This window comes from Streptomyces sp. LZ34, assembly GCF_053890475.1.
Map to the genome: position 1 here is coordinate 8,383,121 of NZ_CM132680.1, position 57,671 is coordinate 8,440,791.

The 57,671-nt window shown below is 71.3% G+C and carries 41 protein-coding genes and 2 tRNA genes (2 of these 43 running past the window's edge); 31 read left to right on the plus strand and 12 right to left on the minus strand.

Annotated elements, in window-relative coordinates:
- On the minus strand, window positions 1–914 hold the 5' portion of the coding sequence (locus ACWY4P_RS35320; RefSeq protein WP_456204609.1) for a beta-N-acetylglucosaminidase domain-containing protein. It extends 2,074 nt beyond the left edge of the window; only the first 914 of its 2,988 coding nucleotides appear in the window; it begins with the start codon at window positions 912–914; the stop codon falls past the left edge of the window.
- Window positions 915–1,341: 427 nt separating this feature from the next.
- Here ACWY4P_RS35320 and ACWY4P_RS35325 point away from each other — a divergent pair, with 427 nt between their 5' ends.
- The 4 genes from ACWY4P_RS35325 (at window position 1,342) to ACWY4P_RS35340 (ending at window position 5,377) form a co-directional block, all read left to right on the plus strand.
- A complete protein-coding gene (locus ACWY4P_RS35325; RefSeq protein WP_456204610.1) occupies window positions 1,342–1,653 on the plus strand; it encodes a hypothetical protein in 312 nt (103 codons plus the stop codon).
- 11 nt (window positions 1,654–1,664) lie between these two features.
- Complete coding sequence (gene malQ, locus ACWY4P_RS35330; protein WP_456204611.1) at window positions 1,665–3,917, plus strand: 4-alpha-glucanotransferase; 2,253 nt, start codon at window positions 1,665–1,667, stop codon at window positions 3,915–3,917.
- Window positions 3,914–4,150 (plus strand): hypothetical protein, encoded by a 237-nt coding sequence (locus tag ACWY4P_RS35335; protein WP_456204612.1) that lies wholly within the window; start codon window positions 3,914–3,916, stop codon window positions 4,148–4,150. The genes malQ and ACWY4P_RS35335 overlap by 4 nt, the downstream gene beginning before the upstream one ends.
- 252 nt (window positions 4,151–4,402) lie before the next feature.
- Complete coding sequence (locus tag ACWY4P_RS35340; protein WP_456204613.1) at window positions 4,403–5,377, plus strand: acyl-ACP desaturase; 975 nt, start codon at window positions 4,403–4,405, stop codon at window positions 5,375–5,377.
- A gap of 64 nt (window positions 5,378–5,441) precedes the next feature.
- Here the strand turns inward: ACWY4P_RS35340 and pepN (ACWY4P_RS35345) are convergent, their stop codons facing one another.
- A complete protein-coding gene (gene pepN, locus ACWY4P_RS35345; RefSeq protein ID WP_456204614.1) occupies window positions 5,442–8,015 on the minus strand; it encodes an aminopeptidase N in 2,574 nt (857 codons plus the stop codon).
- Between the two features lie 142 nt (window positions 8,016–8,157).
- Entirely contained in the window at window positions 8,158–9,183 is a 1,026-nt protein-coding gene (locus ACWY4P_RS35350) for an aspartate-semialdehyde dehydrogenase (protein WP_456204615.1), read from the minus strand.
- Window positions 9,184–9,555: 372 nt separating this feature from the next.
- On the opposite strand from ACWY4P_RS35350, the gene ACWY4P_RS35355 reads away from it, so the two are divergent.
- Window positions 9,556–11,289 (plus strand): TIGR03767 family metallophosphoesterase, encoded by a 1,734-nt coding sequence (locus ACWY4P_RS35355; protein WP_456204616.1) that lies wholly within the window; start codon window positions 9,556–9,558, stop codon window positions 11,287–11,289.
- A gap of 75 nt (window positions 11,290–11,364) precedes the next feature.
- On the opposite strand, the gene ACWY4P_RS35360 is transcribed toward ACWY4P_RS35355, so the two are convergent.
- Together ACWY4P_RS35360 and pepN (ACWY4P_RS35365) are read right to left on the minus strand one after the other, a co-directional pair.
- A complete protein-coding gene (locus ACWY4P_RS35360; protein WP_456204617.1) occupies window positions 11,365–12,405 on the minus strand; it encodes a hypothetical protein in 1,041 nt (346 codons plus the stop codon).
- Between the two features lie 150 nt (window positions 12,406–12,555).
- Window positions 12,556–15,174: an aminopeptidase N gene (gene pepN, locus ACWY4P_RS35365; protein ID WP_456204618.1), complete on the minus strand. Its 2,619-nt coding sequence runs from the start codon at window positions 15,172–15,174 to the stop codon at window positions 12,556–12,558.
- A gap of 160 nt (window positions 15,175–15,334) precedes the next feature.
- Here pepN (ACWY4P_RS35365) and ACWY4P_RS35370 point away from each other — a divergent pair, with 160 nt between their 5' ends.
- A complete protein-coding gene (locus ACWY4P_RS35370) occupies window positions 15,335–15,973 on the plus strand; it encodes a mycothiol-dependent nitroreductase Rv2466c family protein (protein WP_456204619.1) in 639 nt (212 codons plus the stop codon).
- 97 nt (window positions 15,974–16,070) lie between these two features.
- Here ACWY4P_RS35370 and ACWY4P_RS35375 read toward each other — a convergent pair whose 3' ends face one another.
- Window positions 16,071–17,501 (minus strand): amino acid permease, encoded by a 1,431-nt coding sequence (locus ACWY4P_RS35375; RefSeq protein ID WP_456204620.1) that lies wholly within the window; start codon window positions 17,499–17,501, stop codon window positions 16,071–16,073.
- A 272-nt stretch (window positions 17,502–17,773) separates the two neighbouring features.
- Here ACWY4P_RS35375 and ACWY4P_RS35380 point away from each other — a divergent pair, with 272 nt between their 5' ends.
- Window positions 17,774–18,430 carry a biotin transporter BioY gene (locus ACWY4P_RS35380; RefSeq protein ID WP_456204621.1) on the plus strand — a complete coding sequence of 219 codons (657 nt, stop codon included), beginning with the start codon at window positions 17,774–17,776 and terminating at the stop codon, window positions 18,428–18,430.
- A 97-nt stretch (window positions 18,431–18,527) separates the two neighbouring features.
- Here the strand turns inward: ACWY4P_RS35380 and ACWY4P_RS35385 are convergent, their stop codons facing one another.
- Entirely contained in the window at window positions 18,528–20,012 is a 1,485-nt protein-coding gene (locus ACWY4P_RS35385) for an amino acid permease (RefSeq protein WP_456204622.1), read from the minus strand.
- Between the two features lie 179 nt (window positions 20,013–20,191).
- Between ACWY4P_RS35385 and ACWY4P_RS35390 the strand changes: the two genes are divergently transcribed.
- From ACWY4P_RS35390 to ACWY4P_RS35410, 5 genes are all read left to right on the plus strand, one after another.
- Window positions 20,192–20,680 carry a ribose-5-phosphate isomerase gene (locus ACWY4P_RS35390; protein ID WP_456204623.1) on the plus strand — a complete coding sequence of 163 codons (489 nt, stop codon included), beginning with the start codon at window positions 20,192–20,194 and terminating at the stop codon, window positions 20,678–20,680.
- Between the two features lie 7 nt (window positions 20,681–20,687).
- Window positions 20,688–21,497, plus strand: a complete 810-nt coding sequence (locus tag ACWY4P_RS35395) for an Fpg/Nei family DNA glycosylase (protein ID WP_456204624.1) — start codon at window positions 20,688–20,690, stop codon at window positions 21,495–21,497.
- A 349-nt stretch (window positions 21,498–21,846) separates the two neighbouring features.
- Window positions 21,847–22,956 (plus strand): PP2C family protein-serine/threonine phosphatase, encoded by a 1,110-nt coding sequence (locus ACWY4P_RS35400; protein WP_456204625.1) that lies wholly within the window; start codon window positions 21,847–21,849, stop codon window positions 22,954–22,956.
- A gap of 219 nt (window positions 22,957–23,175) precedes the next feature.
- Complete coding sequence (locus ACWY4P_RS35405) at window positions 23,176–24,072, plus strand: ABC transporter ATP-binding protein (protein ID WP_456204626.1); 897 nt, start codon at window positions 23,176–23,178, stop codon at window positions 24,070–24,072.
- Entirely contained in the window at window positions 24,069–26,585 is a 2,517-nt protein-coding gene (locus tag ACWY4P_RS35410; protein ID WP_456204627.1) for an FtsX-like permease family protein, read from the plus strand. Before ACWY4P_RS35405 ends, ACWY4P_RS35410 begins: the two co-directional genes overlap by 4 nt.
- A gap of 101 nt (window positions 26,586–26,686) precedes the next feature.
- Here the strand turns inward: ACWY4P_RS35410 and ACWY4P_RS35415 are convergent, their stop codons facing one another.
- Window positions 26,687–27,868 (minus strand): acyltransferase family protein, encoded by a 1,182-nt coding sequence (locus ACWY4P_RS35415; RefSeq protein ID WP_456204628.1) that lies wholly within the window; start codon window positions 27,866–27,868, stop codon window positions 26,687–26,689.
- A gap of 631 nt (window positions 27,869–28,499) precedes the next feature.
- Here ACWY4P_RS35415 and ACWY4P_RS35420 point away from each other — a divergent pair.
- Window positions 28,500–28,694 carry a hypothetical protein gene (locus tag ACWY4P_RS35420; protein WP_055414018.1) on the plus strand — a complete coding sequence of 65 codons (195 nt, stop codon included), beginning with the start codon at window positions 28,500–28,502 and terminating at the stop codon, window positions 28,692–28,694.
- 65 nt (window positions 28,695–28,759) lie between these two features.
- On the opposite strand, the gene ACWY4P_RS35425 is transcribed toward ACWY4P_RS35420, so the two are convergent.
- Window positions 28,760–28,833: transfer RNA gene (locus ACWY4P_RS35425), tRNA-Gly, on the minus strand.
- Window positions 28,834–29,006: 173 nt separating this feature from the next.
- Here ACWY4P_RS35425 and ACWY4P_RS35430 point away from each other — a divergent pair.
- The 5 genes from ACWY4P_RS35430 to clpX all read left to right on the plus strand — a co-directional run bounded on the left by ACWY4P_RS35430 (window position 29,007) and on the right by clpX (window position 33,836).
- Window positions 29,007–29,083: transfer RNA gene (locus tag ACWY4P_RS35430), tRNA-Pro, on the plus strand.
- Window positions 29,084–29,248: 165 nt separating this feature from the next.
- On the plus strand, window positions 29,249–30,706 hold the full coding sequence (gene tig / locus ACWY4P_RS35435; protein ID WP_456204629.1) for a trigger factor: 1,458 nt from the start codon (window positions 29,249–29,251) through the stop codon (window positions 30,704–30,706).
- Window positions 30,707–31,032: 326 nt separating this feature from the next.
- The gene (locus ACWY4P_RS35440; RefSeq protein WP_456204630.1) at window positions 31,033–31,647 is read left to right on the plus strand and encodes an ATP-dependent Clp protease proteolytic subunit; all 615 of its coding nucleotides are present in this window, start codon (window positions 31,033–31,035) and stop codon (window positions 31,645–31,647) included.
- Between the two features lie 52 nt (window positions 31,648–31,699).
- A complete protein-coding gene (locus tag ACWY4P_RS35445; protein ID WP_456204631.1) occupies window positions 31,700–32,371 on the plus strand; it encodes an ATP-dependent Clp protease proteolytic subunit in 672 nt (223 codons plus the stop codon).
- 178 nt (window positions 32,372–32,549) lie between these two features.
- Complete coding sequence (clpX, locus tag ACWY4P_RS35450; protein WP_319685578.1) at window positions 32,550–33,836, plus strand: ATP-dependent Clp protease ATP-binding subunit ClpX; 1,287 nt, start codon at window positions 32,550–32,552, stop codon at window positions 33,834–33,836.
- A gap of 96 nt (window positions 33,837–33,932) precedes the next feature.
- Here the strand turns inward: clpX and ACWY4P_RS35455 are convergent, their stop codons facing one another.
- The 3 genes from ACWY4P_RS35455 to ACWY4P_RS35465 are packed head-to-tail and all read right to left on the minus strand — an operon-like array spanning window position 33,933 to window position 36,830.
- On the minus strand, window positions 33,933–34,805 hold the full coding sequence (locus ACWY4P_RS35455) for a hypothetical protein (protein WP_456204632.1): 873 nt from the start codon (window positions 34,803–34,805) through the stop codon (window positions 33,933–33,935).
- Window positions 34,806–34,858: 53 nt separating this feature from the next.
- Window positions 34,859–35,854, minus strand: coding sequence for a hypothetical protein (locus ACWY4P_RS35460; protein ID WP_456204633.1), 996 nt, complete (start codon window positions 35,852–35,854; stop codon window positions 34,859–34,861).
- Between the two features lie 31 nt (window positions 35,855–35,885).
- Window positions 35,886–36,830 carry a hypothetical protein gene (locus ACWY4P_RS35465; RefSeq protein ID WP_456204634.1) on the minus strand — a complete coding sequence of 315 codons (945 nt, stop codon included), beginning with the start codon at window positions 36,828–36,830 and terminating at the stop codon, window positions 35,886–35,888.
- 121 nt (window positions 36,831–36,951) lie between these two features.
- Here ACWY4P_RS35465 and ACWY4P_RS35470 point away from each other — a divergent pair, with 121 nt between their 5' ends.
- The 13 genes from ACWY4P_RS35470 to ACWY4P_RS35530 form a co-directional block, all read left to right on the plus strand.
- Window positions 36,952–39,588, plus strand: coding sequence for a valine--tRNA ligase (locus tag ACWY4P_RS35470; RefSeq protein WP_456204635.1), 2,637 nt, complete (start codon window positions 36,952–36,954; stop codon window positions 39,586–39,588).
- Between the two features lie 148 nt (window positions 39,589–39,736).
- Window positions 39,737–41,239 carry a bifunctional tetrahydrofolate synthase/dihydrofolate synthase gene (gene folC, locus ACWY4P_RS35475; protein WP_456204636.1) on the plus strand — a complete coding sequence of 501 codons (1,503 nt, stop codon included), beginning with the start codon at window positions 39,737–39,739 and terminating at the stop codon, window positions 41,237–41,239.
- A gap of 1 nt (window position 41,240) precedes the next feature.
- Window positions 41,241–41,585 (plus strand): DUF4233 domain-containing protein, encoded by a 345-nt coding sequence (locus ACWY4P_RS35480; protein ID WP_456204637.1) that lies wholly within the window; start codon window positions 41,241–41,243, stop codon window positions 41,583–41,585.
- Between the two features lie 75 nt (window positions 41,586–41,660).
- Entirely contained in the window at window positions 41,661–42,074 is a 414-nt protein-coding gene (ndk, locus tag ACWY4P_RS35485) for a nucleoside-diphosphate kinase (RefSeq protein ID WP_456204638.1), read from the plus strand.
- A gap of 296 nt (window positions 42,075–42,370) precedes the next feature.
- Complete coding sequence (locus ACWY4P_RS35490; RefSeq protein ID WP_319686182.1) at window positions 42,371–43,390, plus strand: rod shape-determining protein; 1,020 nt, start codon at window positions 42,371–42,373, stop codon at window positions 43,388–43,390.
- A 162-nt stretch (window positions 43,391–43,552) separates the two neighbouring features.
- Window positions 43,553–44,494, plus strand: coding sequence for a rod shape-determining protein MreC (gene mreC / locus ACWY4P_RS35495; protein ID WP_456204639.1), 942 nt, complete (start codon window positions 43,553–43,555; stop codon window positions 44,492–44,494).
- A 6-nt stretch (window positions 44,495–44,500) separates the two neighbouring features.
- Entirely contained in the window at window positions 44,501–45,115 is a 615-nt protein-coding gene (gene mreD / locus ACWY4P_RS35500; protein WP_385611467.1) for a rod shape-determining protein MreD, read from the plus strand.
- Window positions 45,116–45,328: 213 nt separating this feature from the next.
- Window positions 45,329–47,464, plus strand: coding sequence for a penicillin-binding protein 2 (gene mrdA / locus ACWY4P_RS35505; protein WP_456204640.1), 2,136 nt, complete (start codon window positions 45,329–45,331; stop codon window positions 47,462–47,464).
- Window positions 47,461–48,663 carry a rod shape-determining protein RodA gene (gene rodA, locus ACWY4P_RS35510; RefSeq protein ID WP_456204641.1) on the plus strand — a complete coding sequence of 401 codons (1,203 nt, stop codon included), beginning with the start codon at window positions 47,461–47,463 and terminating at the stop codon, window positions 48,661–48,663. Before mrdA ends, rodA begins: the two co-directional genes overlap by 4 nt.
- A gap of 62 nt (window positions 48,664–48,725) precedes the next feature.
- Complete coding sequence (locus ACWY4P_RS35515; RefSeq protein WP_456204642.1) at window positions 48,726–50,342, plus strand: CYTH and CHAD domain-containing protein; 1,617 nt, start codon at window positions 48,726–48,728, stop codon at window positions 50,340–50,342.
- A 116-nt stretch (window positions 50,343–50,458) separates the two neighbouring features.
- Window positions 50,459–52,384, plus strand: a complete 1,926-nt coding sequence (locus ACWY4P_RS35520; RefSeq protein WP_456204643.1) for a TIGR03960 family B12-binding radical SAM protein — start codon at window positions 50,459–50,461, stop codon at window positions 52,382–52,384.
- Window positions 52,385–52,545: 161 nt separating this feature from the next.
- Window positions 52,546–53,322, plus strand: coding sequence for a TIGR03936 family radical SAM-associated protein (locus tag ACWY4P_RS35525; protein ID WP_456204644.1), 777 nt, complete (start codon window positions 52,546–52,548; stop codon window positions 53,320–53,322).
- Between the two features lie 218 nt (window positions 53,323–53,540).
- Window positions 53,541–57,671, plus strand: partial view of an Rne/Rng family ribonuclease gene (locus tag ACWY4P_RS35530; RefSeq protein ID WP_456204645.1) — the 5' portion only. It continues 303 nt past the right edge of the window; only the first 4,131 of its 4,434 coding nucleotides appear in the window; its start codon is at window positions 53,541–53,543; its stop codon lies off the right edge, out of view.

Sequence of the window (57,671 nt, forward strand, 5' to 3'; positions counted from 1 at the left end):
AAGGCGCGCACCCCGAGCGCCCACATGGCGTCCACCTTGCGCAGCAGCGCCTTGCGGTCGCCGGCGGAGGAGAAACACAGCTCCTGGCCGGGGGAGACCGCCCAGCCGAGGGTGACGTGGTTGCGGCGGGCTTGGCCGGCCAGCTCCCGGAACTCCTCGCGCCGCTCGGCGGGGTACGGGTCGCGCCAGCGGGCCTGGCGGTAGGGGTCGTCGCCGGGCGCGTAGAGGTAGCGGTTCTGCTTCGTACGGCCCATGAAGTCGAGCTGGGCGAGCCGGTCCCGGTGGGACCAGGGCTCGCCGTAGAAGCCCTCCGTGGTGCCGCGCACCACGGCCGCGGGCCAGTCGCGGACGACGACCCCCGGGAAGCCGCCGGAGCCCGTCCCGGTGCCGCCCGCGGGCCGGATCAGGAGTTGGCGCAGCGTCTGGACGGCGTGGAAGAGGCCGTCCGGGCCGACGCCGGACAGCGCGACCGTCGGCGCCCCGGCCGCCTGGCCGGCCGCCAGGCGGTAGCCGCCGGAGGGCAGGTCACCGCGCTCGGGCGCGCCCAGGGCGCGCAGCGCGCTCTGCGCGCCCCGCCCGCCGACGCGCACCACCAGCCCGTCCGCCAGTGGCATCCCCTTGGGAGTGGGCTCGGTGGCCTCGTTGACGACGCGCGCCCCGGCGTCGTGCAGCAGGGCGCGCAGCGCGTCCAGCGCGTACGGGTCGGAGTCGGCGTCGGCTATGAGCGTGACCTCCTGGCCCACGCTCACGTCGGATCCCTGGGCGCGCAGCGACTGCGGGCGCGGCCATACGGGCGGCACGCCGCCGTCGCTCTCGCGGTCCGTCGTCGAGGTGCCGGGGGTGCCGCGCTCCCCTGGTGCGGCGGCCGCGCCCGGCGCGCCGCCCAGCAGTCCGCCGATGACGGCGGCGGCCATGGCCGTGGCTCCGGCCGCCCTCGATGTTCGTCCTCGACTTCCCCGCAACTGCACGGGCTTCTCCTCGATACGGACTGGTGGTTCGCCTAGGTGTAGCCCTGATAGGCGCCGAGCCCACCATCGCCCGCCTGAGAGTGTCAACGGCGGTGACCGAAGTGCCGGTAATGCCATGGTGTGTGGTGTGACGAGATGAGCACTGCGGTGGGGGCGTCCCGGGGGCGGCCGGGGCATGAGCCGTGACCGAAAGTCTGACGCCAGAATGTCGGGTCGGTCAGTAAGCTATGTGCCTCGGGCCCCTTACGGCCGTCAAATCATCTGTGTCAGGGGAATGTGACCTGAGGCACGTCAGGGGGCCGGTTACGTCTGCGACCGCCTCGAGTGGGTAGGCCTGCCCCTGTCCCACTGCCGACACCCCACGGAGGCCCGTGTGGCCGCGTCAGCTCAGCTTCTGCTCTCCGCTCTCTCCAAACCTGTGACCGAGCCTGTGACCGAAACCGCATCCGGACCGGGGGAGCCCGACCCGTTCGCCGGGGTCTCCCACCCCGACTGCGGCCTGTGCGGCCTGGAGGGATCCGGCTCCGGTCTGCACACGGAGGCGCCGCTCACCAGTGAGCCCGCGCCCGCCGACATCGCCCCCTTGACCAGCGAGCCCCCGCTCGCCGCCGAACCGCCGCTGACGAGTGAGCCGACCACCGCCGGGTTCGGCGCCGGGGCGGGCATGGGGCCGATGGAGTTCTGAATGGAGTCCTGATGGGCAGAGCGCTCCTCGCCGAGCTGCACGGCGTCGCCACCTCCTACGAGCCCGCCCCCGGCCGCACCGTGCGCGTGCCCGACGACACCGTCGTCGCCGTGCTCGCCGCGCTCGGCGTGGATGCCTCGACCCCCCACTCCGTACAGGCCGCCCTGGAGCGGCACGAGCGCGAGGAGAGCGCCCGGCTGCTGCCGCCCTGCGTGGTGGTGCGCCCCGGCCGGCCGCCACGGCTGCGGCTGCCCGAAGGCACCGCGCTGCGGGTGGAGACCGAGGACGGGGCGGCGCGCGACTGGCGGCCCGGAGCCGACGGCCCGGCGGCCTCCGCGCTCCCCCTGGGCCGTCACACCGTGCACGCCCATGCCCCCGACGGCGGCTCGGCCACCGCCACCCTGATCGTCACCCCCGACCGGATGCCGGTCCCCCCGGCGCGCAGCCACGGCTTCCTCGTGCAGCTGTATTCGCTGCTGTCCGCGCGCTCCTGGGGGATGGGCGACCTCGGCGACCTGGCCGACCTCGCCGCCTGGTCGGGCCGGGCGCTGGGCGCCGGGTTCGTCCAGCTCAACCCGCTGCACGCGGCCGTGCCCGGCACGCCCGCCGAGCCCACCGACCCCTCGCCGTACCGCCCCTCCTCGCGCCGCTTCCCCGACCCGGTCCATCTGCGGGTCGAGGCCGTGCCCGAGTACGTCCAGCTGCGCGGCCCCGCGCGCGAGCGCGTCGACCAGCTGCTGGAGCAGGCCGCCGCGCTGCGCACCGCGGTGCTCCACGAGGGCGCGCTGATCGACCGGGACGCGGTGTGGACGCTCAAGCGGGAGGCCCTGGAGCTGGTGCGGACCGTGCCGCTCAGCCCCGGCCGCCGGGCCGCCTACTGCGACTTCCTGGCCGAGCGCGGCCAGGCCCTCGAGGACCACGCGATCTGGAGCGCGCTCGCCGAGATCCACGGCCCCGCCTGGCGCGTCTGGCCAAACGGCCTGGCCGACGCCCGGTCCGCCGCGGTCGCCCGAGCCCGGGGCGAGCACCTGGACCGGGCCGACTTCCACTGCTGGCTCGCCTGGCTGACGGACGGGCAGCTGGCCGCCGCCCAGCGCGCCGCGCTCGACGCCGGGATGGCCATCGGCCTGGTGCACGACCTGGCGGTCGGGGTGCACCCGTCGGGCGCCGACGCCTGGGCGCTTCGGGACGTCTTCGCGTCCGGGATGTCGATCGGCGCGCCGCCGGACGCGTTCAACTCCCGGGGGCAGGACTGGGGGCTGCCGCCGTGGCGGCCGGACGCCCTGGCCGCCACGGGGTACGCCGTCTACCGCGACCTGCTGCGCGGGCTGCTGCGGCATGCGGGCGCGCTGCGCATCGACCATGTGATGGGTCTGTTCCGGCTGTGGTGGGTGCCGGAGGGACGGGAGCCGACCGAGGGCTGTTACGTCCGCTACGACGCGGAGGCCATGCTCGGCGTGCTCGCGCTGGAGGCGCACCGCGCGGGGGCGGCGGTCATCGGCGAGGACCTGGGCACGGTCGAGCCGGGGGTGCGGGAGGCGCTGGCCGGGCGGGGGGTGCTGGGCACGTCGGTGCTGTGGTTCGAGCGGAACTACAACAACGAAGGCGACGGGGACGGCCAGGGCAGCAGGAACGGCGAGGACAGCGGGGACAGTGAGGGCAGCGGGGGCGACGTGAGCGAGCGGCCCGGGGGCGCCTCGCCCGCCCGCGCCCGTCCGCTGGCGCCTGAGGAGTGGCGCGCCGACTGCCTGGCCACCGTCACCACCCACGACCTGCCGAGCACCGCCGCCCGGCTCACCGGCGGCCATGTCGAGCTGCGGCACCGGCTCGGCCTGCTCACCCGCCCGCTCGCGCATGAGCGGGCCGAGGACGCGGTGGAGGTCCGGGAGTGGCTGGTGCTGCTGGGGCGGCTGGGGCTGTTGCCGGAGGGGCCGGGCGACGAGGAGGGTGCGGTCAAGGCGGTCCACCGCTTTCTGCTGAGTACCCCGGCGAAGCTGGTCGGCGTGTGGCTGCCGGACACGGTGGGGGACCGGCGCCCGCAGAACCTCCCCGGGACGTGGGACCAGTACCCGAACTGGCGGCTGCCCATCGCGGACGCGACCGGCCGCCCCGTGTCGCTGGAGGATTTGGTGGCCTCCCCCCGGCTGCACGCCCTGATGGGCGAGGTGGCGCGGGGGGCGCGGCGCGGGGGCGTGGTCGGGGGCCGGGGCAAGCCCACCCCGGGCACGCGGGGCGCGAGGGCGTCCGATACCGTGAGTCCGTGAGCAACAAGGTCAAAAAGAACGCCGTTCGCGCCGGTGCCGTCATCGCCGCGACGACGGCGATGCTGATGGTGTCGTCCCCCGCGTTCGCGTTCCGCGACGACGGTGACGACCCGGGTCCGGGCCTGAGCGTCGCCGAGACGCTGGGCCTCTACGTCGTCGCTCCCCTCGTGCTTTTCGGCGTGATCGCCGGTCTGGTGATGCTCGGCGACAAGACGCGCAAGCGCAGCGACTGACACCAGCTGACACGAGCTGATACAGCTGAGCGATACGAACTGACACAGAGGACGCCGTGACGAGGGCGCCCCCGGCTGGATGCCGGCGGGCGCCCTCGCCGCGTTTCCCGACGTTTTCCCGCGAGTTTTTTCCGGTGCGTACCGGGCCGTTTATTCGCGCTTTAACCTACGGTGTCGTAACCTACGGAGCCGTAAGTCAAACCTACGGCGCCGTAGGTTTCGCATCGCACGACGTCCCCCCAGGAGCCCACTGTGACCCTCGCCCCGACCCACCGTCACGGTCAGGCCGTATGGAGCGACAGCCGTCTGCTGTACGCGCTCGAAGAGGTCGTCGAGGTGGAGCTCAACCGGCATCTGAAGGCCGCCAAGGAGTGGATGCCGCACGAGTACGTGCCGTGGAGCGACGGCCGCAACTTCGACGGCGTGATGGGCGGCGAGGCGTGGGCGCCCGAGCAGTCCAAGGTCACCGACGTGGGCCGGATCGCCCTCGTGGTCAATCTGCTCACCGAGGACAACCTGCCCAGCTACCACCACGAGATCGCCTCGCTCTTCGGCCGCGACGGCGCGTGGGGCACCTGGGTGCACCGGTGGACGGCGGAGGAGGGCCGGCACGGCATCGTCATGCGTGACTACCTGCTGACCAGCCGCGCGGTCGACCCGGTCGAGCTGGAGCGGTTCCGGATGGCGCACATGTCCGAGGGGTTCCAGTCCGACAACAGCCACAGCATGCTGCACTCCATCGCGTACGTGGCCTTCCAGGAGCTCGCCACCCGTATATCGCACCGCAACACCGGCCACCACTCCGGCGACCCGGTCTGCGACCGGATGCTGGCCCGTATCGCCACCGACGAGAACCTGCACATGGTCTTCTACCGGAATCTGCTGGGGAAGGCGTTTGAGCTGGCGCCCGACCAGACCATGTGCGCCGTCCGCGATGTGGTAGTCGGTTTCCGTATGCCGGGACACGGCATGCCCGGGTTCGAGCGGGCCGCCGCGCTGATGGCCATCGGCGGCATCTACAACCTGCGCATCCACCACGACGACGTACTGCAGCCCGTGCTGCGCTTCCTCAAGGTGCTGGAGATCTCCGGGCTCACGGGCGAGGGGCTCAAGGCGCAGGAGGAGCTGGGGCTGTACATGGGGGGCCTGGACGCCCAGGCCACCAAGTTCGACGAGCGGCGCGAGGCAAGGCTCGCCCGCCGCGCGGCCCGCGCCGAGCGCGTCTGAGGCGCGGGACCAGACGCGAGGGCGCCCCGGACCGGCCCGGTCCGGGGCGCCGCCGTACGTGCCGTCAGCCCGCCGCGGCCGCGTCCGCCGCCTGGGCCTTCAGCGCGCGGTCGACGCCCGCGCGGCACTCGGTGACCAGGCGGCGCAGCGCCGCGCTGGGCTCGGCGGAGGCCAGCCAGGTGTCGGTCGCGTCCAGCGTGGCCTGCGAGACCTGCACGGTCGGGTAGAGGCCGACCGCGATCTGCTGCGCCATCTCGTGGCTGCGGCTGTCCCAGGCGCCCTTGACCGCGGCGAAGTACTTCTCGGTGTACGGCGCCAGCAGCTCGCGCTGGTCGGTCTGGACGAAGCCGCGGATCACCGCCTCCTGCACCGCGTTCGGCAGCTTGTCGCCCTCCACGACCGACGCCCACGCCTCGGCCTTCGCCTCCGGCGTCGGCCGCGCGGCGCGCGCGGTGGCCGCGTGGCGCTCGCCCGCCGAGGTGCGGTCCCGCTCCAGCTCCGCGGCGATCGAGGCCTCGTCTGCCCGGCCGGTCGCGGCGAGCCGCTCCAGGAACGCCCAGCGCAGCTCGGTGTCGACGGCCAGGCCCTCGAGGGTCTCGGCGCCCGCCAGCAGCCCCGACAGCAGGTCGAGCTGCTCGTCGGTGCGGGCGGTGTCGGCGAACGCCCGCGCCCAGGCCAGCTGGTGGTCGCTGCCGGGCGCGGCGGCCCGCAGGTGGTCCACGGTGGCCTCGGTCCACTTCGCCAGGCCCGTCTCGCGCCAGTCGGGGGCCGCGTACAGGTCGAGGGCCAGCTTGGCCTGGCGCTGCAGCGACTGGACGACGCCGATGTCCGACTCCTTGGCGATGCCGGACAGCACCAGGGAGAGGTAGTCGCGGGTGGCCAGCTCGCCGTCGCGGGTCATGTCCCAGGCCGAGGCCCAGGACAGGGCGCGCGGCAGGGAGGCCTCGAAGTCGCCCAGGTGCTCGGTGACCACGGCCAGCGAGTCGGGGTCCAGGCGCACCTTGGCGTACGACAGGTCGTCGTCGTTGAGCAGGATCACGGCCGGGCGCTTGCGGCCGGCCAGGGCGGACACGGGGGTCAGCTCGCCGTCCACGTCGACCTCGATCCGGTCGCTGCGCACCAGCTTGCCGGTGGCGTCGATGTCGTACAGGCCGATCGCGATGCGGTGCGGGCGCAGCAAGGGCTCGCCCTTGGCGCCGGGCGGCAGGGCCGGGGCTTCCTGCCGGACGGCGAAGGAGGTGATGGTGCCGGAGGCGTCGGTCTCGATCTCCGGGCGCAGGATGTTGATCCCCGCCGTCTCCAGCCACGCCTTCGACCAGGTCTTCAGGTCCCGGCCGCTGGTCTCCTCGAGCGCGCCGAGCAGGTCGGACAGCCGGGTGTTCTGGTAGGCGTGGCGCTTGAAGTACGCCTGCACGCCCTTGAAGAACTCCTCCTCGCCGACATAGGCGACCAGCTGCTTGAGGACGGAGGCGCCCTTCGCGTACGTGATGCCGTCGAAGTTGACCATGACGTCGTCCAGGTCGCGGATCTCGGCCATGATCGGGTGGGTGGACGGCAGCTGGTCCTGCCGGTAGGCCCAGGTCTTCATCGAGTTGGCGAAGGTGGTCCAGGCGTGCGGCCACCTGCTGCCCGGCGCGGACGCCTGGCAGGCGATGGAGGTGAAGGTGGCGAACGACTCGTTCAGCCACAGGTCGTTCCACCACTCCATGGTCACCAGGTCGCCGAACCACATGTGGGCCAGCTCGTGGAGGATGGTCTCGGCGCGCGTCTCATAGGCCGCGTCCGTGACCTTGGAGCGGAAGACGTACTGGTCGCGGATGGTGACCGCGCCCGCGTTCTCCATCGCGCCCGCGTTGAACTCCGGTACGAACAGCTGGTCGTACTTGGCGAAGGGGTAGGCGTAGTCGAACTTCTCCTGGAACCAGTCGAAGCCCTGCCGGGTCACCTCGAAGATCGCGTCCGAGTCCAGGAACTCGGCGAGCGAGGGACGGCAGTAGATGCCCAGCGGCACCGACCGCCCCTCGCCCTCCCAACTGCTGTGCACGCTGTGGTACGGCCCCACGATCAGCGCGGTGATGTACGTCGAGATGCGCGGCGTCGGCTCGAAGCGCCAGACGTTGTCCTTGGGCTCGGGCGTCGGCGAGTTGGAGATCACCGTCCAGCCCTCGGGCGCCGTCACGGTGAACTGGAACGTGGCCTTCAGGTCCGGCTGCTCGAAGCCCGCGAACACCCGGCGCGCGTCCGGCACCTCGAACTGCGTGTAGAGGTACGCCTGCTGGTCGACCGGGTCCACGAAGCGGTGCAGACCCTCACCGGTGTTGGTGTACGCGCAGTCCGCGACGACCCTCAGCTCGTTGCGCCCCTCCTGGAGGCCGCTCAGCGCGATCCGGGAGTCCGCGAAGACCTCGGCCGGGTCCAGCTCGTACCCGTTGAGCACCACCTGATGGACGGTGGGCGCGACCAGGTCGATGAAGGAGTCCGCGCCCGCCTCGGCCGCGTCGAAACGCACCGAGGTGACCGACCGGAAGGTGCCGCCCTCCTGAGCGCCGGAGAGATCGAGCTCGATCTCGTACGAGTCGACGCTGAGCAGCCGCGCCCGCCGCTGGGCCTCTTCGCGGGTCAGGTTCGTTCCAGGCACCTGGGCATCTCCTTCGAATACGACGTTTCGGCCATCCTTCCACGCAAGGCCGATCCGTCGCCCGCGATAATCGCCCGGCGCCGCGGGCGCCACTGTCAGGTGCCCGGAACGGCCATGCGCACCGGGTCGGGGGAGCGTCGGCTCAGCTGAGCTCGGCCGCCACCAGCTCCGCGATCTGGATTGCGTTGAGCGCCGCCCCCTTGCGGAGGTTGTCGTTGGACAGGAAGAGCGCGAGGCCGTTGTCGACCGTCTCGTCCACGCGGATGCGGCCCACATAGCTGGGGTCGTTGCCCGCCGCCTGCAGCGGGGTCGGGATCTCCGAGAGCTCGACGCCCGGGGCCTCGGCCAGCAGCTCGTACGCGCGCGCCACGCTCAGCGGATTGGCGAAGCGGGCGTTGACCTGCAGCGAGTGGCCGGTGAAGACGGGCACGCGGACGCAGGTGCCGGAGACCTTCAGCTCGGGGATCCCGAGGATCTTGCGGGACTCGTTGCGGAGCTTCTGCTCCTCGTCCGTCTCGAAGCGGCCGTCGTCGACGAGGTTGCCCGCGAACGGCAGCACGTTGAAGGCGATGGGGCGCTTGTAGACGGCCGGCTCGGGGAACTCCACAGCCGAGCCGTCGTGGGTCAGCGCGGTCGCGCGGTCCATGGCCTTGCGGACCTGGCCGTCCAGCTCTTCCACACCGGACAGGCCGGAGCCGGACACGGCCTGGTAGGTGGTCGCGACCAGGGCGGTGAGACCCGCCTCCTCGTGCAGCGGGCGCAGCACCGGCATGGCGGCCATGGTGGTGCAGTTCGGGTTGGCGATGATGCCCTTGGGGCGGTGCCCGACGGCGTCCGGGTTGACCTCGGAGACCACCAGCGGCACCTCGGGGTCCATCCGCCAGGCGGAGGAGTTGTCGATCACCACGGCGCCGGCCGCGGACACCTTGGGCGCCAGCGCCCGGGAGGTGGCCCCGCCCGCGGAGAACAGCGCGATGTCCAGCCGGGAGTAGTCGGCGGTGGCCGCGTCCTCGACGGAGATCTCGGTGTCCCGCCAGGGGAGCGTGCGCCCGGCGGAGCGGGCCGAGGCGAACAGGCGCAGCTCCTCGACCGGGAAGTCCCGCTCCGCGAGGATCTTCCGCATGACCCCGCCGACCTGGCCGGTGGCTCCGACGATTCCGATCCTCACGACGCGCTCCTTCATGATCTGTGCCTGGTGCTGGGTGCCTGGCGTGCCGTCCCATCATGCGGGTGGCCCCGGCGACCTTGTCCAATCCATTGTCCGCTGCCTGGGACGGGCCCGCGCCGGGCGTACGCCGCGCGCACACCGCGCCTGAAGTTCCCTCGGGGTTCCCAGCCCCGGTGAACTCCAAGTGAGCGGCGGAATTCCGGCGGCGGAGTGCGGGATGGCCGTTTGCTCTCGCCAAGATCCACGTGCGTATTTCGGCGGCGGGCGTTGCGGCATCGTTAACTCACAGGTCACCCCCGCTGCCAACGATCCGAAGTGACAGGGCAGCCCGCTGCCCGACCGCTTCCGCGTTCGCACTCGGGGAGATCCCGCATGTCCCGCATACGGTCCGCCGCCTCTGCCGTCACCGCCCTCGACCGCCGCACCCTCCTCGTCGCCGCCGCCTCCGCCACCGCCGCGACCGGCCTCGGGCTCGCCTTCGGGCCCGGCAGCGGTTCGGCGACCGCCTCCCAGCCGCCCCAGGTGCGCGCCGCCGGCCGCAGGGTCGTCACCGCCCCCGCGCTGCCCTCGAAGGCCGGCACGACGCTGGAGACCTTCTCCGCGCCGCGCGGCAGCGGCGCCTACCGCCGGCTCGGCGAGGGCCCGGCCTGGGCCCGTACCGTACGCACCGAGCTCGCCGGGGCCAAGGGTGGCCGGGAGGACCGGCGCACCACGCTCGCCTCCTTCGTGCAACTCACCGATCTGCACCTCACCGATGTGCAGCACCCGCTGCGCTATGAGTTCCTGCGCGCCGGGCGCCCGGGCGCCTGGCGGCCCCACGAGGCGCTGACCGTCGTCGGCGCGGCGTCCCTCGTCGAGCGGGTCAACGGTCTGCGCGGCGGGCCCGCCACCGGCTCCCCGCTCTCCTTCGTCATGACCACCGGCGACAACACGGACAACAACGCGCGGATCGAGCTGGACTGGTTCCTGGGCGTGATGAACGGCGGCCGGATCACCCCCAACACGGGCGACCCGCGCCGCTACGAGGGCGTGCAGAACAGCGGGCTCAAGGCGTTCTGGCACCCGGACAGCGCCCTGCGCGACGCCGACAAGCAGGCCGGCTTCCCGCGCGTCGACGGCTTCCTCGAGGCCGCGCTGCGCACCGTCAACAGCCCCGGGCTGCGGCTGCCGTGGTACTCGACCATCGGCAACCACGACGACCTGGCCGGCGGCGTCTACTCCTTCGGCGGGAACTACCTCGCGGACCTCGCCACCGGCAGCCGCAAGCTCCAGATCATCCCGGCCGCCGAGGCCGCGGAGCGCTTCAAGGACGAGCGCAAGGGCGGCGACCCCACGGGCAAGGTCATGAAGGAGCTGCTGCGCGCGCACGCGAAGGACATGCGCACCGTCACCCCCGACGAGCGCCGCGCGCCCTTCTCCCAGCGTGACTTCGTCGCCGCGCACCTGGACCCGGCCCACACCGGGCCCGGCCCGGTCGGCCACGGCTACACCAAGGCCAACCTCGACGAGGGCACCTGCTACTACTCGTTCCCGATATCCGACGGCGTCATCGGCATCAGCCTGGACACCACCGACCCGGGCGGCCACTACACCGGTTCGCTGGGCACCGCCCAGCTGCGCTGGCTGGAGCGGACCCTGAAGGCCCACAAGGACGACCGGATCCTGGTCTTCAGCCACCACTACAGCCGCAGCATGGACAACCTGAACCGCGACCCGGCCCGCCCGGGCGAGGCCCGGCACGGCGGCGACGAGATCGTGGCCCTCTTCAAGCGCCACCCCCAGGTGCTGGCGTGGATCAACGGCCACAGCCACAAGAACGAGATCACCCCGCGCGGCACCTTCTGGGAGATCACCACCGCCTCGCACGTGGACTTCCCCCAGCTGGCCCGGGTGATCGAGGTCGTGGACAACCACGACGGCACGCTGTCGCTGTTCACCACCCTCGTCGAGTCGGCCGCGCCGCGCCGCACGGACTACTCCGACCTGTCCCAGACCGGCCTCGCCGCGCTCTACCGCGAGCTGTCCTACAACGCTCCGGGGCGCAGCCAGGCCCTGGCGGGCGATGCGGGCGACCGCAACACCGAACTGGTGCTGCGCAAGCCGTGAGCCTGTGCCACGGTCGCGCCGCGGCCGGCCCGGGTCCGCTGCTCAACCGCGTCGGCTGCTTCGGCTCACCTCGGCTCACCTCGGCCGGATCACGACGTAGGGCGCGGGCTCGCGGTCGACCGACGCGATCAGCGCGGTGCGGACCACCGCGGCCTGCGCCTCCAGGCACTCGCGGAGCTTCCTGGGGGTGACGCGCACGACCGTGATGCCCAGCCGCTCCATGTGCTCGCCCCCGGGCGTGAAGCCGCCCAGCGGGTCGTGCACGCCGCCCTGCCGGGGGGTGCGCGCGTCGATCTCCAGCGCCACGGCCTGCAGCGGCCAGTAGGCGTCCACCCCGGCCAGCAGGGAGCCGCCGGGCAGCCGCAGCTCGACGTTCCACAGCGGCTCGGGCAGGGAGTAGCCGCGCACCATGTCGTACAGCAGGGCCTCGGCCATGGCCCGCCCTTCGGCCAGCAGCGCGTCGACGGCGTCGACGACATGCGGCCGGGACAGCAGCCGGGCCCGGCTCAGCTCCCGTACGACGGACGACGCCTCGCAGTGCCCCTGGCGCACGGCCTCGATGAGCAGCCGGCGGACGGCCGAGGCGTCGGACAGCTGGGCCACCGCGTCGGCGAGGGCACGGGAGGCGGGGGCGGTCGGCAGGCCGGTGATCTCCCGGGGGCGGGGCAGGGCGGCGGCGCGGACGAAGCGCACATAGCCGGTCGAGCGCAGCCGCCGCGCGCGCGGTACGAGCACATCGACGCGGTCCAGGGCGCGCAGCGAGGGGGCGGCGGAGAAGCGGTGCAGGGCCAGCGCCGCCAGTCCGGTGATCATCGTCTCGCCGTACAGACCGCCCGCCCCAGGCGGCGGAACGGTGCCTTCCGGGTTGCCCGGGCGCTCGCGGCTCGCGGCGTACAGGAGCGCCGCGCGCAGCCGCTCCTCGCCGGTGGCGGGGCCGGGGTGGAGCAGGTGGACGCCCGGCAGGATCCGCTGCCAGGGGCCGCCGGGGCGGCAGCGCTCGGCGGCTTCGGCCGCCGTCACGCCGTGCTCCCGGAGCTGACGGCTCGTCAGGACGCTGCGTCCGCCGTCCGGGAGGTGGTGCAGCGGGCGGGGCGAGAGCGGGGTGTCGGAGTTCATGACCCCGCCATTCCCGGGCCCGCCCGGCCCGCTAACCGCTGTTACACACCCGTCGACAAATACGGACAACGCCGCCCTAAAGTACGGGCGTTCGATTGCCGAAAACACCTGGTCTGCCGACAACGACCCCCGTCTGCCGACAACGGCCCGTCAGACAGCCGAGCGTGCGTCGCACTCCTGTCCGCGCAGCGCCCGAGCGAGGTCGTCGCGCGCTTCCAGGACCAGCCGGCGCAGCGCGGGCGCCGCGGTCGGGTGGCCGGCGAGCCAGGTGTCGGCCGCCTCCAGGGTCCTGGCGTCGCCCTGCGCGGGGAACAGACCGCGGACGATCGCCATCGCGATCTCGATCGAGCGCTCCCGCCACACCCGCTCGATCACGGCGAAGTACCGGTCCTCGTACGGCGCGAGCAGCTCCGTCTGCGAAGGCTGGGCGAAGCCCGCGATGGTGGCCTCCACCAGGGCGTTGGACAGCGCGTCGGACTCCACGACCGACGCCCACGCCTCCGCCTTGACCTCGGCCGAAGGCCGGGCGGTCAGACAGCGCACCTGGTGGCGCTTGCCGGAGGCGGTGTCGTCGCGGGCCAGCTCCGCAGCGATCAGCGCCGCGTCGGCCGCTCCCTGGGCGGCCAGCGAGGCCACGAACGTCCAGCGCAGCTCCTGGTCGACATCCAGCCCGTCGATCCGGGCCGTGCCGTCCAGCAGCCCGCGCAGCAGCCGCTGGTCCAGATCGGTGGCGGCGGTCTCGGCGAAGAACCGCGCCCAGGCCAGCTGATGGCCGCTGCCCGGGGCGGCCAGCCGCAGCTCGCGCAGCGCGCCCTCGCCGACCCGCAGGCCGCCCTCCTCGCGCCGGCCGGGCGCCGCGTAGTACTGGAGCGCGGACTGGGCCCACGCCTGGACCATCTGCAGCACGCCGATGTCGGTCTCCGCCCCGCCGAAGCGCTCCACCAGGTCCAGGAAGTCGCCGGCGGGCATCAGCGCGTCCCGCGTCAGGTTCCACAGGGCGGACCAGCACAGCGCCCGCGAGAGGGGGTCGGTCACCTCGCCCAGGTGGGCGCGCAGGGTGTCCAGCGAGACCTCGTCGAAGCGGATCTTGCAGTACGTGAGGTCGTCGTCGTTGACCAGGATCAGATCGGGCCGCTCGGCCCCGGTCAGCTCGGTGACGACCGTACGGGGGCCGGCCACGTCGATCTCGGCCCGGGCGTAGCGCACCAGCGCGCTGGACTCGCCGGCCGCCGCGCCGTCCCGGCGGTAGAGGCCGACGGCGACCCGGTGCGGGCGCAGCGTCGGGTGCTCGGGGGAGGCGGCTTCCTGGACGATCGACAGCTCGGTGATGTGGCCGGCCGCGTCACAGGTGGCCTGCGGGGTGAGCACATTGACCCCGGCTGTCTCCAGCCAGGCCCGGGACCAGGCGGTCATGTCCCGGCCGGAGGTCTCGGTCAGCACCGACAGCAGATCGGCCAGGCGCGTGTTGCCGTACGCGTGGCGCTTGAAGTAGCGGCGCGCGCCCTCCAGGAAGGCGTCCCGCCCGGCGTAGGCGACCAGCTGCTTGAGGACGGAGGCGCCCTTGGCGTAGGTGATGCCGTCGAAGTTGAGCTTGGCGTCCTCCAGGTCGCGGATGTCGGCCGTGACCGGGTGGGTGGACGGCAGCTGGTCGGCGCGGTACGCCCAGGCCTTGCGGCGGTTGGCGAAGGTGATCCAGCCGTCGGTGAAGCGGGTCGACTCGACGAGCGAGAAGGCGCCCATGAAGTCCGCGAACGACTCCTTGAGCCACAGGTCGTCCCACCACTCCATGGTGACCAGGTCGCCGAACCACATATGGGCCATCTCATGGAGGATCACATTGGCCCGGCGCTCGTACGAGGCCTGGGTGACCTTGCCGCGGAAGACGAACTCCTCGCGGAAGGTCACACAGCCCGGGTTCTCCATCGCGCCGAGGTTGTACTCGGGCACGAACGCCTGGTCGTACTTCCCGAAGGGGTACGGGTAGTCGAAGTGGTCGTGGAAGAAGTCCAGGCCCTGCTTGGTGACGGTGAAGACGTCGTCCGCGTCGAAGTGCTTGGCGAGCGAGGCGCGGCACAGCGCGCCCAGCGGGATCTCCAGGGCGGAGCCGTCCGGCAGGGTGCGGCTGTAGTGGTCCCGCTCGTAGTGGTACGGGCCGGCGACGACCGCCGTGATGTACGTGGAGATGGGCTTGGTCGGCGCGAAGCGGGTGGTGGCGAACGCGCCGTCCACGCCCTCCGGCTCGACCCCGGCCACCTGGCCGTTGCCGAGCACCGTCCAGTCCCGCGGGGCGGTCACCGAGAAGGTGAACCGGGCCTTGAGGTCGGGCTGCTCGAAGTTCGCGAAGACGCGGCGGGCGTCGGCCGGCTCGTACTGCGTGTACAGATAGACCTGGCCGTCCTCGGGGTCCACGAAGCGGTGCAGCCCCTCGCCGGTCCTGCTGTAGGCGCACTGCGCGTCCACCACCAGCTCGTTCTCCGCGGCGAGGGAGTCGAGGGCGATCCGCGCCCCGTCGAAGACGGCCTCCGGGTCGAGCTCCCGGCCGTTCAGCCGCACGGTGGTGACCCGCGGCGCGAGCAGATCGACGAAGGACGCCGCCCCCGGCTCGGCACAGCGGAAGCGGACCGTGGTGGTCGAGCGGAAGGTGCGCGGCCCGGCGCCGGTGTGCTCGCCGACCGCGGACCTCAGGTCGAGCGCCACGTCGTACGAGTCCACGGCCAGCAGCCGCGCTCGCTCGCGGGCTTCGTCACGGGTCAGGTTCTCGCCGGGCAAGACGCGGCTCCCTCGTCATCGTCTCGAAGATCGGGACACTCGGATACGCGAAATCATGTCATGCGTCACTGACAACGGGAATCGGGGAATGGCCGCCGCGCCCGGCCGTGTTTCTTGGAGCACATACCGCTTTTCCGCAGCCGCTCGTCGAGGAGAGACCGTGACCGAAACCGCCAAGACTCCTGCCGATTTCTGGTTCGACCCGCTGTGTCCCTGGGCCTGGATGACCTCCCGGTGGATGCTGGAGGTGGAGAAGGTCCGCCCGGTCGAGGTGCGCTGGCATGTGATGAGTCTGGCCGTGCTCAACGAGCCCAGGATCGACGAACTGCCGGAGGAGTACCAGGAGATGATGCGCGGCCCGGCCTGGGGTCCGGTGCGGGTGTGCATCGCCGCGGCGCAGAAGCACGGCGACGAGGTGCTCGCCCCGCTCTACGACGCGCTCGGCACCCGCTTCCACAACCAGGGTCTGGAGCGGAACCGCGAGACGATCGTCGCCGCCCTCGAGGAGGCGGGTCTGCCCGCCGACCTCGCGGACGCCGCCGACACCGACGCGTACGACGACGTGCTGCGCGCCTCTCACAAGGAGGGCATCGACCTGGTCGGCCAGGACGTGGGCACTCCGGTCATCGCGGTCCCCGGCGCGGACGGCGACCAGATCGCCTTCTTCGGACCGGTCGTCACCCCCGCGCCCAAGGGCGAGGCCGCCGCCAGGCTGTGGGACGGCACGCTGATGGTCGCCTCGATACCCGGTTTCTACGAGATCAAGCGCACGCGCACGGTGGGCCCGATCTTCGACTGAGGCACACACGCCAGACGGCACACACGACAGGGCGGACCGCGAAGGCCCCCGGCGCGGCACGGTCGCGCGGGGGGCCTTCGGGCCGGGCCGGGGGCGGTCAGCTCCGCGCCGCCACCAGCCGCTGCCGTACGTATCCGACCGCCGCGAGCGCCACCGTCAGCCCGGCCGAGAAGTACAGCTGGGTACGGGTGTCGGCCTCGCGGGTCATCAGCGCCAGCACGGCGACCGTCCCGGCCAGGGCCACCCACGTCAGATACGGGAACAGCCACATCTTCACCACGAGCTTCTCGGGCGTCTCGCGCCGCAACTGCCTGCGCATCCTCAACTGCGAGACCGCGATGAAGCCCCACACGATCAGCACGGCCGCGCCGACCATGTTGAGCAGCCACTTGAAGACGGTCTCCGGCCACCAGTAGCTCAGCAGCACCGCGAGGAAGCCGAAGGCGCAGGAGGCGAGCACGGTCGCCCGGGGCACCCCGCCGCTGACCTTGCCGAGGACGGACGGCCCCTCGCCGCGCGCCGCGAGCGAGTACGCCATGCGGGAGGCGCCGTAGATGTTGGCGTTCATCGCTGAGAGCAGGGCCACCAGCACGATGACGTTCATCAGCTGGCCGGCCGCCGGGATGCCGAGGTGCCCCAGCACCGCCACGTACGGGCCGTCGGCGACGACCGACGGGTCGTTCCACGGGATCAGGGTGACGACGACCAGCATCGAGCCCACGTAGAACACCGCGATGCGCCACATCGCGGTGCGCACCGCGCTCGCGACCCCCTGGACCGGGTGCTCGGACTCCGCCGCCGCGATGGTGACCGTCTCCAGCCCGCCGTAGGCGAACACGGTGGCCGGCAGGCCCAGGACGAGGCCGTCGAGGCCGTTGGGCAGGAAGCCATGGGTCCCGGTGAGGTTGGCGGCGCCCGGGGCGTCGGTGCCCGGGAGCACGCCGATGATGGCCAGCACGCCCAGGACCAGGAAGAGCGAGATCGCGGTGATCTTCAGCGCGGCGAACCAGAACTCGAACTCGCCGAAGTTGCCGACGGCCGAGAGGTTCGTCGCACAGAAGATCACCATGAACAGCGCGACCCACATCCAGGACTCGGTGCCCGGCAGCCAGCGGACCATGATCCCCGCCGCGCCGATCGCCTCGGCCGCGATGCCCACACACAGCAGCACCCAGAACATCCACCCCACGGTGAACCCCGCCCAGGGCCCGATGGCCCGCTCGGCGTGCACGGAGAAGGAGCCGGAGGCCGGGTTGGCCGCCGACATCTCGCCGAGCATGCGCATCACGAGCATCACCAGCAGGCCGGACACCACATACGCGACCACGATCGACGGCCCGGCGGCCGCGATGCCGGTGCCGGAGCTGACGAACAGGCCCGCGCCGATCACGCCCCCGAGGGCGATCATCGACAGATGGCGCTGCTTGAGGCCGCGGGACAGCGGCGCGCCGCCGGCCCGGCCGGTGCCGACCGCCTCGGCGTCGGGCGCCTGCGCGGAGGACGCGGAGGACGCGGGTGTCCGGTTCATGGGTCTGTTGTGTCCATTACATGAGGTTGTATCTGGCGCAAAACGCCCTCAGTGTGCGGGGCTTGTCCGCTCAGAACAACACGCGGACCCAGGATGTCTGAATATCGGACCCTCCTGTGACGCTGCGTACCCATCCCATTGCCCAGCCGGCGGCTGCCGGAAGTCTCCAAGCGGGCCGGTGTGGCTTTGTCGCTCGTCGACCGTGATCGCGGACCGGCCCCCGGGTTACCGTCACCGTGTCCCACACCGCCTCTCACCTCGGAGAACCGCCGATGAGTACCGCTTCTGCCGCCGCCGTCCACCCGGGTACGGTCCTCGCGGACGTGATCTTCCCGGCCCGCCGGGCCCAGTTGGCTGCCTCGTCGGCTTCTTCGTCAGCTTCTTCGGCCTCTTCGGCCAGGTACATCCTGACCCGGGACGCCGCCCTGGTCGTCGGCGGTGCCGCGCTCACCGGCCTCGCCGCGCAGATCTCCGTGCCCGTCCCCGGCTCCCCGGTCCCGGTGACCGGCCAGACCTTCGCCGCGCTGCTGGTCGGCACCTCGCTCGGCGCCCGGCGCGGCTTCCTCTCCCTCGCGCTGTACGCCCTCCTCGGCACGGCGGGCCTGCCGTGGTTCGCCGAGGGCCACTCGGGCGCCGCGATGCCGTCCTTCGGCTATGTGCTGGGCATGCTGCTCGCCGCGGCCGTGGTGGGCGCGCTGGCGCGGCGCGGCGGGGACCGCGGGGTGCTGCGCACGGCGGGCACCATGGCGGTCGGCTCGGCGATCATCTACGCCGTCGGCGTCCCCTACCTCGCGCTGGCCGCGGACATCTCCCTCGGCCAGGCGGTCGCCGCGGGCCTCACGCCGTTCCTGATCGGCGACGCGCTGAAGGCCGCGCTGGCGATGGGCGCGCTGCCCGCCGCCTGGAAGCTGATCGGCCGCCGCGGCTGACGCCCCGCTCCCCTACCCCCTACTACGCGCTCAGGCGCCGGATGAGCGTTGGCTCGTCCGGCGCCTGAGCGCGTACGTATGAGGGAAGGAGTGGGCCCTAAGGGAGCACCGATTCCTTGCGCTCGCCCTCGGCGCTGTCGGCGGCGGCCGCGCGCCGGGCCCCGGGGAGGCGGTCACGGACCAGCGCGAAGGCCACGACCGCCACGGCCACCAGGGCGGACAGCAGTACCTGGTCGCGCCCGTCCTTGTCGGTGAGCATGTAGAGCAGCACGAACGAGATCATCGCGATTGTCGCCCAGGTCAGATACGGGAACAGCCACATCCGGACGACCAGCTTGTCCGGGGACTCGCGCAGGATGATCCCGCGCATCCTCAGCTGGGTGAAGCAGATCACCAGCCAGACGAACAGCGCGACGGCGCCCGAGGAGTTCAGCAGGAACTGGAAGACCGTGTCCTTCCACTGGTAGTTGAACCAGACCGCGACGAAGCCGAAGACGACCGACCCGAGGATCGCGGCCTGCGGCACCCCGCGCGAGGTGGTCTTCGCGAAGGCGGCCGGCGCGTCCCCGCGCTGCCCGAGCGAGAAGGCCATCCGGGAGGCGGTGTAAAGGCCGGAGTTCAGACAGGACAGCACGGCGGTCAGCACGATCACGTTCATGACCTGGCCCGCGTGCGGTATTCCGATCGAGTCGAGCGCCGAGACGTAGCTGCCCTTCGACTTGTCCGCGATCCCGGGGTTGTCCCACGGCAGCAGGGTCACCACGACGAAGATCGAACCCAGGTAGAACACCGCGACACGCCAGATCACGCTGTTGGTCGCCTTGGTCACCGCCCGCTGCGGGTCGGCGGACTCACCGGCGGCGAGGGTGACGATCTCGCTGCCCATAAAGGAGAAGACGACCAACAGCACGCCGGTGAGGATCGCCCCCGGGCCGTTCGGCAGGAACCCGCCGTGGTCGGTGAGGTGCGCGAGGCCCGCCCCCTCGTTGTCCGAGCCGGGCAGCACCCCGAAGACGGCCAGCCCGCCCACCACGATGAACGCGGCGATGGCGACGACCTTGATCCCGGCGAACCAGAACTCGAACTCGCCATAGGAGGAGACCGAGACCAGGTTGGCCGCGGTGAGCACCACCATCACGATCAGCGCCCAGGCCCACTGCGGCACCTGCGGCACCCAGCCCTCGAGGATCGTGGCGCCCGCGGTCGCCTCGACCGCCAGCACCACCACCCAGAAGAACCAGTAGAGCCAGCCGATCGAGAACCCGGCCCAGCGGCCGAGCGCCCGGTCGGCGTAGGCGGAGAAGGAGCCCGAGGTCGGGTTGGCGGCGGCCATCTCGCCGAGCATCCGCATCACCAGGACGACCATGAGGCCGACCAGCGCGTAGGAGATGAGGATGCCGGGGCCGGCCTTGGCGATGCCGGCTCCGGATCCGACGAACAGCCCGGCGCCGATCACCCCGCCGATCGCGATCATCGACAGATGGCGATTCTTGAGGCCGGCCTTGAGCCCGTCGGACGGAGTGTCGGGGCCGGGGGTGCCGGTCGCCGCCTCGGCCGCATTGGTCGCGGGTTGTGCGCTCATGCTCGATCCTTTGCTCTTGGGTGACGAGCGTCGCCAGTGAAACCCAGGGGCACGATCAACTGAACCTCTGATTCCGGATCGTTACCTGAGGTTTCTATGCGTTTCCTTGGTGCTACTGAGGGCTTCCGCAACTCGTACCCCGGGCGGTGACGACCACACGGCCGTGTCACACTCGGGGCATGCGCGTGTACCTCGGCTCCGACCATGCCGGTTTCGAACTCAAGAACCACCTAGTTGAGTGGCTCCGGGCGGCCGGCCATGAGCCCGTCGACTGTGGGCCCCACATCTACGACGCCCAGGACGACTACCCGCCGTTCTGTCTCCGGGCCGCCGAGCGGACCGCGTCCGACGCCGACAGCCTGGGCATCGTGATCGGCGGCTCCGGGAACGGCGAGCAGATCGCCGCCAACAAGGTCAAGGGCGTGCGCGCCGCGCTGGCCTGGAGCGAGCAGACCGCCGCGCTCGGCCGTGAGCACAACAACGCCAATGTGATCAGCGTCGGCGCCCGGATGCACACGCAGGAAGAGGCGACCAAGTTTGTCGAGATCTTCCTGAACACCCCGTACTCGGGTGAGGAGCGTCACACCCGGCGCATCGAGATGCTCTCCGGCTACGAGACCACCGGCGAGCTGCCGCCCATCCCCGCCCACCACCCGCAGCAGGGCTGATGGCCTGATGCCCGAAGGGCACACCATCCACCGGCTGGCCGCCGACCACAGTGAGCTGTTCGGCGGCCGGCCCGTACGCGCCAGCAGCCCGCAGGGCAAGTTCGCCGACGGCGCGGCGCTGATCGACGGGCAGGTGCTGGAGCACGCCGAGGCCCACGGCAAGCACCTCTTCCTGGGCTTTCCGGCGACCGGCTGGGTCCATGTCCACCTCGGTCTGTTCGGCAAGTACGGCCTCGGCCCGGCCCCCGCCCCGCCGCCCACCGAGACCGTGCGGCTGCGGCTGGTCGGCGGAGCGGCGTACGCGGACCTGCGGGGCCCGACCGCCTGCGCGCTGATCACCGACGACGAGAAGCGGGCGGTGCACGACCGGCTCGGCCCGGACCCGCTGCGCCCCTCGGACGACGGGGACCGCGCCTGGGCCCGGGTCTCCCGCAGCCGCACCAGCGTGGCCGCGCTGCTGCTCGACCAGAAGGTGGTCGCGGGGGTCGGCAACGTCTACCGCGCCGAGGTCCTCTTCCGGCACGGCATCGACCCGTACCGCGCGGGCCGCGACCTGAGCCGCGCCGAGTGGGACGCGATCTGGGCGGACCTCGTGGCGCTGATGCGCGAAGGTGTACGGAACAACCGGATCGACACGGTCCGCCCCGAGCACACCCCCGAGGCGATGGGCCGCCCGCCGCGCGTCGACGACCACGGCGGCGAGGTCTACGTCTACCGCCGGGACCGACGGCCCTGCCACATCTGCGGCGGCGAGGTGCGCACCGCGGACCTCGCCAACCGGAATCTGTTCTGGTGCCCGAACTGTCAGCGCCGTTAGGCCCTGCCGGCGCCCGCCGGCGCGGACAGCGAGATCCCGCCAAGATGCGCCGCGCCCAACTCCCGTGTGCCCAGCCGCGGCCCGGGCGCGTCGGCCGGCGGCTCCTGGACCCCGCCGAACGCGAGCTCCAGCTTCCCGAATCACTCGTCCCAGTGGGACAGGTCGAGCGCCCGAAGCGCTATCGTCATATTCCCATCCCTAGCAGGGATTTACGGTACAGGCGAACGAATTTCGCTTACGATTGCCCACTCCGGTGGGTGGTTCGACGCGCCACGAATCGACGGGCGTCCGAACGGGTGGGTAGGGTCCCGATGCAATGACTGGCGGCGTAGACACTCCGACAGCCCGGATGCGCAAAGCACTGCACCGGGCTCGCACTGGCGTGCGCAAGGCCGGAGTCGACTACTTCCGCGGTGGCGGCTCGGACCGGCTCGCCCTCGCGCTGCTGCTGCTCTCCGTCCCTGCCATCGCCTTCGGCACCATCGCCCAGCCCGACTGGTGCGCCCCTGCGGCCCTCGTGCTGCCCATCGTCGCGGGCGGCCTGGTGCTGCGCCCCGCCAGCCTTCTCGCGCTCTACGGGGCGGCGGCCACCGGCCTCATCGTCGAATCCGCCATCCTCGGCCCCTACACCGAGGAGGACACCTCCGCCCGGGTCACCCCCGGCACCATCCTGGTCGTCGCGGCCGTCGGCTTCTTCGGCCTGCTCATCGCCCAGTTCCGCAGTCGCGTCGGGGTGCCCTGGCGGCGCGGCGGCACCATGCTCTTCGACCTGCGCGAGCGCATCCGCGTCCAGAGCAAGCTGCCCAGCCTGCCCAGCGGCTGGCACCGTGAGATGGCGCTGCGCCCGGCCGGCGGGCAGTCCTTCTCCGGCGACTTCGTCGTCGCGGCCCGTACGAACGGCGGCCGCACCCTCGAAGTCGTCCTCACCGACGTCTCCGGAAAGGGCATGGACGCGGCCTCCCGCGCCCTCCTGTTGTCCGGCGCCTTCGGCGGCCTCCTCGGCTCCCTGCCGCCCCACGGCTTCCTCCCGGCCGCCAACGGCTACCTGCTGCGCCAGGACTGGGACGAGGGCTTCGCGACCTCCATCCACCTCGTACTCGACCTCGACAGCGGCGATTTCGAGCTCTTTTCGGCCGGACATCTGCCCGCGTTGCAGCTGAGCGCGGGCACCGGCAAATGGGAGGAGAAGACCGCCGACGGCCCCCTGCTCGGCGTCTACGACGGCGCCCAGTTCGACCCCACGAAGGGCACGCTGCGCCCCGGCGACGTCCTGATGCTCTTCACCGACGGCCTCGTCGAGACCGCCGACCGCGACATCAGCGAAGGCATCGACCGCCTGACCGGCGAGGCCGACCGCTATGTCGCGTCCAACTTCCACGGCGCGGCGTGGCACCTGATCGAGACGGTCGCGAAGGACGTCAACGACGACCGGGCGCTGCTGCTGATCTGCCGCCAGTAGCGCGGCGCTTCTTCCCCCGCCGGGGTTCGACCGCCCACGGCCCCTGCCGAGGGCTCTCAGGGCCGTGACAAGGCCGCGACGGGGCCCCTCCCCGGCTGCCCGGCACCGCCGGGGCGGGGGGTAGCCCTACCCCGGAAACGGCGGCAGCCGTCATGGCTGGGAAACCCCCGTGATCCGTACGTTCGAGGCATCGACAACGACCTCGGAAGGGCGGAGACCATGCGGCTGCGGAGGCGGCGCGACAGGCGGCGTGCGGAGCGCCGGGACGAGTGGGGTGAGGCGGTGAGCGGCGCGGGGGGCGCCGCCGTCGAACTGCGCGGTGTGCGGCGCCAGTACGGGCGCGGCTCGCGCGCCGTGCACGCCCTGCGCGGCATCGACCTCACCCTCCCCCGGGGAAGCTTCACCGCCGTGATGGGCCCCTCGGGCTCCGGCAAGTCCACGTTCCTGCAGTGCGCCGCCGGCCTCGACCGGCCGACCGCGGGCTCGGTCCGGCTCGGCGGTACGGAGATCACCGGCATGAGTGAGAACAAGCTCACCGCGCTGCGCCGCACCCGCCTCGGCTTCGTCTTCCAGTCCTTCAACCTCCTCCCCTCCCTCACCGTCGAGCAGAACGTGGTGCTGCCGATGCGGCTCGCGGGCGCGCGCCCCGACCGGGGCCGGGCCCGGTCCGTGCTCGCCCAGGTGGGGCTGCACGAGCACGCCGGGCGCCGCCCGGGCCGGCTCTCCGGCGGGCAGCAGCAGCGGGTGGCGATCGCCCGTGCGCTCGTCACCAGCCCCGACGTCGTCTTCGCCGACGAGCCGACCGGTGCCCTCGACACCGGCACCGCCGCCGAGGTGCTCGGACTGCTGCGGCAGGCCGTGGACGCGCTCGGCGCGACCGTCGTCATGGTCACGCACGACCCCGTGGCCGCGAGCTACGCCGACCGTGTGTTGTTCCTCGCCGACGGCTCGATCGCCGACAGCATGACGCGCGCCCCCGCCCAGGAGATCGCCGCCCGGATGGCCCGGCTCACCGCCCGCACGGCCGCCGGCGCGCCGGACATGCCGATCCGCGAGCCGAGCCTGCCGGCCTGGGCGCCTGCCGCGGCGCCCTCATCCGGAGAGATCGCCCGATGAGACCACTGAGGCCACTGAGCAACGGGCTGGCCCGGTCCGCCGTCCGTTTCAAGCCCGCCGCCTTCGCGGGCACGTTCATCGCCCTGATGCTGGCCGCAGCGATCGTGTCGGCCTGCGGGATCCTGCTGGAGTCCGGGCTGCGGGCCACGGTGCCGCCCGGGCGCTACGCGAGCGCCCCGGTCGTGGTCGCCGCGGAGCAGCGCGTGGGGAACCGGGAGGAGTCGGAGCCCGCCCCCGACCGCGTCCGGCTCGACGCCTCGCTCGTCGCCACGGCCGCCCGCACCCCGGGCGCCGCGGCCGCCGCGCCCGACCTGACCTTCCCGGTCCGGGGCGGCGACGCCACCCTGACCGCACACGGCTGGGGCTCGGCCCCCTTCACCGGGGTCGCGCTCGACTCCGGCACGGCCCCGCGCAAGGGCGAGGTCGTGCTGGACCCGGCCGCAGCCCGCGCGGCGCGCATCGGCGTGGGCGGCCGCATCACCCTGACCGCGGCCGACGGCGACCACCGCTTCCGGGTCTCCGGTATCACCCGTACGGGCGGAACGCGCACGGGCGGCGCTCAGGACCCCGGGCCCACCGTCTGGTTCACCGACCCCCAGGCGCGGGCTCTGTCCGGCCACCCCGCCACCGTCGACGCTGTTCTTGTTCGCCCCGGACCCGGCACCACCCCCGGCGCCCTGGCGGCCGCCCTCAATCGCGCCCTCAAGGCGGTGCCCGCCGCACGCGTGCACACCGGTGAGGGGCGCGGCACCGCCCGGGAGCCCGGTCTTGCCCAGGCCAGGGAGGTGCTGGAGGGGATCGGCGGCTCCTTCGGCGGCATCGCCACCATGGTCGCGATCTTCACCACCGCCGGCACCGTCGCGCTCTCCGTCGGCCAGCGCGGCCGCGAGATCGCCCTGCTGCGCGCGGTCGGCGCCACCCCGCGCCAGATCCGCCGGTCCATCGCCACGGAGGCGCTGCTGGTCGCCCCGCTCGCGGGCGCGCTCGGCACGCTGCCCGGCATCGCGCTCGCGCACTGGTGGTTCGGGCAGCTTCGGGACCGGGGCGCGATCCCGGCCGGGGTGGAGCTCGCGATCTCCTGGATCCCGCTGGTCAGCGCGGTCGGCGCGGGGCTGCTCGCCGCGCTGCTGGCAGGCCTGGCGGCCGCCCGCAGGCCGGCGCGGATCAAGCCGGGCCAGGCGCTCGGCGAGGCGGCCGCCGAGCCGTTCCGCCCTGGGGTGATCCGGACGCTGCTGGGCGTCGCGGCTCTGGCCGGCGGCGGTGTCCTGACGGGCGTGGCGGCCGCGGCGTCGGGGGAGGACGCGGCCAATGCCGCGCTGGGCGTGGTGATGCTGTTCATGCTGGCCGTCGGGCTGCTCGGCCCGTTCGTGGCCCGCGGCTGCGCCTGGTTGGTCGGCCTGCCGCTGCGGGCGGGCCGGGCCCCGGCCGCCCTCGCCGCGGCCAACGCCCTGGCGAACGCCCGCCGCCTGGCCTCGGCGATCACCCCGCTCGTGCTCGCGATGGCCTTCGCCTCGACGCTGGTGTTCATGCACACCAGCGAGGCACATGCGATGGCCGGGCAGCGGCGCGCGGGCATCGTCGCCGACCATGTTGTCTCCGCGCCCGGCGGCCTGCCCGCCGACGCCACGGCCAGGGCCGGCTCGGTCCGGGGGGTGGCGGCGGCGGTCGGGGTGCTGCGCACCGGCGTGCTGCTGCCCAGGGGCTCGGGCGAGGGCGCGTGGCTGGAGAGCGCGTCGGCGCAGGGCGTCTCCGGGACCGGCCGCGACCTGGCGGCGGTTCAGGACCTCGACGTCCGTACGGGCAGCCTGGAGGCGCTGGGCCGCGGCACGGTGGCCGTGGACGCCGGCCTCGCGTCCTCGGCGCATGTGAAGGTCGGCGACCGGCTCCGGCTGCGCCTGCCGGACGGTACGGCGGTCGCGCCGAAGGTCGTCGCGACGTACGGGCGGGGGCTGGGCCTCGCGGGGATCACGCTGCCCCGCGCGGCGCTGGCCTCCCATGTGACCTCGGCCTTCGACAGCCATGTGCTGGTGCGGGACGAGAAGGGCGCCGCACCGGCGGCCGTCGCGGCCGCGCTCGGCCCCCTCGGTGAGGTCACCGGACCCGGCGGCTACGCGGCGGCCCGGGACGAGGAGGACGAGCTCAACGTCTGGGCCAACACCGTCATGGCCGTGGTCCTCGGCGGCTTCGCGGCCGTCGCCGCCGCCAACACGCTGGTCATGACCGTCCTGGACCGCCGCCGGGAGCTGGGCATGCTGCGGCTGATCGGATCGACGCGGCGGCAGGTCCTGGGGATGGTGCGCTGGGAGGCGCTGCTGGTGGTCATCGCGGGGGTCACGCTCGGCACGGCGATCGCGCTGGCGACGCTCGTCCCGATGACGCGGGGCTTGACCGGCGAGGACCCGTATCTCCCGCCGTTGACGTACGCGGGGTTCGCGGGCGCCGCGGTGGCCCTGGGCCTGCTCGCGACGGGGCTGCCCGCCCGGGCGGTGCTCCGCCGTGACCGGTCCGGCTGAGGCCGGAAACGGCGAAGACCGCGCCGGGGCCGTGTACGACGGCCCCGGCGCGGTCTTCTGCCGTGCTCGGGTCGGGCGGTAGTCGTGCTCGGGTCGGGCGGTCAGGCCGCCGTGGTGGTGCGCTGACGGGCCTGCTCGGTCGGGTCCTTCCGGAAGGCCCAGGCCATCTTCGGTTCCATCGCGAAGCGGAAGACGCGCTGCACGGGTGGTGTGCACAGCAGCGTGATCACTGTCGCGGCGATGACGGTGACGGCGATCTCGCCCAGCGGCTCGTGCAGCCACGGGTTCGCGTCGTACCAGCCCCAGAAGCGGGAGCCCTTGGCGAGGAAGCCGTGCAGCAGATACCCGTACAGGGTCCCGGCGCCCAGGGCGGTGAACCACATCCGGCGCCGCGGCACCCAGGCGAAGAAGCAGGCGACCAGCACCATCGAGCAGCCGAAGAGCGCGAGGGTCATCACGGGCCCGGTCCATGGGGCCGCGGCCAGTTCCTGGACGCTGTCGCGGCGGTAGAACCACGCCGAGTTCATCCGGGGGCCCGCCCAGTAGGCGAACACGAACGCGCAGGCGAACACCGGCAGGGCCAGGATCCGCATCCGGCGCCCGCGCATCATCTGGAAGTGCTCCGGCTTCATGTGCAGCCCGATCACGAAGAACGGCAGGAACTGGAGCACCCGCTGCAGATCGAGGTCGTCACCGATGTCGGGGGAGACCGCGGCGAGCGTCGCGATGGCCAGCGAGAGCGGGACGGGCCAGCGGATGATCTTCCAGACCGGGGTGGTCACCCGCCAGACGAACAGCGCGATCAGGAACCAGGTGAGGTACCAGGGGTCCAGGAGGCTGAAGTCGTACGTGGGGTCGTCGTCCGCCCAGCGCTTGAAGAAGGTGTACGCGATCTCGAAGACCAGATACGGCACGACGATTCCGGTGATGAGCCGCTTGAGCCGGTCGGGCCGCATGTCGAAGCTGCGCGAGAAGTAGCCGGAAATGAGGATGAACGCCGGCATGTGGAACGTGTAGAGCGTCATGTAGAGCGCTTCGGCGGTGCGGCTGTAGTCCGTCAGCGGCTCCCACGCGTGGCCCATGGCGACCAGGACGATCGCGAGGTACTTGGCGTTGTCGAAGAACGCGTCCCGCTGTTTGGGCTTGGGCCCGGTCGGGGCGTTCGGCGGACCCGTCTGATGCCCTGCTCTGTCGCTGTGCGGTGTGGGGGGAGTGGGCTCCGCCTCCCGGGCCGGGGGGAGCGGGGCCCGCTGATAACCGTGCGGGCGCAGGGAGTTGGTCACAGGCCCTCCCACCAGGAACTGGGGGAGAGGACCCGGGACCACACTGCGCGCCGGGGAGTGATGGCAGTGTGGAACATCTAAGGCACGATAGCCCCGAAACCTCTATTGCGTAAAACCTCGTTCAGTTCTTTGTTGCCTATCGCATACATGGCGGACGCAGGCATCTGCCGGAGGTAAGTCGACAAAGTGATCCGATCATGCGATATGGCGGCCCAGGGGTGCCCGATCTGTCGGGTTTCATCCAGCTTAAATGGCGACATATGCCCCGCAAGCGGCTCTGGCGGAATGTCTGGTTCATTGGTGCTTTGTCGTTACGCTCAGGCCCGCGGGAACGGGCTCGCCGTCAATTCGGAATTTCCCGCCGGACTATGTGATCAAGTCCAATTCCGATCGTCGGGCAGGTCCTCGAATTGTGGGCGGTGTCACTCCGCCCGGGCTCGGCTGGGCTCAGCTGGGACCGCTTCGGCGGGTGGTTCGCTGGGTAGATGAGCTGCGGGGCGAAGGGTCGGCGGTGCCGTCATGCGGCTCCAGCGCGGGGGGAGTTGATGGCACGATGGTGTCGCGGGGGTGTGCGAGGTCGCGTGCTTCCGAGCCGGTGAGATGCGTAGCGACCGAGGGTGTGTGATCAGGCATGGTCATATCTGTGTCTTTGGTGGTGCTGGTGGGCATCATCCTTGTGTTGATGGTGCGCAACGGCAAGATCACCTGGGGGCCGGCCCTCGTGGCGGCGCTCTTCGGGTTCCTGCTCGCCTCGTCCGACCTGGCGCCGAACATCCAGGACTTCCTCGACTCGGTCTCGCATTCGATCAGCGAAATCGACATCTGACCCGGATCCCGGGAAACGCGTACGGCCCGGCGCCGGGAGAATCCCCGGAACCGGGCCGTGAGCCATGGAGCGGGCGACGGGAATCGAACCCGCGTAGCCAGTTTGGAAGACTGGGGCTCTACCATTGAGCTACGCCCGCCTGTGTCGCCGCCCCGCCGGATGTCCCGGGCGTGGTCGCCGAGCGTCATCGCTCGGCCTGCGGCACGGGAAGCATCGTAGCGGGTCCGCACCGCATCCCGCACACCCTTGCCCACCAGTCGAAAAAGCGGCAGCCGGGGCCTGCGCGGGCATGTACCCTACGTGTCGCACCGACGGGGTGTGGCGCAGCTTGGTAGCGCGTCCGCTTTGGGAGCGGAAGGTCGTCGGTTCGAATCCGGCCACCCCGACCACCATCACGTTTGTCATGAGCGCAAGATCGCATTGTGGGCCGCGTCATGCGTGCGGTTACTATGCAAGCTGCGCGTCTGTGACTTTCTCTGCCGGGCGCGAACCGCTGAAACGCACGACAGCAACGCAGCAGAACACCGAGAAGTCAGCCCCAAGGAGACCGAACCGTGAAGAGCGCCGTGGAGACCCTGAACCCGACTCGGGTTCGGCTCACTGTCGAGGTGCCCTTCGAGGAGCTCAAGCCCAGCCTCGACGCGGCGTACAAGAAGATCAACCAGCAGGTCACGGTGCCCGGCTTCCGCAAGGGCAAGATCCCGGCCCGTGTCATCGACCAGCGGTTCGGCCGCGGTGCGGTGCTGGAGGAGGCCGTCAACGACGCGCTCCCGAAGTTCTACTCCGACGCGGTCAATGAGGGCGAGCTGAACCCGCTCGGCCAGCCCGAGGTCGACATCACCGAGCTCAAGGACAACGAGCTGCTGGCCTTCACCGCCGAGGTGGATGTGCGCCCGGCGATCGAGATCCCGGACTACTCCGGCATCGAGGTCACCGTCGACTCCGTCGAGGTCTCGGACGAGGACATCGACAAGGCCGTCGAACAGCTGCGCGACCGCTTCGCCACCACCAGCGCGGTCGAGCGCGCCGCCGCCGAGGGCGACATCGTGGTCGTCGACCTCGAGGCCAAGGTCGAGGGCGAGGTCCTCGAGGACGGCGTGGCCACCGGAGTCAACTACACGATCGGCTCCGGCGAGCTGCTCGAAGGCATCGACGAGGCGGTCACCGGCCTGGAGGCCGGCGGCTCCGCCTCCTTCACCTCCGAGCTCAAGGGCGGCTCCGCCCAGGGCAAGGAGGCCGAGGTCGCGGTCAAGGTCTCCGAGGTCAAGGCCCGCGAGCTGCCCGAGCTGGACGACGACTTCGCCCAGCTGGCCAGCGAGTTCGACACCCTCGATGAGCTGCGCGCCGACACCCGTAAGCGCCTGGAGCGGTCGAAGAAGTTCGACCAGGCCACCCAGGCCCAGGAGAACGTGCTGGACGCCCTGCTGGCGCTGGTCGAGGTCCCGATCCCCGAGAAGCTCCTCGAGGACGAGATCCAGACCCGCAAGCACAACCTGGAGCACCACCAGCTGGGCCAGATGGGTCTGACCCTGGACGCCTACCTGGAGATGCAGGAGAAGACCGCCGAGGAGTTCGAGGCGGAGCTCAAGGAGCAGGCCGAGAAGGGCATCAAGACCCAGTTCGTGCTCGACGAGCTGGTCAACAGGGAGAAGCTGTCCGTCGGCCAGGAGGAGCTCACCGAGCACCTGATGCGCCGTGCGCAGTCCTCCGGCATGAGCCCGGACCAGTTCGCCCAGGCCGTCGTCGAGGGCGGCCAGGTGCCGATGCTCGTGGGCGAGGTCGCCCGGGGCAAGGCCCTCGCGGTCGTGGTCGAGGCCGCCAAGGTGGTCGACGACAAGGGTGAGACCGTCGACCTCGAGGACGACGACGAGGCTGCCGAGACCGGCGAGACGGTCGAGGCCGTCGAGGCCGCCGACGAGGAGCCGGCCGCCGAGGCCTCTGCCGAGGAGACCGCCGTCGAGGCAGACCAGGCCGACAAGGCCGACAAGGGTGGGGACAAGGCCGAGGGCTGATCGCCCGGCCGCCCTCCGCAGCCCGTACGAACGGGCCCGAACGTCAGAGCGCGTCCGGGCCCGTTCGTGGTTCCACGGGTCCTGTGAGGCGCCCTGGGCAGCCCCCGCCCCGGACCCCGCCCAGCCCCGCCACCGGCAGGAACCTGCGCTCAGAGCGAACAGTTCCTGATGCGGGATGGCGGCCGCCGACCAGCGCGTTAGGGTCCGTAGATACGAGGGCAGGGGAGTCCCACGAGCCCGCCGGAGCGTACCGGCGGTTACGCCCCCGCGTCCCAGAAGAAGACGCTGAGACGGCCAGTCGCCGTCAGAGACGAGCAGGTGGATACGTGACGAATACGATGCCTTCCGCCGCCGGCGAGCCGACCTTCGGAGGCCTCGGCGACCAGGTCTACAACCGGCTGCTCGGTGAGCGAATCATCTTCCTCGGCCAGCCGGTCGACGACGAAATCGCCAACAAGATCACCGCGCAGCTGCTTCTGCTCGCAGCGGAGCCGGACAAGGACATCAACCTCTACATCAACTCTCCGGGCGGCTCGATCACGGCCGGCATGGCGATCTACGACACCATGCAGTACATCAAGAACGACGTGATCACCATCGCCATGGGCCTCGCCGCCTCCATGGGGCAGTTCCTGTTGAGCGCGGGCACCCCCGGCAAGCGCTTCGCGCTGCCGAACGCCGAGATCCTGATCCACCAGCCGTCCGCGGGCCTCGCGGGCTCCGCGTCGGACATCAAGATCCACGCCGAGCAGCTGCTGCGCACGAAGAAGAAGATGGCCGACCTCACCGCCTTCCACACCGGCCAGACCGTTGAGCAGATCACCCGCGACTCCGACCGCGACCGCTGGTTCTCGGCCCAGGATGCCAAGGAGTACGGCCTGGTCGACGAGGTCATCGCCTCCGCCGCACACATCCCAGGAGGCGGCGGCACCGGGGCCTGAGCCGCCCGCTCCCAGTCGAACCAGCCCACTGCTCATCACCAGGACGGTGCATGTGAACACCCAGAATTCCCCCGGCAGCGGCCTGTACGCCCGTTACGCCGGCCCTGAGGCGGAGGCCCGCTATGTGGTCCCGCGCTTCGTCGAGCGGACCTCCCAGGGCATCCGGGAGTACGACCCGTACGCGAAGCTCTTCGAAGAGCGTGTGATCTTCCTCGGCGTGCAGATCGACGACGCCTCCGCCAACGACGTCATGGCGCAGCTGCTGTGCCTGGAGTCGATGGACCCGGACCGCGACATCTCGATCTACATCAACTCGCCCGGCGGCTCGTTCACCGCGCTGACCGCCATCTACGACACGATGCAGTTCGTCAAGCCCGACATCCAGACGGTCTGCATGGGTCAGGCGGCGTCCGCCGCGGCCGTGCTGCTCTCCGCCGGCACGCCCGGGAAGCGGATGGCGCTGCCGAACGCCCGCGTGCTGATCCACCAGCCGTACAGCGAGACCGGGCGCGGCCAGGTCTCCGACCTGGAGATCGCGGCCAACGAGATTCTGCGGATGCGTTCGCAGCTCGAGGAAATGCTGGCCAAGCACTCCACGACGCCGATCGAGAAGATCCGCGACGACATCGAGCGGGACAAGATCCTCACGGCCGAGGAATCGCTGTCGTACGGTCTGATCGACCAGATCGTCTCGACCCGCAAGACCTCGGTGGGCCTGGGCTGAGCTCCGGTATCGGCGCCCCCCTTGTACCGAGTAGGGCCAAGGGGGGCCCGAACCGGGCCCTGGGCAAGGTACCGTCATAGGGGGCTGGCGTCCGCCCCCGGTAACAGAAGCAGAAAGCGCAGCGCAAGCACCCGGATTCGCGGAACTGAGCGGATCCAAGGCGAAGGGGAATCACCTCGTGGCACGCATCGGTGACGGCGGCGACCTGCTCAAGTGCTCGTTCTGCGGGAAGAGCCAGAAGCAGGTGAAGAAGCTCATCGCGGGCCCGGGTGTGTACATCTGCGATGAGTGCATCGATCTCTGCAACGAGATCATCGAGGAAGAGCTCGCCGAGACCTCCGAGGTGCGCTGGGAGGAACTCCCCAAGCCGCGTGAGATCTACGAGTTCCTCGAGGGCTATGTCGTCGGCCAGGAGGCCGCGAAAAAGGCGCTTTCCGTCGCCGTCTACAACCACTACAAGCGGGTCCAGGCGGGCGAGAACAGCGCCCACAACAGGGACGACGGCATCGAGTTGGCGAAGTCCAACATCCTGCTTCTCGGCCCGACCGGCTCCGGCAAGACCCTGCTGGCGCAGACGCTCGCCCGGATGCTCAACGTCCCCTTCGCCATTGCCGACGCGACCGCCCTCACCGAGGCGGGCTATGTCGGCGAGGACGTGGAGAACATCCTCCTGAAGCTGATCCAGGCCTCCGACTACGACGTCAAGAAGGCCGAGACGGGCATCATCTACATCGACGAGATCGACAAGGTGGCCCGCAAGAGCGAGAACCCCTCGATCACCCGTGATGTCTCCGGCGAGGGCGTTCAGCAGGCGCTGCTGAAGATCCTGGAGGGCACCACGGCCTCGGTGCCGCCGCAGGGCGGCCGCAAACACCCGCACCAGGAGTTCATCCAGATCGACACGACGAATGTGCTGTTCATCGTGGGCGGCGCCTTCGCCGGTCTGGAGAAGCTCATCGAGTCGCGGGCCGGCGCCAAGGGCATCGGCTTCGGCGCCACGATCCGCTCCAAGCGCGAGATCGAGGCGAGCGACCAGTTCCAGGAGGTCATGCCGGAAGACCTGGTGAAGTTCGGGATGATCCCGGAGTTCATCGGCCGCCTCCCGGTCATCACCTCCGTCCACAACCTGGACCGCGAGGCGCTGCTGCAGATCCTCGTCGAGCCGCGGAACGCGCTGGTCAAGCAGTACCAGCGGCTCTTCGAACTCGACGGTGTCGAACTGCACTTCGACCGCCCGGCCCTGGAGGCCATCGCCGACCAGGCGATCCTGCGCGGCACCGGCGCGCGCGGCCTGCGCGCCATCATCGAAGAGGTCCTGATGTCGGCGATGTACGAGGTGCCGTCCCGCAAGGACGTCGCCCGCGTCGTCATCACCGAGGACGTCGTCCACTCCAACGTCAACCCGACGCTCGTGCCGCGCACCCGCGGCAGCGAGCCGGGCGAGCGCCACGAGAAGAGCGCGTAAGGCCGCCGCAAGGCGCTGGAAGCCGCCACAAGACGCGAGGAGGGCCCTGGGTTTCCCGAGGGCCCTCCTTCGCGTCTTGTGGCGTCAGCGCGCCTCTCAGGCGGGTTTGCGGGTGTCCTTGTAGATGCCCGCGGTCACCTTCGCGAACGCCTCCATGTCGGCGTCGTCCGCGTTCGTGTTCTCCGCGTTGACATCCAGCACCATCGCCGCGTCCGTCTTCTCCGCCCAGGCGCAGGCCGGGGCGTACAGCCGGTCGTACATCTTCACGACCTCGCACTCGATGGTCGGGCCGTCGGCGCCGTCGGGCTGGAACGTCTTGCGCTTCTGCTCCACCTCCGGCGAGGCGTCGCCGCCCTCGAAGCCCTTGAACATCTGGCCCCGGACCTTCTCGGGGTCGCTGAACTCTCCGTACATGCCGGAGAAGGCCAGCCCCGAGTTCGAGTCCTCGGCGCGCGTGTACTGAGCCAGCACCGAGGTGGCGCCCTCGGGCATGCTGTCCTGCACGCTGGTGCCCTCGTTCTGCAGGTCCTTGGTGCCCTTGTCCAGCGTGTACGTGCCGTCGTCCAGCGTCTTCGGGGTGACCAGCTTCATCGCCTTGGGCTTGTCGTCGCCCTGGCTCAGCACCACGGCACCGGTGACGATCGCGCCGACCACCACGAGCCCGGCCGCCGAAATCGCGATGATCTTGGTCTTGTTCCGGCCCCCGCCGGGCGCGCCGGGCCCGGGGAAGGGGGGCTGGGGCTGGGGCTGTCCATAGGGGTTCGGCTGCTGGGGGTAGCCGTAGCCCGCCTGCTGCGACGGCTGTTGGGGGTAGCCGTAGCCCGGCTGCTGCTGCGCGTACGGATTGGGCTCCGAGGGCGGTTGCTGCGACCCGCCGTACGGGTTGGGCTGACCGCCCCCGTACGGGTTGGGGTTGGGCTGGCCTCCGCCATAGGGGCCGGGCTGCGGCGGCGGCTGGTTGTAGCTCATGGTGTGGGGTATCCCCTCCGGGCTGCGGCCTGTGAACTTCGCTGGGCGGGCGGCTACTTGATCTCCACGCGGGTGTCCTTGCGGACCTTCGCGGTGATGTCGGCGGCGGTGTCGATCGACATACCCCCGCCGGAGATCGCGGACGACACGTCGGAGACCACCACATAGCCGATGGTGCTGTTGTCGCCCCACATGCACAGCGGGATGGTGAAGCTCTTGGTGGTCGAGGTGACGCCGGTGAACTTCACGTTCTGGCACTTCATCACGGCGTCGTCCAGGCCGGCCGGGGTGACCTTCTGCGGGCTGCCCACGAGTTCGGCCTTGCCGCCGCCGCCCGTCGAGGGGTCGCCCTCCGCCTCCTCCGCGATCTTCGCGAAGGCGCCGTCGACGACCGCCTCGGGGTTCTTCACCTCTCCCCAGACGCCGTTGAACTCCAGCTGCTTCTGGCTCACGCCTTCGCCGGACTTGTATTTCCCGCTCTCCGGCTTCGGATTCGTGACGCCGAACTTCTCGAAGTCGTTCGCATCCTGCTCACTGAGTCCACCACTACTGACCTTGGTGTACTCACCGGCCACGGTCTGGGGTGCGGTCAGCTTGTAGCGCTTGCCGTCGTCGGCGACGACGTTCTTGCCACCGCCCCCGTTCCCGCCGCTGCCACCCTTGTCGTCGTCCTTGTTGTTGAACAACAGGAACCCGCCGACCACCGCGGCCACCACGACCACCGCGCCGATGGCTATCGCCAGGCCCTTCTTGTTGCCGCCGCTCGGCGGGGGCGTCGGCTGGTACGGCCCGGGCATGCCCGGCTGCCCGTACGGCTGCTGGCCGTAGGGGGCGGGCTGCTGCTGCGGGTAGCCGTACCCGGGCTGGGGCTGCGGCGGCTGCTGGGGCTGGGGAGCCTGCCCATAGGGGTTGGGCTGGCCGTAGCCGCCGCCTTGCTGCGGAGGCTGCTGCGGGTAGCCGTAGCCGGGCTGTCCGGCCGCGCCGCCCTGCCCGTAGGGACCCGGCTGCTGGGGCTGCTGGCCGTACGGGCCCGGCTGGTTGTAACTCATGTCTGTCCTTCGTTTGTTGCCGTTGTTGCTGCTAGCTGTCTATCTGGACGCGCGCGTCGTCGCGCACCTTGACGGTGAGCTCCGCGGCGTCCCGCAGCGACATGCCGCCGCCGCCCAGGACCGCGGCCGCCGGGTCCACCATCACGGTGACGCCCAAGGTGTCCTTGTCGCCCCAGACGCACGCGGGCGCCTCCACGGATCCCTGATCCGAGGTGAACTTCAACGACTGGCACTTCAGGACGTCCCCGTCGAAGCCGTCGGGGGAGAACTCCTGGGCGCTGCCCTGGGCCTGCGCCGTGCCGTTGTCCTGAAGCGCCTTGACGATGACCGCCAGGGACAGGTCCGCGCCCCGCTTCGGGTCGGTCACATCGCCCCAGACGCCAGTGAACTTCATCATGTTCTTCCCCGAGGACTGGTAGTCGGCCGCCACCAGATGCGGATCCTTGACGACCGGCACCTGCTGGAGGTCCTTCTTGCCGGACTCGGACAGGTCGTTCTCGTCCGTGCCGGCCCCCTGGCGCTGGTAGTCGCCGGCGACCGTCTTCGGGGTGGTCAACTTGTACGGGCCGTCGTCGCCCCCGCCGAGCAGGAAGTAGGCCCCGCCGGCCGCGGCCCCCAGGGCCACCACCACGCCCACCGCGATGCCCAGGGCTCTGCCGCGGCGGCGGCCACCGGGCGCGGGCGGCTGCGGCTGCTGCGGGTAGCCGTAGCCGGGTCCCGGCATCTGCTGCGGGGGCGGTGCCTGCTGCTGCGGCGGCTGGGCGTACGGATTCGGCTGGCCATAGGGGCTCGGCTGGCCGTAGCCCCCGTACGTACCGGAACCGCCGTAGCCGCCCGGCTGCCCGCCCTGGGGCGGATAGCCGTAGCCCGGCTCCTGGGTGTAGGGATTATTGGGCACGGGCGGCTGACCGGCGCCGTACGGTCCCGGCTGCGCCCCATAGGGCCCGGGCTGCGGCGGCGGCTGGTGGTAGCTCATCGTGCCCTCTCTTCGATGCCCATGACAGGTGCGCAACATCCTTCCTGACGGGATGCCCTCCCCATGCGGCGGGGCCACAACTTGTTCGTAACGGAGTGCCGCGTCCCTTTAGACTGCGGTCGTGACCGAGAACTCTCAGCAGCGCCCTGACAAGGGGCCGAACAGCAGCCACCCCGAACTGCCGACCCAGTACGCGCCGGCCGATGTAGAGGGGCAGCTGTACGAGCGCTGGGTAGAGCGCGGTTACTTCGAGGCGGACGAGAACAGCGGCAAAGAGCCCTACGCCATCGTCATCCCCCCGCCCAACGTCACCGGATCCCTGCACCTCGGCCATGCCTTCGAGCACACCATCATCGATGCGCTCACTCGGCGCAAGCGCATGCAGGGCTACGAGACGCTGTGGCAGCCCGGCATGGACCACGCCGGCATCGCCACCCAGAACGTGGTGGAGCGCGAGCTCGCCAAGGAGGGCGTCTCCCGCCACGACCTGGGCCGCGAGGCGTTCGTCGAGCGGGTGTGGCAGTGGAAGGCCACCTCGGGCGGGCAGATCTCCGGCCAGATGAGGCGCCTGGGCGACGGCGTCGCCTGGAACCGTGAGCGCTTCACCATGGACGAGGGGCTGTCCAAGGCCGTCCAGACCATCTTCAAGAAGCTCTACGACGACGAGCTGATCTACCGCGCCGAGCGGATCATCAACTGGTGCCCGCGCTGTCTGACGGCCATCTCCGACATCGAGGTGGAGTACCAGGACGACGACGGCGAGCTGGTCTCGATCCGGTACGGGGAGGGCGACGACTCGATCGTGGTCGCGACGACCCGTGCCGAGACGATGCTCGGCGACACCGCGGTCGCCGTCCACCCCGACGACGAGCGCTACCGCCACCTGGTCGGCACCGAGATCGAGCTGCCGCTCACCGGCCGCCGCATCCCGGTCGTCGCCGACGAGCACGTCGACCCGGAGTTCGGCACCGGCGCGGTCAAGGTCACCCCGGCCCACGACCCGAACGACTTCGAGATCGGCCAGCGCCACGGGCTGCCGAGCCTGACCGTCATGGACGAGCACGCGGTCATCACCGCCCACGGCCCCTTCCAGGGCCTGGACCGGCTGGAGGCCCGCAGCGCCATCGTCGGCGCGCTGCGCGCCGACGGCCGGATCGTCGCCGAGAAGCGGCCGTACGCCCACTCCGTCGGCCACTGCTCGCGCTGCAAGACGACCATCGAGCCGCGGCTGTCCATGCAGTGGTGGGTCAAGGTGGGCCCGCTGGCCAAGGCCGCGGGCGACGCGGTCCGCGACGGCCGGGTGAAGATCCACCCGGAGGACATGGCCAAGCGCTACTTCGACTGGGTCGACAACCTCCACGACTGGTGCATCTCGCGCCAGCTGTGGTGGGGCCACCGGATCCCGGTCTGGTACGGGCCGAACGGCGAGGTCGTGTGCGTCGGACCGGACGAGCAGCCGCCGTCCGGCGAGGGCTGGACGCAGGACAGCGACGTCCTGGACACCTGGTTTTCCTCGGGCCTGTGGCCGTTCTCCACGCTCGGCTGGCCGGAGGACACCGGCAGCCTGGGCAAGTTCTATCCGAACTCGGTCCTGGTCACCGGCTACGACATCCTGTTCTTCTGGGTCGCCCGGATGATGATGTTCGGCCTGTACGCGATGGACGGCACCCCGCCGTTCCACACCATCGCCCTGCACGGCATGGTGCGCGACCAGTTCGGCAAGAAGATGTCCAAGTCCTTCGGGAACGCGGTCAATCCGCTGGACTGGATGGACCGGTACGGCTCGGACGCGGTCCGCTTCACCCTCGCCCGGGGCGCCAACCCCGGCGTGGACGTGCCGATCGGCGAGGACTGGGTCCAGGCGTCCCGCAACTTCGCCAACAAGATCTGGAACGCGACGCGCTTCGCGCTGATGAACGGCGCGACGGTCGAGGGCGAACTGCCCGCCGCCGAGCGGCTGTCGGCGGCCGACCGCTGGATCCTGTCCCGGCTGAACACGGTGGTCGCCGAGGTCGACGCGTACTACGAGGACTACCAGTTCGCCAAGTTGTCGGACACCCTCTACCACTTCGCGTGGGACGAGGTCTTCGACTGGTACGTCGAGCTGTCCAAGACCACCTTCGCCCAGGGCGGCGAAGCGGCCAACACCTCCCGGCGGGTGCTCGGCGAGGTCCTGGACGTGATGCTGCGGCTGCTGCACCCGGTCGTCCCGTTCGTCACCGAGAAGCTGTGGACCGCGCTCACCGGCCGGGAGTCCGTCGTCATCGCCGACTGGCCGCGCGACGGCGGCTTCCGCGACGCCGCCGCCGAGCAGGAGATCACCACCCTCCAGCAGGTGGTCACCGAGGTCCGCAGGTTCCGCGCCGACCAGGGCCTTCAGCCCGGCCAGAAGGTCCCGGCGCGGCTCGACCTGTCCGGCACCCCGCTGGCGGCCCACGAGGACGCCATGCGCTCGCTGCTGCGGCTGCAGCCGGCCGGTGCGGACTTCACCGCCACCGCCTCGCTGCCGGTCGCGGGCGCGACCGTGGCCCTGGACCTGTCCGGCGCGATCGACGTCGAGGCCGAGCGCAAGCGGCTGGCCAAGGACCTCGCGGCCGCCGAGAAGGACAAGGCGCAGACCACGGCGAAGCTGAACAACGAGGCCTTCCTGGCCAAGGCGCCCGACCACGTCGTGGAGGGGATCCGGCAGCGGCAGTCCACCGCCGATGCCGATATCGCCCGGATCACCGCACAGTTGGCGGCCCTGCCCCAGGGCTGAGCCCGGCCGCCGGGGACGGCGCGCTCGTATCGCAGGGAGCCCGGCCGGGGAACGCCCCGGCCGGGCTCCCGTGCGTCGCGGACGCGGACCGGCCTCGAGCCGCCGGGGCTGCCCGGGGCTGTCAGCGGTGCCTCGTAGACTGGGCGGCGTGAGCGAGAGCCCCCAGAACGAACCCGACGAGTTCGACGAGATCGTCGGAGCCGAGACCGACCGCGACCCCGACCTCGCCGTGATCGAGGCCGGGAGCCGGACGCTGCGGACCCAGGCCGGGCCGCCGCAGGGGGACGGTGTGCCCTCCCGCCCGGCCGACCCGGAGCTGGACCGGGCGCTGCGGGAGGTGGAGACGGAGCTCGCGGGGCGCTGGCCCGAGACCAAGCTCGACCCCTCGCTGGTGCGCGTCGAGGCGCTGATGGACGTCCTCGGCTCCCCGCAGCGCGCGTACCCCTCGATCCACATCACCGGGACGAACGGCAAGACCAGCACCGCCCGCATGATCGAGTCGCTGCTGGGCGGCTTCGAGCTGCGCACCGGCCGCTACACCAGCCCGCATGTGCAGTCGATCACCGAGCGGATCAGCCTGGACGGCGCGCCGGTCTCCGCCGAGCGCTTCATCGAGACGTACCAGGACATCAAGCCGTACATCGACATGGTCGACGGCTCGCAGGAGCACCGGCTCTCGTTCTTCGAGGTGGTCACCGGCATGGCGTACGCGGCCTTCGCGGACGCGCCGGTCGACATCGCGGTGGTCGAGGTCGGCATGGGCGGCGAGTGGGACGCCACCAATGTGATCGACGCCGGGGTCGCGGTGATCATGCCGATCTCGCTGGACCACACCGACCGGCTGGGCACCACACCGGAGCAGATCGCCACCGAGAAGTCCGGGATAGTCAAGCAGGACGCCACGGTGGTGCTGGCCCAGCAGCCCGTGGAGGCCGCGTCCGTGATCCTCAAGCGCGCGGTCGAGGTGGACGCCACGGTCGCCCGCGAGGGCATGGAGTTCGGCGTGCTCTCCCGCGAGGTGGCGGTCGGCGGTCAGCTGCTGACCCTGCGCGGCCTCGGCGGTGAGTACCCGGAGGTCTTCCTCCCGCTGTACGGGGCCCACCAGGCGCATAACGCGGCGGTGGCGCTGGCCGCCGTGGAGGCGTTCTTCGGCGTCGGCTCGGAGCACGCCCGCACCCTCGACATCGAGACCGTCCGGACCGCCTTCGCCTCCGTCACCTCTCCGGGCCGTCTCGAGGTCGTGCGCCGCAGCCCGACCGTGGTCCTGGACGCCGCGCACAACCCGGCCGGCGCGCGGGCGGCGGCCGAGGCGGTCACCGAGGCCTTCGGCTTCAGCAGGCTGATCGGCGTGGTCGGCGCGAGCGGCGACAAGGATGTGCGCGGCCTCCTGGAGGCCTTTGAGCCGATCTTCGCCGAGGTGGTGATCACCCGCAACTCCACCCAGCGCGCGATGGACGCGGACGAGCTGGCCGCCATCGCCGTGGAGGTCTTCGGCGCGGAGCGGGTGCAGGTCGAGCCGCGGCTGGACGACGCCCTGGAGGCGGCGATCACGCTGGCGGAGGAAGAGAGCGAGTACGCCGGCGCGGGCGTGCTGGTGACCGGCTCGGTGATAACGGTCGGCGAGGCCCGGCTGCTCCTGGGAAAGGGCTGACATGCGAACGCTCTGCGCGTCCACACTGATCGGTGAATTCTTTGTGATCGGCTTCGCCGGGCTGGTGGCCATGAAGACCTCAAGCCTGTCCGTGGCCACGGTATGGACGGTCTGCGGCATCGCCATGGCGCTGTGCGTCCTGCTGTGCGGGATGCTCGGCCGCCCCGGCGCGGTGCACATCGGCTGGGCCCTGCAGATCGGCCTGGTGCTGAGCGGCACGATCGTCACCACCATGTACGTTCTGGGCGCGGCCTTCGCGGCGCTGTGGTGGGCCTCGGTCCACTTCGGCCGCAAGGTCGACGAGGCGAAGGCGCGCTTCGCCGCCGCCCCTGCTGACACTGCGTAACGTGGCCGTCGTTCACCCATGTAGCCTCGGCGGCACAGCATCACCCGCATGCCACGTTTTCAAGGAGTTCTCGCAGTGACCCAGCGCACGCTCGTCCTTCTCAAGCCCGACGCCGTACGACGCGGACTGACCGGCGAGATCCTGAGCCGCATCGAGAAGAAGGCGGGCTGGACGATCAGCGCGCTGGAGCTGCGCGAACTCGGCCGCGATGTGCTGGAGCAGCACTATGCCGAGCACGTGGGCAAGCCGTTCTACGAGCCGCTGGTGGAGTTCATGGCCTCCGGCCCGGTCGTCGCGCTGGTCGTCGAGGGCGAGCGCGTCATCGAGGGCGTACGGGCGCTGGCGGGGCCGACCGACCCGATCGCCGCGGCGCCGGGCTCCATCCGGGGTGACTTCGGCACGATCGTGCGGGAGAACCTGATTCACGCCTCCGATTCCGAAGAGTCCGCCCAGCGGGAAATCAAGATTTTCTTCCCCGGGCTCGCCTGACCCTCACCGCTGACCGTTCATCACATCGTCACCCCCGCTGACCAGGGGCGGCCGTTATTGTTCGGCCGCCCTTTGGCATATGCGAGCCGATCGAGGGAACGCATCCCCGCGACACGACGTCACCATTAGCAGGGGCGGGCCCGTGTTCTGCTGACAATGGCGGAGGACCCCCGCAGCGTGTTCGAGCGGGCGTGACTACGATGAGAGCTTCCGCGCCTCGCAGCGCACCACATCCTGCCGACCTCAAAAGCAAACGCTCAAGTGGGAAGGCCTGACGTATCCTCATGGGGAACAACATGTCGTTCATCGGCCGTGACATGGCTGTCGACCTCGGGACCGCCAACACGCTGGTGTACGTCAGGGGCCGCGGGATCGTCCTCAACGAGCCGTCCGTCGTCGCCATCAACACCAACACCGGCGGAATTCTCGCGGTGGGCGCCGAGGCGAAGAAGATGATCGGCCGCACCCCTGGCAACATCGTGGCTGTGCGCCCGCTCAAAGACGGCGTGATCGCCGACTTCGAGATCACCGAGCGGATGCTGCGGTACTTCATCCTGAAGATCCACAAGCGCCGCTACCTCGCCCGTCCCCGCGTCGTGGTCTGCGTGCCCTCCGGCATCACCGGCGTCGAGCGCCGCGCCGTCATCGAGGCCTCCACCCAGGCGGGCGCCCGCCAGGTGCACATCATCGAGGAGCCCATGGCCGCCGCCATCGGCTCCGGCCTCCCGGTCCACGAGGCCACCGGCAACATGGTTGTGGACATCGGCGGCGGTACCACCGAGGTCGCGGTCATCTCGCTCGGCGGAATCGTCACGGCACAGTCCATCCGGGTGGCGGGCGACGAGCTGGACAACGCGATCATCCAGCACATCAAGAAGGAGTACAGCCTTCTGCTCGGCGAGCGCACCGCCGAGAACATCAAGATCACGATCGGCTCCGCCTTTGAGGGCAAGGAAGAGGAGCACACCGAGATCCGCGGCCGCGACCTGGTCAGCGGCCTCCCCAAGACCGTCGTGATCTCCGCCGCCGAGGTCCGCAAGGCCATGGAGGAGCCGGTCAACGCGATCGTCGACGCGGTCAAGACCACCCTCGACAAGTGCCCGCCCGAGCTGTCCGGCGACGTCATGGACCGCGGCATCGTGCTCACCGGCGGCGGCGCCCTGCTGCGCGGCCTCGACGAGCGGCTGCGCCGTGAGACCGGCATGCCGATCCATATCGCCGAGGACCCGCTGGACTCGGTCGCGCTCGGCTCCGGCAAGTGCGTCGAGGAGTTCGAGGCGCTCCAGCAGGTGCTGGACGCCCAGCCCCGCAGATGACGATCCGGTGAATCCGCCGTACGGGGGGCCGTCTTCCCGTACGGCGGAGCGGCGGTTCACTGATATACAGGCATAAGGCTCCCCATGACCGGCAACGCGTGAGAAAACGCCCGACGAAGCCGTAGCCGGTCCGACTCCGACGAGGAAGGCACGTCGCCGCACGTGAGGGACACACGAGAGAGCCGGCTGCTCCTGGTGCTGCTGGTCGCCATCGCGTTCGCACTGATCACGGTGGATATCCGCGGCGGCGAGGATTCGCCCCTCGACGGCGCCCGGCAGGCCGCCGCGTCCGTCTTCGGCCCCGTCGAGGAGGGGGTCGCCTCCGCGGTCGACCCGATCGGCAACGCCGTGGCGGCCGTACGGGACTCCGGTGAGCGGCACGACCGGATCAGCGCCCTGGAGCGGGAGAACGCCGAGCTCAAGCAGCGGCTCGGCAGCGACGCCCGCAACCGCGCCCGCGTCGTCGAGCTGGACAAGCTGCGCAAGACCGCGGGCGCCGGCCAGTACGGTGTCAAGGGCGCCCAGGTCATCGCCATAGGAGCGGCCCAGGGCTTCTCCTGGACCGTCACCGTCGACGTGGGCCGCAAGGACGGCATCCGCCGCGACATGACCGTCATCAACGGCGACGGCCTGGTCGGCCGGGTCACCACCGTCGGCCCGTCGACCGCCACCGTAGTGCTGGCCATCGACCCGGACTTCACCGTCGGCACGCGCATGGAGAAGTCCGGCGAGCTGGGCTTCGCCAACGGCCAGGGCGACCGCTCGCTGCGCGTCCAGCTCCTCAACGGCAAGGCCAAGATCAAGAAGGGCGACCGGCTCGTCACCTTCGGCTCCCGCGCCAACAAGCCCTTCGTGCCCGGCGTTCCGGTCGGCGAGGTGGTCCGCGTCGACCCCTCGGGCGGCGATCTGACCCGCACCCTGCTGGTGCGCCCGTACGTGGGCTTCACCAAGCTCGACATCGTGGGCGTCGTCGTCGAGCCGCCCCGCGAGAACCCGCGGGACACCGTGCTGCCGCCCAAGCCCGCCAAGCCCAAGCCGGCGCCCACGGTCACCGTCACGGTCAAACCGTCCTCGACCCCGAGCGCCTCCGCCAACAGGAGCTGACCGATGCTGCGTCTGAACCGGGTCCTGCTGTCGACCCTTCTCGTGGTCATCGCCCTCGTCGTCCAGGTCTGTGTGCTTGCCCGGCTACAGCTGCCCGGCGCGGTCCCCGATCTGCTGCTGCTCGTCGTCCTCGGCCTCGCGCTCGTCTACGGCCACACCGGCGGCGCGCTCATCGGCTTCGGCGCGGGCCTGCTCGCCGACCTCGCCCCGCCCGCCGACCACGCCGCCGGTCGCTACGCGCTGGTGCTGTGCGTCATCGGCTATCTGGCGGGCCTGGCCAAGCCCGAGACCGGCCAGCTCCGGTCGGCCACCGGGCCGATGCTCGTGGTCGTCGCGGCGGCCATCGGCAGCACGCTGCTGTACGCGGGCGTCGGCCAGCTCGTCGGCGACGACGCGGCCCGCCACGCGGGCCTGAGCAAGCTGCTGTTCACCGCGGCGCTGTACGACCTGCTGCTGGCGCCCTTCACGGTGCCGCTGATCATGGGGATGGCCAGAAAGAGCGAGAACGACCCGATGGCCGACAGCTCCGGCGGCTCCCGCATCGGCAGCCAGCGCGGCGGTCTCCTGATGAAGGCCGCCAACCGGGGGACGGGACGCCTCAAGGGGGTCAAACGCCTGTGAGGTCGCGTTCTGACAACCAGTGGGGGCCGCGTTGAGGCTGCGTTCTTCCGGGGGCACTGCGACCGACAGCGGCTGCGCCGCGGGCCGTACCCCCGGCCTGACAACCAGTGGGGGCTGCCGCTGTGAGGCTGCGTTCTTCCGGGGACACTGCGACCGACAGCGGCTGCGCCGCGGGCCGTACCCCCGGCCTGACAACCAGTGGGGGCTGCCGCTGTGAGTAATATCCCCGAGACCGGGCGGACGCCGCGCGTCACCATCCGGCTCGTCGCCATCCAGATCCTCGTCTTCTCACTCCTGCTCACCCTCGGCGGCCGCCTCTGGTATCTACAGATCCGCAACGGCGACGAATACACCGCCGAAGCCGCCAACAACCACGTCCAGCAGGTCGTCCACCCCGCCGTGCGCGGCTCGATACTGGACGCCCGCGGCGTGCCGCTCGCCGACAACGAGACCCGTCTCGTCGTCTCCGCCAGCCGCACCGAGCTGATGAAGATGAAGGACGACGGGAAGGCCGTCCTCACCCGTCTCGCGGGCGTCCTGGACATGAAGCCCAAGGACGTCATGGACAAGGTCCGGCTGTGCGACGCCAAGACGCCCCAGCCCTGCTGGAACGGCTCGCCCTACCAGCCCATCCCCATCACCGACGAGGCCAGCCCCAAGCAGGCCCTTCAGATCCGCGAGCGCGAAGAGGACTTCCCCGGGATAAGCGCGGAGCCCACCGCCGTGCGCCGCTACGCCGCGCCCGGCGACTCCAACGCCGCCCAGGTGCTCGGCTATCTCTCCCCGGTCACCGACGAGGAGATCAAGAAGGCCGAGCACAGCCAGTCGCCGCTGCTCCGCTCCGACCAGATCGGCCGCAACGGCCTGGAGCGCGAGTACGACGACCAGCTGCGCGGCAAGGCCGGGGTGACCCGCTACGAGGTCGACAACCTCGGCCGGGTCATCGGCCAGGCCGAGAGCCAGAAGGCCCAGCCCGGCGCCAACGTCGTCACCAGCATCGACGCCCGTGTGCAGGCCGTCGCCGAGAAGGAGCTGGACCAGGCGATGAAGGACGCCCGCAAGGAGATGGACCGGAACACGGGCCGCAAGTACGAGGCGGACGCGGGCGCGGTCGTGGTCATGGAGGCGAAGACCGGCCGGGTGGTCGCGATGGCCTCCAATCCGACGTACGACCCCAACGCCTGGGTCGGCGGCATCTCCGGCAAGGACTACAAGAGGCTCACCGGCAAGGACTCCAACTTCCCGCTGCTGAACCGGGCGATCCAGGGCCAGGCGGCCCCCGGCTCGATCTTCAAGGTGGTCCCGACCACGGCCGCGGTCAACGCCGGCTACGACTTCGACGGCAACTACAACTGCAGCAGCTCGTTCAACATCGGCTCACAGGTCTTCAAGAACTTCGAGTCGAAGGGCTACGGCCCGATCAGCCTCGGCCGGGCGCTGGAGGTCTCCTGCGACACCGTCTTCTACGACCTCTCGTACAAGCAGTGGCAGAAGGACGGCGGCAACAAGCCCAAGAAGCACCCGGCGGACTGGTTCTACAAGACCGCGCACCAGTTCGGCCTCGGCAAGGAGACCGGCATCGACCTCCCCAACGAGGTCACCGGCCGGATCCCGGACCGCCAGTGGAAGAAGGACTACTGGAAGGCCAACAAGAACGCCTGGTGCAAGTACGGCAAGAAGAGCGGGAACTACGGTCAGCGGATCGCCTACGAGAACTGCCTCGAAGGCATGAAGATGCGCGCCGGTGACTCCGTGAACTACTCCATCGGCCAGGGCGACACGCTCGTCACCCCGATCCAGATGGCCACCATCTACGCCGCGATCAGCAACGGCGGCACGCTGTACGACCCGACCATCGGCAAAGCGATCATCAGCGCCGACGGCAAGAAGGTCCGGGAGGTCAAGCCCACGTCGCACGGCAAGCTGCCGATGACTCAGCAGACGCGCAACAAGATAGACAGTGCCCTCGCGGGAGTCGCGACCCGCGGCACCGCCGCCTGGCGATTCGGCGGCTGGCCGCAGAACAAGATCCCGATGCACGCCAAGACGGGTACGGCGGAGGTCTACGGCAAGCAGACGACCTCGTGGTTCGCGACGTACACCAAGGACTACGCGATCGTCATGACGATCTCCCAGGGTGGTACCGGCTCCGGCGCCTCCGGCCCCGCCGTGCGCAACATCTACAACGCGCTCTACGGGGTGGACGCCAAGGGGAAGATCGACAACAAGAAGGCGCTGCTGCCCAGGCCCCAGCCGACCCTCCCCAAGATCGATTCCGACGGCACCGTCGAGGCCCAGCCGCTGGGCCCGCCGATCAAGGTCGTCGGAAGGCGGGACCTGCAGCAATGAGTGCCTCGACACACACCTACACCGCCCGCCGTTTCACCCCCGAGCGCGGCACCTGGGGCAAGCTCATGGCGCGCGACTCGATCGTGCGCCGCCTGGACTGGATACTGCTGTTCGCCGCGCTCGCCCTGTCCGCCATCGGCAGCGTCCTCGTCTACTCCGCCACCCGCAACCGCACCGAGCTCAACCAGGGCGACCCGTACTACTTCCTGATCCGGCACGCCATGAACACCGGCATCGGGCTGGTCCTCGCGATCTGCACGATCTGGCTCGGCCACCGCACGCTGCGCGGGGCCGTGCCCGTGCTGTACGCGCTGTCCGTGGTCCTCGTCCTCGCCGTCCTCACCCCGCTCGGCTCCACCATCAACGGCGCGCACGCCTGGATCGTGGTCGGTGGCGGCTTCTCCCTCCAGCCCTCCGAGTTCGCCAAGATCACCATCATCCTGGGGATGGCGATGCTGCTGGCCGCGCGCGTGGACGCGGGGGACCGCATCAACCCCGACCACCGCACCGTCGTGCAGGCCCTCGGGCTCGCCACGCTGCCCATCGCGATCGTGCTGCTCATGCCGGACCTCGGCTCGGTGATGGTGATGGCGGTCATCGTGCTCGCCGTGCTGCTCTCCTCGGGTGCCTCCAACCGCTGGATCGTGGGGCTGATCGGCGCGGCCGTCATCGGCGCGGTCCTCATCTGGCAGCTCGGCGTGCTCGACCAGTACCAGATCGACCGCTTCGCCGCCTTCGCCAACCCGGCCCTCGACCCGGCGGGCGTCGGCTACAACACCAACCAGGCGCGGATCGCGATCGGCTCGGGCGGCCTCACCGGCAAGGGGCTGTTCCACGGCACCCAGACCACCGGCCAGTTCGTGCCCGAGCAGCAGACCGACTTCGTCTTCACGGTCGCGGGGGAGGAGCTGGGTTTCCTGGGCGCGGGCCTGATCATCGTGCTGCTCGGCATCGTGCTGTGGCGCGCCTGCCGCATCGCGCGGGACACCACCGAGCTGTACGGCACGGTCGTCGCCGCCGGGATCATCGCCTGGTTCGCCTTCCAGGCGTTCGAGAACATCGGCATGACGCTGGGCATCATGCCGGTGGCCGGTCTGCCGCTGCCCTTCGTCTCGTACGGCGGGTCGTCCATGTTCGCCGTGTGGATAGCGGTGGGCCTGCTGCAGTCGATCCGGGTGCAGCGTCCCGTATCGGCCTGACATCCGGTCGGCCTGACGTCCGGGGGCTGCCCTCAAACATCGCAGGGCAGTACATTCACGTCATGGCGGACACGGTGCGTGAGATCGAGCGTAAGTACGAGGCTCCCGACGACGGCCGGCTCCCGGACCTGGCCGGGGTCGCCGGCGTCGCGGAGGTCGTGGACAAGGGCGTGGCCATTCTGGACGCCACGTATTACGACACCGCCGACCAGCGGCTCGCCGCGGACGGCATCACGCTGCGGCGCCGCACGGGCGGCAGCGACGCGGGATGGCACCTCAAGCTGCCGGCCGGACCGGACGCCCGGGACGAGATCCGCGCCCCGCTGTCGGCCACGCTGCCCGCCGAGCTCGCGGCCCTCGTACGCTCCCGCGTCCGCGGCCAGGCACTCGTCCCCCTGGTGCGCCTGGTGTCCGAACGGAACGTCAGGCACCTCGTGGACGCCGCCGGTGTCCTGCTCGCCGAGCTGTCCGCCGACCAGGTCACGGCGCGCCGCCTGACCCCGGAGCCGGGCGAGCCGGTGGGGTGGACGGAGGTCGAGCTGGAGCTCGCCCAGGGCGGCGACCCGGCGCTCCTCGACGCGCTCGAGTCGTCTCTGACGGGGGCGGGGCTGCGCCGGTCGACCGCCGCGTCCAAGCTGGCCAGGGCGCTGGCCGAGACCGGCGTGGCGCGGGACGCGAAGAGCGCCGAGCCGGCCAAGACGGCCAGGACGGACAAGAAGGCGAAGGCGGACCGGGAAACCAAGATGGGTAAGAAGGCAGGTAAGAAGGCAGGTAAGGCCGCGAAGGCCGCCGAGCCCACGGCGGGCGGCATAGTCCTCGACTACGTCCGTAGCCAGCTCGCCGCCATCGTCTCGCTCGACCCCGCCGTACGCCTGGAGGTGCCTGACTCCGTGCACCGCGCGCGCGTCGCGACCCGCCGACTGCGCAGCGCCTTCCGCTCCTGCCGCAAGGTTCTGGACCGGGCCGTCACCGAGCCCATTGGCGACGAGCTGAAGTGGCTGGCCGGTGAGTTCGGCATCGACCGCGACCGGGAAGTGCTCACCGCCCGGCTCGAGGAGCGGCTCGGCGAGCTCCCGGACGAGCTGCGCGCCGGCCCCGTGGCCGAGCGGCTGAGCACCTGGTCGCAGGCGAGCCGCCGCGGCTCGCGCGAGCGCCTGATCGGCGTGCTCGACGGCGAGCGCTATCTCGCCCTGCTCGCCTCCCTCGACGCGCTGTCGGCCGACCCGCCGCTGCGGCCCGCCGCCGCCCGGCCGGCCGGGGATGTGATCCTCGCGGCCGTGCTGCGCGACTACGAACGGCTCGCCGCCCTCGTCGCCACCGCCCTCGCCACTCCCTCCGGGCACGACCGGGACGTCGCCATGCACGAGGCGCGCAAGAAGGCCAAGCGCGCCCGCTACGCCGCCGAGGCCGCCCGCCCCGCGCTCGGCAAGCCCGCGAAGGCGTTCGCGGGCCTCATGACCGAGCTCCAGGATCTGCTCGGCGACCACCAGGACAGCTGCGTCGCGCGCGAGGCGCTGCGCGAGCTCGCCGAGCAGGCGCGCGCGGCCGGGGAGCGGGACTTCACCTTCGGCGTCATGTACGGGCGCGAGGAGGCGCTGGCCGCCCGGCGGGAGGCGGAGCTGCCCGCGCTGTGGGCCGAGGTCTCGCGCGAGGAGCACCGGGCGGCTCTGCGGCCGTGATGCGCGCGGACGGCGGGAGAACGGCAGGAGAGGGGCCGGCATGAGCGGCGTCAGAGGTGTCCTCCGGGCGGGTTAGGGTTGAGGGTCACCCTTGCCAGCTCACGAAGGTCTCCCGGATGTCTGTCGAGTCGGTCTTCCCGCAGCTCGAGGCTTTGCTCCCGCATGTGCAGAAGCCGATCCAGTACGTAGGCGGGGAGCTGAACTCCACCGTCAAAAGGTGGGACAGCTGCGACGTCCGCTGGGCGCTCATGTACCCGGACGCGTACGAGGTCGGTCTGCCCAACCAGGGCGTCATGATCCTTTACGAGGTGCTGAACGAGCGCGAGGGCGTGCTCGCGGAGCGCACGTACAGCGTCTGGCCGGACCTGGAAGCGCTGATGCGCGAGCACAAGGTGCCGCAGTTCACCGTCGACTCACACCGCCCGGTCGCGGCCTTCGACGTCTTCGGGCTCTCCTTCTCCACCGAGCTCGGCTACACCAACATGCTCACCGCGCTCGACCTGGCCGGGATCCCGCTCGACGCCAAGGACCGCACCGACGACCACCCCATCGTGGTCGCGGGTGGCCACGCCGCGTTCAACCCCGAGCCGATCGCGGACTTCATCGACTGCGCGGTGATCGGCGACGGCGAGCAGGCCGTCCTGGAGATGACCGAGATCATCAGGGCCTGGAAGGCCGAGGGCCGCCCCGGCGGCCGGGCCGAGCTGCTCTTCCGCCTCGCCCGCACCGGCGGGGTCTACGTGCCGGGGTTCTACGACGTGGAGTACCTGCCCGACGGCCGGATCGCCCGCGTCGTGCCGAACCGCTCCGGCGTGCCGTGGCGGGTGTCCAAGCACACCGTGATGGACCTGGACGAGTGGCCGTATCCGAAGCAGCCGCTGGTGCCGCTCGCCGAGACGGTCCATGAGCGGATGTCCGTCGAGATCTTCCGCGGCTGCACGCGCGGCTGCCGCTTCTGCCAGGCGGGCATGATCACCCGCCCGGTGCGCGAGCGGTCCATCACCGGCATCGGCGAGATGGTCGACAAGGGCCTCAAGGCCACCGGCTTCGAAGAGGTCGGCCTGCTGTCCCTGTCCTCCGCGGACCACACCGAGATCGGCGACATCGCCAAGGGCCTCGCCGACCGCTACGAGAAAGACAAGATCGGCCTGTCGCTCCCGTCGACCCGGGTGGACGCCTTCAACATCGACCTCGCCAACGAGCTCACCCGCAACGGCCGCCGCTCCGGCCTCACCTTCGCCCCCGAGGGCGGCAGCGAGCGCATCCGCAAGGTCATCAACAAGATGGTCTCGGAAGAGGACCTGATCAGGACCGTCTCCACCGCGTACGGCAACGGCTGGCGGCAGGTGAAGCTGTACTTCATGTGCGGCCTGCCGACCGAGACCGACGAGGACGTGCTGCAGATCGCCGACATGGCGACGAAGGTGATCGCCAAGGGCCGCGAGGTCTCCGGCCAGAACGACATCCGCTGCACCGTCTCGATCGGCGGCTTCGTCCCCAAGCCGCACACCCCCTTCCAGTGGGCGCCGCAGCTCAGCGCCGAGGAGACGGACGCGCGCCTGGAGAAGCTGCGCGACAGGATCCGCGGCGACAAGAAGTACGGCCGCTCCATCGGCTTCCGTTACCACGACGGCAAGCCGGGCATCGTCGAAGGCCTGCTCTCCCGCGGCGACCGCCGGGTGGGCGCGGTCATCCGCGCCGTCTACGAGGACGGCGGCCGCTTCGACGGCTGGCGCGAGCACTTCAGCTACGACCGCTGGATGGCGGGCGCCGAGCGGACGCTGCCCGGGTTCGGCGTGGACGTCGACTGGTACACCACCCGCGAGCGCGCCTACGAAGAGGTCCTGCCCTGGGACCACCTGGACTCCGGTCTCGACAAGGACTGGCTCTGGGAGGACTGGCAGGACGCGCTCGACGAGACCGAGGTCGACGACTGCCGCTGGACCCCGTGCTTCGACTGCGGTGTGTGCCCGCAGATGAGCACCGAGATCCAGGTCGGGCCGACTGGCAGGAAGCTGCTGCCGCTGTCGGTCGTCAAGTAACCCACGGCCCGACAAGTACGCTGGTAGATGCACGGGCCGCGGCACCCGCTCGGGTGAGTGGCCCGGCCACCGGCGTCAGACAGCCGTCAGACAGCCGTCATAGGCAAGGAGAAGGACCCCTGGGCAAGCGACAGCCCGAAGGCCCGCCGCCCGCACCCGCGGTGCAGCGCATCCGTTTGCGCTACACCAAGCGCGGCCGCCTCCGGTTCACCAGCCACCGCGACTTCCAGCGCGCCTTCGAGCGGGCGCTGCGCCGCGCCGAGGTACCCATGGCGTACTCGGCGGGGTTCACCCCGCATCCCAAGGTGTCGTACGCCAATGCCGCACCCACCGGCACGGGCAGTGAGGCCGAGTACCTGGAGATCCAGCTCACCGAGGAGCGCGACCCCGAAAGCCTGCGTGAGCTCCTCGACGAGTCGCTGCCCGCCGGGCTCGACGTCATCGACGCCGTCGAGGCCCGTACGCCGAATCTGGCCGAGCGGCTACAGGCCTCCGTCTGGGAGATCCGGCTCGATGGAGTCGTCCCGGAGGAGGCCGAGCGCGCCGTCGCCGCCTTCCTCGCGGCCGAAACGGTCGAGGTCGAGCGCCGGACGAAAAATGGGTTGCGATCCTTCGACGCGCGTGGCGCGGTGGCCCGGCTGGAGGCCCTCACGGCCCCGGTCGATAGGCCGGGGGACCCAGCCTGTGCGATACTGCGGCTGGTGGTACGGCATCTGACACCTGCTGTACGACCCGACGACGTCCTGTCCGGTCTCCGCGCTACGGCCGACCTGGCGCCGCCGGTCCCCGCAGCGGTGACCAGGCTGGCGCAGGGGCTGCTCGATGAGGAGCCCGGCACGGTGACCGACCCGCTCGCGCCCGATCGCGAGGCAGTCTTGGCCGCCCCACCCACGGCCGCCGGGCTGACCGCCGCGATGGCGCCGGAAGGTTCCGCGTAGGACCGCCGTCGACGCGCCGCCGATGGACCAGGGAGCCACCCGGGTCCGGCAGGCGCACTGACCAGGAGACTTTCGCCGGTCCCGGCATTTCCGGTCCGGCGAGTGAGACGACAGCTCCCGTGCGGCGCCCGCGCCGCGGGCGGCGGCAATCGCGCACAGCGCGGATTGCGGCCGGACGCAGACGCGGCGCCCGGGAGCGTGACGGGAGAAACGCCCGCATGCTCGAACCTATTGATCCGATCGAACCTATCCAGCCTCTGGGACAGCCCGCTCAGCGTGCCGTCGCGCCCAGGGACACCATCGAGAACAGCTCGCCCAGCGACACCCTGCCGCCGCGCCGCCGCCGCGCGGCCTCCCGCCCGGCCGGTCCGCCCGGGGCAGCGCTGAGCGACGAGGCGGCCCAGGCCGCCACTCCGGCCATACCGGCCGCCCAGCCCACCGGCCTCGGGATCCCGGCCGAGACCCCGGTCGCACCGTTGGCCCCCGCCGCGTCGGCTGAGGAGCCGGTGCCCGCGCCGCGTACGCGTCGTCGTGCGACGCGCAAGGCGACGGCACCGGCGGGCACGCCGGAGACCGCCGAGACGGTGGTCGCCGCGGCGGAGTCCGCTGCCGCCGCCGAGGACATCGCCGCGGAGGCCCAGCCGGCCGCGGCCGCTGCCGCCGCGTCGGCTGAGGAGCCGGTGCCCGCGCCGCGTACGCGTCGTCGTGCGACGCGCAAGGCGACCGCTCCGGCGGGCGCGCCGGAGGCGGCTGTGGAACCGGCTGCCCAGACGGCCGAGGACGGCATCGCGGAGCCCGTGGCCGCCGAGGTCGCGGAGGAGGCCGCCGCGCCGGCGCGCAAGCGCCGTCGTGCGACCCGCCAGGTGTCCCCTCCGGCGGAGGCCGCTGAGACCGTTGTCGCCGCTGCTGAGTCCGGCGAGGCGGCTGACGAGGCCGTCGCGGAGGACGAGGCCGCTGAGGCCGTCGAGGAGACGGTCGAGGCCGCCACGCCGGCGCGCAAGCGCCGCCGTGCGACCCGCCAGGCGTCCGCTCCGACGAGTTCGCCGGAGGCGGCCGAGACGGTGGTCGCCGCCGCTGAGTCCGACGAGGCGGCTGACGAGACCGACACGGAGGCTGAGGCCGCCGCGCCGGCGCGTAGTCGTCGTGTGACGCGTAAGGCGACGGCCCCCGCGGGCCCGCCGCAGTCCGTCGGCGAGGAGACGGCGGAGGCCGCTGTTCCCGCCGAGGAGCCCACCCCGGCGGCTGCCGATGTCGTCGCGGAGAACGAGACCGCTGAGGCCGCGGACGCCGAGGAAGCGGCCGAGGCCGCCGGGCCCGGCCGCAGGCGCCGTCGCGCGACGCGCAAGGCGACCGCCCCGGAAGTCCCTCTGCGCTCCGCGGACGAGGAGACGCCGGAGGCCGCGACGGAGGACCAGACCGTGAGCGAGACCGCCGAGACCTCGGAGGAGGCCGCGCAGCCCGCCCGCCGTACGCGCCGCCGGGCGACCCGGAAGGCGACCGCCCCGGCGGGCTCGCCGGAGGCCGAGGGCGAGGAGGCGTCGGCTTCGGCCGCCGCCACGGTCGCGGAGGACGCCTCCACAGCGACCGAAGCGACCGACGAGGACACGGCCGCGGAGCAGCCCGCTGAGGCCGCGCCGCGTACCCGTACCCGCCGCCGGGCCACCCGTGCGGCTGCCGCTGCCGCCGACGAGCAGGCCGAGACCGCGCCGCGGGCCGAAGCCCCGCAGACCGCCGACGAGGCCGAGCCGGAGGCTCCGGTCAGGGGGCGGCGCAGGGCCGTACGGCCGCCGACCGCCGTGTTCCAGGCGCCGGTGTTCACCGAGCCGGTGTTCCAGACGCCGGAGAGCGCGGCCCTGGCCGCCGCCGCGGCCGCCGAGGAGGCGGATGAGGCGGACGAGACGGACGAGACGGAAGACACGGCGACGTTCGCTGTTGCCGAGCCGTCGGCGCCCACCGGTGGGGCGCGTCGCCGTCGCCGTCGCCGCGGCGAGCCATTCGACGACCAAGCCGCCCAGGCCGACCAGGCCGCCCAGGCCGAGGCCGAGGAGACGGCCGAGACCGCTGAGGAGGCCGAGCTCGCGGAGGGCGAGCACGGCGACGAGGAGTCGGGCGAGCGCCCGGCCCGCCGCCGTCGCCGTGGCGGGCGCCGCCGTCGCCGGGGCGAGGCCGCGGATGCCGAGAGCGCCGAGGGCGAGGCCGGCGAGCGCTACGAGGACGAGGGCGCGGACGAGCAGGCCGCCGACGAGGCCGGGGCTGAGGAGGCCGACGAGACCGACGGCGCGGCCGGATCGAGCAGCAGCCGTCGCCGTCGGCGCCGCCGTCGGCGCAGCGGGGACGCCGCCGAGGCCGAGTCGGGCGACGACCCGGAGCGCACGGTCGTCAAGATCCGCGAGCCGCGGGAGCGGCGCGGGGGTAAGGAAGCAGCCGAGTCCGGCGCCGACGAGGTGCAGTCGATCAAGGGGTCGACGCGGCTCGAAGCGAAGAAGCAGCGCCGCCGCGAGGGCCGCGAGCAGGGCCGCCGCCGGGTGCCGATCATCACGGAGGCCGAGTTCCTCGCCCGCCGTGAGGCGGTCGAGCGGGTGATGGTCGTCCGGCAGAACGGCGAGCGCACCCAGATCGGTGTGCTGGAGGACAACGTCCTTGTCGAGCACTTCGTCAACAAGGAACAGTCCAACAGCTACGTCGGCAACGTCTACTTGGGCAAGGTGCAGAACGTCCTGCCGTCGATGGAGGCCGCCTTCGTCGACATCGGCAAGGGCCGCAACGCCGTCCTCTACGCGGGCGAGGTCAACTTCGAGGCGCTGGGTCTGGCCAACGGCCCGCGCCGCATCGAGACCGCCCTCAAGTCCGGGCAGTCCGTCCTGGTCCAGGTCACCAAGGACCCGATCGGACACAAGGGCGCCCGGCTGACCAGCCAGGTCTCGCTCCCCGGTCGCTACCTGGTGTATGTGCCCGAGGGCTCGATGACCGGCATCAGCCGCAAGCTGCCGGACACCGAGCGCTCGCGCCTGAAGCAGATCCTCAAGAAGATCGTCCCCGAGGACGCGGGCGTCATCGTCCGTACCGCGGCCGAGGGCGCGAGCGAGGAGGAGCTGTCCCGCGACGTCACGCGGCTTCAGGCGCAGTGGGAGGAGATCCAGAAGAAGGCGAAGACCGGCAGCGCCCCCACGCTGCTGTACGGCGAGCCGGACATGACCGTCCGTGTCGTCCGCGACATCTTCAACGAGGACTTCTCCAAGGTCATCGTGAGCGGCGACGGCGCCTGGGAGACGATCCACGGATACGTCTCGCATGTCGCGCCGGACCTCGCGGACCGGCTGCAGAAGTGGTCGTCGGACGTCGACGTGTTCGCCACGTACCGGATCGACGAGCAGCTGATGAAGGCGCTGGACCGCAAGGTGTGGCTGCCCAGCGGCGGCTCCCTGGTGATCGACCGGACCGAGGCGATGGTCGTGGTCGACGTCAACACCGGCAAGTTCACCGGCCAGGGCGGCAACCTGGAGGAGACGGTCACCAGGAACAACCTGGAGGCGGCCGAGGAGATCGTGCGCCAGCTGCGGCTGCGCGACCTCGGCGGCATCATCGTGATCGACTTCATCGACATGGTGCTGGAGTCCAACCGGGACCTGGTGCTGCGGCGCCTCCTGGAGTGCCTGGGCCGGGACCGTACGAAGCACCAGGTGGCGGAGGTCACCTCGCTGGGCCTGGTCCAGATGACCCGTAAGCGGGTCGGCCAGGGCCTGCTGGAGTCCTTCTCCGAGCCCTGCGTGCACTGCAACGGCCGTGGTCTGATCGTCCACATGGACCAGCCGGCGGCGGTCGGCGGCGGTGGCGGCAAGCGCAAGAAGAAGAAGGCCGCGGCGGTCGCGGGCCAGCTGCCCGAGCCCGAGCAGGTGCCGGAGACCGCCGAGGTCGAGGCGGAGCCGGAGACGGTGGCCGAGGCCGCTCACGAGGCCATGGAGCACAAGACCATGCCGGAGCCGGTGACCTTCGCCGCCGACGAGGAGCTGTACAGCAGCGCCGCGGAGGCTGAGGCGGCCGCCACGCGTGGCCGTACGCGCCGCCGGGCGACCCGGAAGGCGACCGCCCCCGCGGGCGCCCCGAAGGCCGCGGAGCGGCCGGAGGCGGCCGTGGTCGTCCTGCCGGCCGAGGAGCCGAAGGAGGCCCCGGCGGAGGAGCCGAAGGCCGAGGCGGCGGCGGAGCCGGTCGCGGCGCCGGAGCCGGTGCCCGCGCCTCGTACGCGCCGACGGGTGACCCGTAAGGTGACCGCTCCCGCGGGCCCGCCGTCGGGCTCCGAGGATGCGGCCGTGGTGGTCGTCAGCGCGTCCGCCCAGGACTCGGCGCCGGAG

Excerpts from the sequence above, each read along its gene's own strand:
- malQ (WP_456204611.1), top strand. The coding sequence starts at position 1,665 with ATGGGCAGAGCGCTCCTCGCCGAGCTGCACGGCGTCGCCACCTCCTAC.
- ACWY4P_RS35355 (WP_456204616.1), top strand. The coding sequence starts at position 9,556 with ATGTCCCGCATACGGTCCGCCGCCTCTGCCGTCACCGCCCTCGACCGC.
- ACWY4P_RS35360 (WP_456204617.1), bottom strand. The coding sequence starts at position 12,405 with ATGAACTCCGACACCCCGCTCTCGCCCCGCCCGCTGCACCACCTCCCG.
- ACWY4P_RS35375 (WP_456204620.1), bottom strand. The coding sequence starts at position 17,501 with ATGAACCGGACACCCGCGTCCTCCGCGTCCTCCGCGCAGGCGCCCGAC.
- ACWY4P_RS35380 (WP_456204621.1), top strand. The coding sequence starts at position 17,774 with ATGAGTACCGCTTCTGCCGCCGCCGTCCACCCGGGTACGGTCCTCGCG.
- ACWY4P_RS35385 (WP_456204622.1), bottom strand. The coding sequence starts at position 20,012 with ATGAGCGCACAACCCGCGACCAATGCGGCCGAGGCGGCGACCGGCACC.
- ACWY4P_RS35390 (WP_456204623.1), top strand. The coding sequence starts at position 20,192 with ATGCGCGTGTACCTCGGCTCCGACCATGCCGGTTTCGAACTCAAGAAC.
- ACWY4P_RS35395 (WP_456204624.1), top strand. The coding sequence starts at position 20,688 with ATGCCCGAAGGGCACACCATCCACCGGCTGGCCGCCGACCACAGTGAG.
- ACWY4P_RS35400 (WP_456204625.1), top strand. The coding sequence starts at position 21,847 with ATGCGCAAAGCACTGCACCGGGCTCGCACTGGCGTGCGCAAGGCCGGA.
- ACWY4P_RS35405 (WP_456204626.1), top strand. The coding sequence starts at position 23,176 with ATGCGGCTGCGGAGGCGGCGCGACAGGCGGCGTGCGGAGCGCCGGGAC.
- ACWY4P_RS35410 (WP_456204627.1), top strand. The coding sequence starts at position 24,069 with ATGAGACCACTGAGGCCACTGAGCAACGGGCTGGCCCGGTCCGCCGTC.
- ACWY4P_RS35420 (WP_055414018.1), top strand. The coding sequence starts at position 28,500 with ATGGTCATATCTGTGTCTTTGGTGGTGCTGGTGGGCATCATCCTTGTG.
- ACWY4P_RS35455 (WP_456204632.1), bottom strand. The coding sequence starts at position 34,805 with ATGAGCTACAACCAGCCGCCGCCGCAGCCCGGCCCCTATGGCGGAGGC.
- ACWY4P_RS35460 (WP_456204633.1), bottom strand. The coding sequence starts at position 35,854 with ATGAGTTACAACCAGCCGGGCCCGTACGGCCAGCAGCCCCAGCAGCCG.
- ACWY4P_RS35465 (WP_456204634.1), bottom strand. The coding sequence starts at position 36,830 with ATGAGCTACCACCAGCCGCCGCCGCAGCCCGGGCCCTATGGGGCGCAG.
- ACWY4P_RS35480 (WP_456204637.1), top strand. The coding sequence starts at position 41,241 with ATGCGAACGCTCTGCGCGTCCACACTGATCGGTGAATTCTTTGTGATC.
- ACWY4P_RS35490 (WP_319686182.1), top strand. The coding sequence starts at position 42,371 with ATGTCGTTCATCGGCCGTGACATGGCTGTCGACCTCGGGACCGCCAAC.
- rodA (WP_456204641.1), top strand. The coding sequence starts at position 47,461 with ATGAGTGCCTCGACACACACCTACACCGCCCGCCGTTTCACCCCCGAG.
- ACWY4P_RS35515 (WP_456204642.1), top strand. The coding sequence starts at position 48,726 with ATGGCGGACACGGTGCGTGAGATCGAGCGTAAGTACGAGGCTCCCGAC.
- ACWY4P_RS35520 (WP_456204643.1), top strand. The coding sequence starts at position 50,459 with ATGTCTGTCGAGTCGGTCTTCCCGCAGCTCGAGGCTTTGCTCCCGCAT.